Annotated in this window: 60 protein-coding genes and 2 tRNA genes (2 of these 62 running past the window's edge); 32 read left to right on the forward strand and 30 right to left on the reverse strand. The window is 64.2% G+C overall.

From position 1 onward, the window contains the following. The 3 genes from VJ109_RS11305 to VJ109_RS11315 all read right to left on the reverse strand — a co-directional run. A protein-coding gene (locus tag VJ109_RS11305) for a thiamine-phosphate synthase family protein (protein ID WP_324756789.1) crosses the window boundary here: on the reverse strand, positions 1–40 show its 5' end (the start). Its footprint begins 857 nt before the window's first position; only the first 40 of its 897 coding nucleotides appear in the window; the start codon lies at positions 38–40; its stop codon lies off the left edge, out of view. 120 nt (positions 41–160) lie between these two features. After that, the gene (dcd, locus tag VJ109_RS11310; protein ID WP_324756790.1) at positions 161–748 is read right to left on the reverse strand and encodes a dCTP deaminase; all 588 of its coding nucleotides are present in this window, start codon (positions 746–748) and stop codon (positions 161–163) included. Positions 749–812: 64 nt separating this feature from the next. Continuing rightward, positions 813–1,418 (reverse strand): YIP1 family protein, encoded by a 606-nt coding sequence (locus tag VJ109_RS11315; protein WP_324756791.1) that lies wholly within the window; start codon positions 1,416–1,418, stop codon positions 813–815. A 105-nt stretch (positions 1,419–1,523) separates the two neighbouring features. On the opposite strand from VJ109_RS11315, the gene pth2 reads away from it, so the two are divergent. The 3 genes from pth2 to psmB all read left to right on the forward strand — a co-directional run bounded on the left by pth2 (position 1,524) and on the right by psmB (position 3,367). Beyond that, positions 1,524–1,862 (forward strand): peptidyl-tRNA hydrolase Pth2, encoded by a 339-nt coding sequence (pth2, locus tag VJ109_RS11320; protein WP_276222675.1) that lies wholly within the window; start codon positions 1,524–1,526, stop codon positions 1,860–1,862. A gap of 78 nt (positions 1,863–1,940) precedes the next feature. Next, positions 1,941–2,675, forward strand: a complete 735-nt coding sequence (gene psmA / locus VJ109_RS11325; RefSeq protein WP_324756792.1) for an archaeal proteasome endopeptidase complex subunit alpha — start codon at positions 1,941–1,943, stop codon at positions 2,673–2,675. Next, complete coding sequence (gene psmB, locus VJ109_RS11330) at positions 2,675–3,367, forward strand: archaeal proteasome endopeptidase complex subunit beta (RefSeq protein ID WP_324756793.1); 693 nt, start codon at positions 2,675–2,677, stop codon at positions 3,365–3,367. The genes psmA and psmB overlap by 1 nt, the downstream gene beginning before the upstream one ends. A 40-nt stretch (positions 3,368–3,407) precedes the next feature. On the opposite strand, the gene VJ109_RS11335 is transcribed toward psmB, so the two are convergent. After that, positions 3,408–3,698 (reverse strand): DUF7526 family protein, encoded by a 291-nt coding sequence (locus tag VJ109_RS11335; protein ID WP_324756794.1) that lies wholly within the window; start codon positions 3,696–3,698, stop codon positions 3,408–3,410. A 137-nt stretch (positions 3,699–3,835) separates the two neighbouring features. Between VJ109_RS11335 and VJ109_RS11340 the strand changes: the two genes are divergently transcribed. From VJ109_RS11340 to VJ109_RS11350, 3 genes are read left to right on the forward strand one after another with little or no spacing between them, the layout of a single operon-like run. After that, positions 3,836–5,179 (forward strand): MFS transporter, encoded by a 1,344-nt coding sequence (locus VJ109_RS11340; RefSeq protein ID WP_324756795.1) that lies wholly within the window; start codon positions 3,836–3,838, stop codon positions 5,177–5,179. A gap of 53 nt (positions 5,180–5,232) precedes the next feature. After that, positions 5,233–6,603, forward strand: a complete 1,371-nt coding sequence (gene truD, locus VJ109_RS11345) for a tRNA pseudouridine(13) synthase TruD (RefSeq protein WP_324756796.1) — start codon at positions 5,233–5,235, stop codon at positions 6,601–6,603. A 56-nt stretch (positions 6,604–6,659) separates the two neighbouring features. Further along, positions 6,660–7,388: a DUF2103 domain-containing protein gene (locus tag VJ109_RS11350; protein ID WP_324756797.1), complete on the forward strand. Its 729-nt coding sequence runs from the start codon at positions 6,660–6,662 to the stop codon at positions 7,386–7,388. A 29-nt stretch (positions 7,389–7,417) separates the two neighbouring features. On the opposite strand, the gene VJ109_RS11355 is transcribed toward VJ109_RS11350, so the two are convergent. Further along, positions 7,418–7,642, reverse strand: a complete 225-nt coding sequence (locus VJ109_RS11355) for a hypothetical protein (protein WP_324756798.1) — start codon at positions 7,640–7,642, stop codon at positions 7,418–7,420. Between the two features lie 182 nt (positions 7,643–7,824). On the opposite strand from VJ109_RS11355, the gene VJ109_RS11360 reads away from it, so the two are divergent. The 7 genes from VJ109_RS11360 to VJ109_RS11390 all read left to right on the forward strand — a co-directional run bounded on the left by VJ109_RS11360 (position 7,825) and on the right by VJ109_RS11390 (position 10,545). Further along, the gene (locus tag VJ109_RS11360) at positions 7,825–8,133 is read left to right on the forward strand and encodes a 50S ribosomal protein L37ae (protein WP_324756799.1); all 309 of its coding nucleotides are present in this window, start codon (positions 7,825–7,827) and stop codon (positions 8,131–8,133) included. 26 nt (positions 8,134–8,159) lie between these two features. Continuing rightward, complete coding sequence (locus VJ109_RS11365; protein WP_324756800.1) at positions 8,160–8,294, forward strand: DNA-directed RNA polymerase subunit P; 135 nt, start codon at positions 8,160–8,162, stop codon at positions 8,292–8,294. Then, positions 8,291–8,566: a KEOPS complex subunit Pcc1 gene (locus VJ109_RS11370; protein ID WP_324756802.1), complete on the forward strand. Its 276-nt coding sequence runs from the start codon at positions 8,291–8,293 to the stop codon at positions 8,564–8,566. Before VJ109_RS11365 ends, VJ109_RS11370 begins: the two co-directional genes overlap by 4 nt. Before the next feature lie 82 nt (positions 8,567–8,648). Beyond that, complete coding sequence (locus VJ109_RS11375) at positions 8,649–9,056, forward strand: DUF7344 domain-containing protein (protein WP_324756803.1); 408 nt, start codon at positions 8,649–8,651, stop codon at positions 9,054–9,056. A 37-nt stretch (positions 9,057–9,093) separates the two neighbouring features. Further along, positions 9,094–9,858, forward strand: a complete 765-nt coding sequence (locus tag VJ109_RS11380; protein WP_324756804.1) for an aldo/keto reductase — start codon at positions 9,094–9,096, stop codon at positions 9,856–9,858. A 59-nt stretch (positions 9,859–9,917) separates the two neighbouring features. Then, positions 9,918–10,307, forward strand: a complete 390-nt coding sequence (locus VJ109_RS11385) for a prefoldin subunit beta (protein WP_276222654.1) — start codon at positions 9,918–9,920, stop codon at positions 10,305–10,307. A gap of 4 nt (positions 10,308–10,311) precedes the next feature. Beyond that, positions 10,312–10,545, forward strand: coding sequence for a DUF3194 domain-containing protein (locus VJ109_RS11390; RefSeq protein ID WP_324756806.1), 234 nt, complete (start codon positions 10,312–10,314; stop codon positions 10,543–10,545). Here VJ109_RS11390 and VJ109_RS11395 read toward each other — a convergent pair. Beyond that, complete coding sequence (locus tag VJ109_RS11395; RefSeq protein WP_324760343.1) at positions 10,542–10,844, reverse strand: DUF8142 family protein; 303 nt, start codon at positions 10,842–10,844, stop codon at positions 10,542–10,544. The two genes, VJ109_RS11390 and VJ109_RS11395, sit on opposite strands and share 4 nt — an antisense overlap. Positions 10,845–10,956: 112 nt before the next feature. On the opposite strand from VJ109_RS11395, the gene VJ109_RS11400 reads away from it, so the two are divergent. Next, positions 10,957–11,409: a bifunctional nuclease family protein gene (locus VJ109_RS11400; protein WP_324756808.1), complete on the forward strand. Its 453-nt coding sequence runs from the start codon at positions 10,957–10,959 to the stop codon at positions 11,407–11,409. A gap of 45 nt (positions 11,410–11,454) precedes the next feature. Next, on the forward strand, positions 11,455–12,111 hold the full coding sequence (locus VJ109_RS11405; RefSeq protein WP_324756810.1) for an HAD family hydrolase: 657 nt from the start codon (positions 11,455–11,457) through the stop codon (positions 12,109–12,111). Positions 12,112–12,278: 167 nt separating this feature from the next. On the opposite strand, the gene VJ109_RS11410 is transcribed toward VJ109_RS11405, so the two are convergent. Further along, positions 12,279–13,229 (reverse strand): polymer-forming cytoskeletal protein, encoded by a 951-nt coding sequence (locus VJ109_RS11410; RefSeq protein WP_324756812.1) that lies wholly within the window; start codon positions 13,227–13,229, stop codon positions 12,279–12,281. A 335-nt stretch (positions 13,230–13,564) separates the two neighbouring features. Between VJ109_RS11410 and VJ109_RS11415 the strand changes: the two genes are divergently transcribed. Continuing rightward, positions 13,565–14,068, forward strand: coding sequence for a hypothetical protein (locus VJ109_RS11415; protein ID WP_324756814.1), 504 nt, complete (start codon positions 13,565–13,567; stop codon positions 14,066–14,068). Positions 14,069–14,332: 264 nt separating this feature from the next. Here the strand turns inward: VJ109_RS11415 and VJ109_RS11420 are convergent, their stop codons facing one another. Then, positions 14,333–15,877, reverse strand: a complete 1,545-nt coding sequence (locus VJ109_RS11420; protein WP_324756816.1) for a (R)-citramalate synthase — start codon at positions 15,875–15,877, stop codon at positions 14,333–14,335. Positions 15,878–16,020: 143 nt separating this feature from the next. Next, entirely contained in the window at positions 16,021–16,365 is a 345-nt protein-coding gene (locus tag VJ109_RS11425) for a DUF192 domain-containing protein (RefSeq protein ID WP_324756818.1), read from the reverse strand. Positions 16,366–16,475: 110 nt separating this feature from the next. On the opposite strand from VJ109_RS11425, the gene VJ109_RS11430 reads away from it, so the two are divergent. Genes VJ109_RS11430 through VJ109_RS11450 form a run of 5 tightly spaced genes read left to right on the forward strand, consistent with a single transcriptional unit; the run spans position 16,476 to position 22,385 of the window. Next, a complete protein-coding gene (locus tag VJ109_RS11430; protein WP_324756819.1) occupies positions 16,476–17,999 on the forward strand; it encodes a sensor histidine kinase in 1,524 nt (507 codons plus the stop codon). A 22-nt stretch (positions 18,000–18,021) separates the two neighbouring features. After that, positions 18,022–18,708 (forward strand): DUF7097 family protein, encoded by a 687-nt coding sequence (locus tag VJ109_RS11435; protein ID WP_324756821.1) that lies wholly within the window; start codon positions 18,022–18,024, stop codon positions 18,706–18,708. 51 nt (positions 18,709–18,759) lie between these two features. Continuing rightward, the gene (locus VJ109_RS11440; protein ID WP_324756822.1) at positions 18,760–19,893 is read left to right on the forward strand and encodes a sensor histidine kinase; all 1,134 of its coding nucleotides are present in this window, start codon (positions 18,760–18,762) and stop codon (positions 19,891–19,893) included. Further along, the gene (locus tag VJ109_RS11445; protein ID WP_324756823.1) at positions 19,893–20,462 is read left to right on the forward strand and encodes a GMP synthase subunit A; all 570 of its coding nucleotides are present in this window, start codon (positions 19,893–19,895) and stop codon (positions 20,460–20,462) included. The genes VJ109_RS11440 and VJ109_RS11445 overlap by 1 nt, the downstream gene beginning before the upstream one ends. Before the next feature lie 60 nt (positions 20,463–20,522). Further along, the gene (locus tag VJ109_RS11450) at positions 20,523–22,385 is read left to right on the forward strand and encodes a DUF2070 family protein (RefSeq protein WP_324756825.1); all 1,863 of its coding nucleotides are present in this window, start codon (positions 20,523–20,525) and stop codon (positions 22,383–22,385) included. Positions 22,386–22,482: 97 nt separating this feature from the next. Here VJ109_RS11450 and VJ109_RS11455 read toward each other — a convergent pair whose 3' ends face one another. Together VJ109_RS11455 and VJ109_RS11460 are read right to left on the reverse strand one after the other, a co-directional pair. Then, the gene (locus VJ109_RS11455) at positions 22,483–23,721 is read right to left on the reverse strand and encodes an RNA-guided endonuclease InsQ/TnpB family protein (protein ID WP_324756827.1); all 1,239 of its coding nucleotides are present in this window, start codon (positions 23,719–23,721) and stop codon (positions 22,483–22,485) included. Positions 23,722–23,758: 37 nt separating this feature from the next. Beyond that, positions 23,759–23,843: transfer RNA gene (locus VJ109_RS11460), tRNA-Ser, on the reverse strand. 96 nt (positions 23,844–23,939) lie between these two features. Between VJ109_RS11460 and VJ109_RS11465 the strand changes: the two genes are divergently transcribed. Beyond that, a complete protein-coding gene (locus VJ109_RS11465) occupies positions 23,940–24,887 on the forward strand; it encodes an AAA family ATPase (RefSeq protein ID WP_324756829.1) in 948 nt (315 codons plus the stop codon). Here the strand turns inward: VJ109_RS11465 and VJ109_RS11470 are convergent. Genes VJ109_RS11470 through VJ109_RS11480 form a run of 3 tightly spaced genes read right to left on the reverse strand, consistent with a single transcriptional unit; the run spans position 24,884 to position 28,058 of the window. Further along, on the reverse strand, positions 24,884–25,363 hold the full coding sequence (locus tag VJ109_RS11470) for a DUF7519 family protein (RefSeq protein ID WP_324756831.1): 480 nt from the start codon (positions 25,361–25,363) through the stop codon (positions 24,884–24,886). The two genes, VJ109_RS11465 and VJ109_RS11470, sit on opposite strands and share 4 nt — an antisense overlap. Then, entirely contained in the window at positions 25,360–27,210 is a 1,851-nt protein-coding gene (locus tag VJ109_RS11475) for a DUF58 domain-containing protein (protein ID WP_324756833.1), read from the reverse strand. Before VJ109_RS11475 ends, VJ109_RS11470 begins: the two co-directional genes overlap by 4 nt. Further along, complete coding sequence (locus tag VJ109_RS11480; protein ID WP_324756834.1) at positions 27,207–28,058, reverse strand: DUF4129 domain-containing protein; 852 nt, start codon at positions 28,056–28,058, stop codon at positions 27,207–27,209. Before VJ109_RS11480 ends, VJ109_RS11475 begins: the two co-directional genes overlap by 4 nt. Before the next feature lie 88 nt (positions 28,059–28,146). Between VJ109_RS11480 and VJ109_RS11485 the strand changes: the two genes are divergently transcribed. Then, positions 28,147–28,860 carry a DICT sensory domain-containing protein gene (locus VJ109_RS11485; protein ID WP_324756835.1) on the forward strand — a complete coding sequence of 238 codons (714 nt, stop codon included), beginning with the start codon at positions 28,147–28,149 and terminating at the stop codon, positions 28,858–28,860. 158 nt (positions 28,861–29,018) lie between these two features. Here VJ109_RS11485 and VJ109_RS11490 read toward each other — a convergent pair whose 3' ends face one another. The 5 genes from VJ109_RS11490 to VJ109_RS11510 all read right to left on the reverse strand — a co-directional run bounded on the left by VJ109_RS11490 (position 29,019) and on the right by VJ109_RS11510 (position 33,077). Beyond that, positions 29,019–29,804, reverse strand: a complete 786-nt coding sequence (locus tag VJ109_RS11490) for an N-acyl homoserine lactonase family protein (RefSeq protein ID WP_324756837.1) — start codon at positions 29,802–29,804, stop codon at positions 29,019–29,021. A gap of 67 nt (positions 29,805–29,871) precedes the next feature. Next, a complete protein-coding gene (locus tag VJ109_RS11495) occupies positions 29,872–31,026 on the reverse strand; it encodes an acyl-CoA dehydrogenase family protein (protein ID WP_324756839.1) in 1,155 nt (384 codons plus the stop codon). Between the two features lie 212 nt (positions 31,027–31,238). Further along, positions 31,239–31,841: a chemotaxis protein CheC gene (locus VJ109_RS11500; protein WP_324756840.1), complete on the reverse strand. Its 603-nt coding sequence runs from the start codon at positions 31,839–31,841 to the stop codon at positions 31,239–31,241. Positions 31,842–31,924: 83 nt separating this feature from the next. Next, positions 31,925–32,317, reverse strand: coding sequence for a DUF8048 family protein (locus tag VJ109_RS11505; protein ID WP_324756841.1), 393 nt, complete (start codon positions 32,315–32,317; stop codon positions 31,925–31,927). A gap of 91 nt (positions 32,318–32,408) precedes the next feature. Further along, positions 32,409–33,077 (reverse strand): O-methyltransferase, encoded by a 669-nt coding sequence (locus tag VJ109_RS11510; protein ID WP_324756843.1) that lies wholly within the window; start codon positions 33,075–33,077, stop codon positions 32,409–32,411. Positions 33,078–33,253: 176 nt separating this feature from the next. On the opposite strand from VJ109_RS11510, the gene VJ109_RS11515 reads away from it, so the two are divergent. Then, positions 33,254–37,057 (forward strand): DUF7289 family protein, encoded by a 3,804-nt coding sequence (locus tag VJ109_RS11515; RefSeq protein WP_434737256.1) that lies wholly within the window; start codon positions 33,254–33,256, stop codon positions 37,055–37,057. Positions 37,058–37,396: 339 nt separating this feature from the next. Here the strand turns inward: VJ109_RS11515 and VJ109_RS11520 are convergent, their stop codons facing one another. The 9 genes from VJ109_RS11520 to VJ109_RS11560 all read right to left on the reverse strand — a co-directional run bounded on the left by VJ109_RS11520 (position 37,397) and on the right by VJ109_RS11560 (position 47,011). After that, the gene (locus tag VJ109_RS11520) at positions 37,397–38,161 is read right to left on the reverse strand and encodes a DUF7289 family protein (RefSeq protein ID WP_324756846.1); all 765 of its coding nucleotides are present in this window, start codon (positions 38,159–38,161) and stop codon (positions 37,397–37,399) included. Beyond that, a complete protein-coding gene (locus tag VJ109_RS11525) occupies positions 38,161–38,625 on the reverse strand; it encodes a DUF7266 family protein (RefSeq protein WP_324756847.1) in 465 nt (154 codons plus the stop codon). The genes VJ109_RS11520 and VJ109_RS11525 overlap by 1 nt, the downstream gene beginning before the upstream one ends. Next, complete coding sequence (locus VJ109_RS11530; RefSeq protein WP_324756849.1) at positions 38,622–39,491, reverse strand: hypothetical protein; 870 nt, start codon at positions 39,489–39,491, stop codon at positions 38,622–38,624. The genes VJ109_RS11525 and VJ109_RS11530 overlap by 4 nt, the downstream gene beginning before the upstream one ends. A gap of 26 nt (positions 39,492–39,517) precedes the next feature. Next, positions 39,518–40,120, reverse strand: a complete 603-nt coding sequence (locus VJ109_RS11535) for a DUF7288 family protein (protein WP_324756851.1) — start codon at positions 40,118–40,120, stop codon at positions 39,518–39,520. After that, on the reverse strand, positions 40,114–40,620 hold the full coding sequence (locus VJ109_RS11540) for a DUF7287 family protein (RefSeq protein WP_324756852.1): 507 nt from the start codon (positions 40,618–40,620) through the stop codon (positions 40,114–40,116). Before VJ109_RS11540 ends, VJ109_RS11535 begins: the two co-directional genes overlap by 7 nt. 19 nt (positions 40,621–40,639) lie before the next feature. Then, positions 40,640–42,685 carry a type II secretion system F family protein gene (locus tag VJ109_RS11545; RefSeq protein ID WP_324756853.1) on the reverse strand — a complete coding sequence of 682 codons (2,046 nt, stop codon included), beginning with the start codon at positions 42,683–42,685 and terminating at the stop codon, positions 40,640–40,642. Beyond that, complete coding sequence (locus VJ109_RS11550) at positions 42,682–45,174, reverse strand: type II/IV secretion system ATPase subunit (RefSeq protein WP_324756854.1); 2,493 nt, start codon at positions 45,172–45,174, stop codon at positions 42,682–42,684. Before VJ109_RS11550 ends, VJ109_RS11545 begins: the two co-directional genes overlap by 4 nt. 200 nt (positions 45,175–45,374) lie before the next feature. Continuing rightward, positions 45,375–46,520, reverse strand: coding sequence for a pyridoxal phosphate-dependent aminotransferase (locus tag VJ109_RS11555; protein WP_324756856.1), 1,146 nt, complete (start codon positions 46,518–46,520; stop codon positions 45,375–45,377). Next, positions 46,517–47,011, reverse strand: coding sequence for an Lrp/AsnC family transcriptional regulator (locus VJ109_RS11560; protein ID WP_324756858.1), 495 nt, complete (start codon positions 47,009–47,011; stop codon positions 46,517–46,519). The genes VJ109_RS11555 and VJ109_RS11560 overlap by 4 nt, the downstream gene beginning before the upstream one ends. Positions 47,012–47,140: 129 nt before the next feature. On the opposite strand from VJ109_RS11560, the gene VJ109_RS11565 reads away from it, so the two are divergent. Next, positions 47,141–47,473, forward strand: a complete 333-nt coding sequence (locus tag VJ109_RS11565) for a hypothetical protein (RefSeq protein WP_324756859.1) — start codon at positions 47,141–47,143, stop codon at positions 47,471–47,473. A gap of 228 nt (positions 47,474–47,701) precedes the next feature. Further along, positions 47,702–48,292 (forward strand): thioredoxin family protein, encoded by a 591-nt coding sequence (locus VJ109_RS11570; RefSeq protein WP_324756860.1) that lies wholly within the window; start codon positions 47,702–47,704, stop codon positions 48,290–48,292. A 48-nt stretch (positions 48,293–48,340) separates the two neighbouring features. Here the strand turns inward: VJ109_RS11570 and VJ109_RS11575 are convergent, their stop codons facing one another. After that, positions 48,341–49,705 (reverse strand): bifunctional metallophosphatase/5'-nucleotidase, encoded by a 1,365-nt coding sequence (locus tag VJ109_RS11575; protein WP_324756862.1) that lies wholly within the window; start codon positions 49,703–49,705, stop codon positions 48,341–48,343. Between the two features lie 172 nt (positions 49,706–49,877). Here VJ109_RS11575 and VJ109_RS11580 point away from each other — a divergent pair, with 172 nt between their 5' ends. Further along, positions 49,878–50,828 (forward strand): mechanosensitive ion channel family protein, encoded by a 951-nt coding sequence (locus VJ109_RS11580; RefSeq protein WP_324756863.1) that lies wholly within the window; start codon positions 49,878–49,880, stop codon positions 50,826–50,828. Positions 50,829–51,055: 227 nt separating this feature from the next. Here VJ109_RS11580 and VJ109_RS11585 read toward each other — a convergent pair. After that, positions 51,056–51,127, reverse strand: a tRNA-Ala gene (locus VJ109_RS11585). 255 nt (positions 51,128–51,382) lie between these two features. On the opposite strand from VJ109_RS11585, the gene VJ109_RS11590 reads away from it, so the two are divergent. The 5 genes in view from VJ109_RS11590 to VJ109_RS11610 are tightly spaced (at most 1 nt apart) and all read left to right on the forward strand, a layout consistent with a single transcriptional unit that may run on beyond the window. Then, on the forward strand, positions 51,383–51,925 hold the full coding sequence (locus VJ109_RS11590) for a DUF7287 family protein (protein WP_324756864.1): 543 nt from the start codon (positions 51,383–51,385) through the stop codon (positions 51,923–51,925). Position 51,926: 1 nt separating this feature from the next. Further along, complete coding sequence (locus tag VJ109_RS11595) at positions 51,927–52,511, forward strand: DUF7288 family protein (RefSeq protein WP_324756866.1); 585 nt, start codon at positions 51,927–51,929, stop codon at positions 52,509–52,511. Then, positions 52,499–53,449, forward strand: coding sequence for a DUF7261 family protein (locus VJ109_RS11600; RefSeq protein ID WP_324756867.1), 951 nt, complete (start codon positions 52,499–52,501; stop codon positions 53,447–53,449). The genes VJ109_RS11595 and VJ109_RS11600 overlap by 13 nt, the downstream gene beginning before the upstream one ends. Continuing rightward, complete coding sequence (locus tag VJ109_RS11605; RefSeq protein ID WP_324756868.1) at positions 53,446–53,883, forward strand: DUF7266 family protein; 438 nt, start codon at positions 53,446–53,448, stop codon at positions 53,881–53,883. Before VJ109_RS11600 ends, VJ109_RS11605 begins: the two co-directional genes overlap by 4 nt. Then, positions 53,876–54,619: the 5' portion of a DUF7289 family protein gene (locus VJ109_RS11610; RefSeq protein ID WP_324756870.1), read on the forward strand. It continues 33 nt past the right edge of the window; only the first 744 of its 777 coding nucleotides appear in the window; it begins with the start codon at positions 53,876–53,878; its stop codon lies off the right edge, out of view. The genes VJ109_RS11605 and VJ109_RS11610 overlap by 8 nt, the downstream gene beginning before the upstream one ends.

Consider the following 54,619-nt stretch of genomic DNA (forward strand, 5'->3'; position numbering starts at 1 on the left):
GCAGGAACTCCTCGACGACGACTTCCTCGATGAACCGCATCACTGATCGCCTCCGAACTCACTCGCCCGTAGCCGAGAGTCGGACACGAGCGTCCTCATTGGTCGCCTCCGAACTCGACCTCGTTTCTCGCCGATACAGTGCTGACACGCAGGGCAGTCATCACTGATCGCCTCCGAACTCGCGATCACCCTGTATCTTGCTCGCCTGTGGCCCCTTCTGTCCCTGGTACTTCGAGCCGCGCTCGTCGCCGTAGGGCCGGTCGGCCGGCGTCTTCAACTCGGTAAACGTCAGCTGCGAGATGCGCATCCCTGGGGAGAGGGCCACGGGCGCGGTGCCGAGGTTCGACAGTTCGAGGGTGACCTGACCCTGGTACCCGGGGTCGCACAGTCCTGCAGTCGCATGCACCACGATCGCCAAACGGCCAAGCGACGAGCGCCCCTCGACGTGGGCGATGAGGTCGTCGGGGATCTCGACGCGCTCGTAGGTCGTCCCCAGCACGAAGTCGCCGGGGTGGAGGATGAACTCGTCGTCGTCATCGACGACCGTCTCCTCGACGTAGTCGGCGACCTCCTGCTCGCTGTTGGGGTGGATACACGGGATGTTGGCGTGCTGGAACTCCAGGAACTCCCGGCCCAACCGGAGGTCGATGCTGGCGGGCTGGATCTGGATGTCCGGATCGTCGAGGGGTTCGACGACCAGGTCGCCGTCTTCGAGGCGCCGCAGGATGTCCGCGTCGGAGAGGATCATTACCCGAGGTAGCGCGACGCGGCGCCTAAAACGTCCCGCCTCGGAGTGCGAGCCATCGCGGTGGTCAGACGAGCACGACGAGCGCCACCGCGACGACGATGGCCGTCGCCACCGCGCTGAACCGGTCGAGACCGTGGGCGACTCGCAGGCCGGCCGCCCAGAGGAATGCCTGCCAGGCGGCAACGCCGATCTGGACCAGGAGGACCGCGAGCCCCGAGAACCCGGTCTGGAGCGGGCGGAGTCGGGTACCGAGCGCCGCCAGGCTGTCGACCGCGAGATCGGCCTGGAGGCCGTACACCACGAGGGCCGCGCCGACGACGACGACGCCGACCAGCGTTGGCACCAAGCCCCAGGCCGCGACCTCCAGCGTCGCGCCGAACGTACCGCGTCCCCCGCCCAGTTTCGCTCCGAGGAACAGCGCCGCCCCGAGCACGAGCCAGAGGACGAGCACGGCCAGGAACAGTAGCGGGAGCGCCTCGGCCACCGCGTTCTGGAACTCGCCGCCGACCGCGGCGTTGAGCCCACGGCCGAACAGCCACAGCGAGGCGCCGACGACGCTCGTCAGCACCAGCGAGAGCAGGATTGCCAGTCCGGCCCCGAGGACGCCGTTCAACTCCGACTCGCGGTCCGTGAAGAACTGTCGCGGCTGAGTCAGGAGTCGCAGCGCCATGGGGTGTCGTGGGGGACTCCACGCCCATGGTGTATGTACCCTGTGGTACGTGCAACCGGTCGGGTGCTCCGAGGGGGCTTTAAGTACGGGTCGCCATGTTGGGGTATGAAGCAGGCCATCGTCGCTCGTGTCGACATCGGGATGGGCGAGGGGAAACTCGCCGCCCAGGTCGCACACGCCGCCCTGTCGGCCTTCGAGGACGCGGGTCGGAAGGCCCGGACCGCCTGGAAAGGCGAGGGCCAGAAGAAGGTCGTGCTCAAAGCGACGAGCGAGGACGAGCTGTTCGAACTCGCCGATGCTGCCGAGCGCGAGGGCCTGCCGCATGCGGTCGTCAGAGACGCCGGTCACACCGAGCTCGATCCCGGGACCGTCACTGCCTTGGCGGTCGGTCCCGCAGAGGACGAACTCGTCGACCGGGTCACCGGCGACCTGCCGCTGTACTGAGGACAGTGGCGGCCATACCACCGGTATGGTTATATACAAGAAACCCTAACCTCAGGTGAACAACAGAGAACACAGATCATGCAAGGAAACGAACAGCAGGCGTACGACCGCGGGATCACGATCTTCTCGCCGGACGGGCGCCTCTACCAGGTCGAGTACGCCCGCGAGGCGGTCAAACGCGGCACCGCGAGCGTCGGTGTCCGAACTGCCGACGGTGTCGTACTGGCGGCCGACCGGCGCGCCCGGTCGCCGCTCATCGAGCGCGACAGCATCGAGAAGATCCACGAGATCGACGACCACGTCGGGATCGCCAGCGCCGGCCACGTGGCCGACGCCCGGCAGCTCATCGACGTGGCCCGGCGACAGGCCCAGGTCAACCGGCTGCGCTACGACGAGCCGGCCTCCGTCGAATCGCTCACGAAGGAGATCACCGACTACATCCAGCAGTACACCCAGACCGGCGGCGCACGGCCGTTCGGCGTCGCGCTGCTGGTCGGTGGCATCGAGAACGGCGAGCCCCGCCTGTTCGAGACGGACCCGTCGGGGACCCCTTACGAGTGGCAAGCGGTCGCCATCGGTGGCTCCCGCGAGGACATCCAGAACTACCTCGAAGAGGAGTACACCGACGAGATGGACCTGGAAGCCGGCGTCGAACTGGCGCTGCGCTCGCTCGCGTCGGTCAACGACGACGGCCTCGACGCGACCGGTGTCGACATCGCCACTATCGACGTCGAGACCGAGCAGTTCACCAAGCTCGCGGAGGACGACATCGCCGACCGCTTAGCCGAGTTCGAACTCGGAGGTGAGGAGTGATGTACGATCCCGACAACCGCCTGACTGACGCCTACGAGCCACAGGTCGGAACCATCCCCTCGGACGACAGCAACCGCGACGAGGAGGCGGTGACCAAGACCGGGACGACCACCGTCGGTATCAGCACCGACGAGGGCGTCCTCATCGCGACGGATCGGCGCGCCTCGCTGGGCGGTCGGTTCGTCTCGAACAAACAGGTCCAGAAGGTCGAGCAGATCCACCCGACGGCCGCGATGACGCTGGTCGGCAGCGTCGGCGGCGCTCAGTCGTTCATCCGCTCGCTGCGCTCCGAGGCGAATCTCTACGAGGTGCGTCGTAACGAGCCCCTGAGCATCCACGCCCTGTCGACGCTCGCGGGCAACTTCGCCCGCGGTGGCCCCTTCTTCGCCATCAACCCCATCATCGGTGGGGTCGACGAGGACGGCAGCCACGTCTACAGCGTCGACCCGGCCGGCGGCGTCCTGCAGGACGACTACACCGTCACCGGTTCCGGGACCATGGTCGCGACGGGGACCATCGAGGGCGAGTACGACCCCGAGATGAGCCTCGAAGAGGCCCGCGAGCTGGCGATCCGTGCCGTCCAGTCCGCTGCAGAGCGTGACACCGGCTCCGGGAACGGCATCGTCCTCGCGGAGGTCACCGAGGACGGCGTCGAGATCGACCGGTTCGAGGACTACGAGTCGGCGGTCTGAGACCGTCACCGATCGGTTTTCGCGTTCTGACGCGACGAGATCAGTCGAGCCGCGTCGCCTCGTAGACTCCCGGCATCCCCGTCTCCCGAACGCTCGCAGTCACTTCCTCGCCCTCGTCGGCACCCCGCTCCGCGACGAGCGTGATCGGTTCGATGGGTTGTCGCAGCAGAAACGCCCGGATGCGTTCGAACCACGAAGGGACACCACCCTCCCGACAGACGAGGACGTACCGCGAGTCGGCCAGCTCTTCGAGTTCCGGCTGGAGGTCGTAGTCGTCGAGATCAGCCGGCTCGACGACGTGGATGACTTCGCCGGTGATCCGCTCGGTCATATCTGTGGATCGGGCTGGAGCCCTATGTGTGTCTCGTGTCCCGAACTAGTGTGTGAAAACTCCGCATTATACCGCTATATAGTCGCTACTGGTCGCAATTCCCGGAACTAAGTACCCGCCGACCATGCGAGTCACCCATGGCCACCGACAGCGAGGAACCGGTCGATCTGCTCGATAGCTTCCGGCAGTTCTTCGCCCTGGAGCGGGACGTGTTGGTCCTCTCGCTGTCGATGCTCGCTTTCAGCCTGGCGTTCCAGATGACCGGCCGGTACGTGCCGGAGTACCTGCGCGTTCTGGGCGCCAGCGCCGGCGTCATCGGTCTCTATGGCAGCGTAGGCAACCTCATCAGCGCCGTCTACCCGTATCCGGGCGGTGCGATCTCCGACCGGATCGGCTCGCGGCTGGCGCTGACGGCCTTCGCCGTGCTGGCGACGCTTGGCTTTGGCCTGTGGTATCTCGCTTCGGTCGTCGGCGATGTCGCGGTCGGCCCGCTGCAGGTGCCCGCCTGGGGACTGGTGTTCGTCGGTCTCTTCCTGGCGCAGGCCTGGAAGTCCTTCGGGCTCGGGGCCACCTTCGCCATCGTCAAACAGGCGGTCCCGCCCCAGCGGCTGGCGATGGGCTTTGCCAGCACGGAGATGTTCCGCCGGATCGGGTTCCTGCTCGGCCCCCTGCTCGCGGCCGGCCTGCTCGCGCTGACGCCGACCTTCTCCGGGGGGTTCCAGTTGATCCTGCTCGCGGCGATCGCGTTCTCGCTGGTCGCGACCGTCGCCCAGCACGTCCTCTACGACGCCAGCGAGGACTCGCTGGGGAAGTCCTTCGAGGGCGTCGGTCAGGTGCTCGCCGATCTGCGGTCGATGCCCGCACCGCTGCGCCCGTTGTTGGTGGCGGACACGTTCGTTCGGTTCGCCAACGGGATGGTCTACGTCTTCTTCGTCATCGTCGTCACCGACTTTCTCTCCGTGGGGTTCTCCGGGTTCGGGCTCTCGTTGCGTCCCGACGCCTTCTTCGGCGTCCTGCTGGGCGTCGAGATGGTCGTCGCTATCCTCTCGATGGCGCCGGTCTCGAAACTCGCGGAGTACGCCGGCCTCAAGCCCGCCGTGGCGCTTGGGTTTTCCGTCTACGCACTCTTCCCGCTGGCGCTGATCTTCGCGCCGGCCGATCAGTGGCTCGTGATCGCGCTCTTTGCCTACTCCGGGCTGCGCTTCGCCGGCTTGCCGGCACACAAGGCGCTGATCGTCGGTCCCGCCGAGGCCGACGCCGGCGGCCGCGTCACCGGCACCTACTACCTCGTGCGTAACACCGTCGTCATCCCCAGCGCCGCCCTGGGCGGCTGGCTCTACGGCAGCGAGTGGGCGCTCGCTCTCGCCGGCCAGACCATCAGAGCGGGTCCGAAACTGGCCTTCCTCACCGCCTCGGCTGTCGGCCTCCTCGGTGTCGCGTACTTCATCGCGTTCGGCGAGGAGTTCGAAGCCTACGAGTGACCGCCCGCACAACGCCAACGCTAAACCCGCGCCGACGAAGGAGCCACTAACAGATGCGCGAGGCCCACGCGATCGAACAGGCGGTCGGCATGGACTACTACGTCAGCGACGCCGACGGCGTGGGCGGCCACCTCAGGGAGTCACCGGCGGACTTCCGGGTCACGGAACTGGAGGCGTTCGACACCGAACCCGTCGACGCCGACACCGGGGCCTACCCCCATCTCGTCATGCGTGTCGAGCTGCGCGACTGGGACACCAACGACTTCGCGAGTGCGCTGTCCGACCGGCTGGGTATCTCCCGGGAACGGGTCTCCTGGGCGGGGACCAAAGACAAGCGCGCGGTCACCCGCCAACTGTTCTCGGTGAAGGGGATCGACGCCGAGGACGTCCCCGCCATCGACGACGCCGACATCGAGGTGATCGGCCGTGCCGGCCGGCCCATCCTCTTCGGTGATCTGGCTGGCAACGCCTTCGAGATCGTCGTCCGCGAGGCGGACGCACCGGACAACGCCGCGTCGGTACTCGGCGATCTAGCGGCGTTCGGCGCCGGCGAGGACAGGGACGAGGCGTCCGGGGGGAGCCTCCCCGACGACGAACGGACGGTCGGCGTCCCCAACTACTTCGGCCAACAGCGGTTCGGGTCGCGCCGGCCGGTCACCCACGAAGTCGGCCTCCGGATCGCCCGCGGGGAGTGGAAAGGCGCCGTACTGGCCTACGTCGGGAACCCGAGCGAACGGGAACCGGCGGATACCCGCGAGGCACGGGCCTACGTCGACGAGACCCACGACTGGGCCGGTGCGCTGGAGCGACTGCCCCGTGCGCTCGGCTACGAACGCTCGATCTGCCACCGGCTCGTCGAGAACGGGGCCGGGACCCCGGCGGACTTCCGGGACGCGCTGGAGGCAGTCCCATCGAACCTCCAGACGCTGTTCGTCAACGCCGCCCAGTCGTACGTGTTCAACCGCATTCTCTCTGAGCGGCTGGCACAGGGGCTTCCGTTCGACCGCCCCGTCGAGGGCGACGTGGTCTGTTTCGCCGACGGTGACGCGCCCGAGGGCCTCCGGCTCCCGGACACCGACCGAACCCAGCGGGTGACCGAGCGACGCCTGCGGACCGTCCAACGACACTGTGCGCGTGGACGGGCGTTCGTCACAGCGCCGCTTTTGGGGACCGAGACGGACCTGGCCGACGGCGAACCGGGTGAGATCGAGCGGGCGGTGCTTGCCGACATCGGTCTGGAACCGGGCGATTTCGACCTCCCCGGGGAGTTCGACTCGACGGGAACTCGTCGGGCAGTCCTGCTCCGGACCGATCTGGCTGTCGACCGTGACGGCGACGACCTGGCGTTTTCCTTTTCGCTCCCGAAGGGGAGCTACGCGACGGTCCTCTTACGGGAGTTCCGCAAAGGCGATCCTGACAACTAACGCGCGGACACGCGAAACCGCCCTGCTTATCCCCGGCAGGTCCCGTATAGACGACCATGGACTGTCGGCAGTGTGCGACGCCGCTCTCCCGACCGGGCGATTACTGCCTGGTCTGTCACACTGCCAATACGGAGGTCGTCGTCCTGGAACTGGGCCGGGACCGGGCGACTGTCTCCTGTATCGCCGACGACGAGGTCGTCGGTCAGCGAACGGTGACAACCACGCCGGAGGGCGAGGGCAGCGACCAGTCGGCCGTGGTGGAACTGCGCAACTTCGCCGGGCTGATCGCAGACGAGGTGCGCCGGAAGCGACCGGAAGAGGTGTACGTCACGGGAGATCGGGCCGTCATCGGTGCCGTCCGGGGCCAACTCCACTACGAGTTCTACCGGGTCGAAGGCGACGACCCCGTCCAGCGGGTCCTCGATCGCCGCGGCGAACCCGCCCTGGAGGTCGTCGAGGCGTCGCTGGCCGAGAAGCTCGGCGGGAGCCACTCGACGCTGATCGGCGGCCGGACCGGGCAGCAGGCCCTCCAGACCGTCGCGGACCATCCTCACGTCAAGAAGGTCATCCCGGGGCCGATCGACGCCAGCGGTTCCGGAGCTCGCGGTGGCGTCCGAGCGAAGGCCACGCGGGCGGACGCGAACGGGAACGTTCGGGTGTTGATCCGGGACGGATCGAGCGTTCAAGAGAACCGTGTGGTCACGACCGCCGGCGACCGCGAACTGGGTGAACACGTCCGTGCCGATCTCAACGAGGCACTTCAAGCGGCTGAACTCCAGGACTAACGCCCGCCGACCGACGAGGGTGACGCTCGTCAGACGAACTCGGCGAGCAGGAGGAGGACGCTCGGCGTAGCCAGCAACACCAATCCACCCAGGATCAGCAGCGCCGGCACGACCAAGAGCCCGGCATCGGTAAACAGCCACATTCCTAGCCCGGCGATCAGGACGACGAGCCCCACGAGACGGAGGACCCAGGTGACGATGCCCTCGAATCCCGAGTCCGCGACGATGTCGACGACTTCGAGTGCTTCGTCCATACAGTTCGAGGTTTCTCGGCACGCGCGCTTAGAAGCTGTGGCCGTTTTTATATTGTCTGACGTTAATTGAGGGGTATTAAAATCGAATAAATACTATCTCTCTCATGTGCTACTTCAGGCTCCTGTGTCCCTGTGAGTCTATACCGAACGGAACCAGCCGCGAACTCGCTCTCGAAGGGCTTATGTGGACGCTCGGCGGACAGCAGAACACTATGGCCAGCAAAAAGGGACGTACCGGAAGCGCCGGCCGGTTCGGTGCTCGCTACGGTCGTGTCTCACGCCGCCGCGTCGCCGAGATCGAATCGGAGATGAACGAAGACCACACCTGCCCGAACTGCGGTGAGGACCGTGTCGACCGGCAGGGGACCGGTATCTGGCAGTGCAGCTACTGTGACTACACGTTCACCGGCGGGAGCTACAAGCCCGAGACGCCCGGTGGCAAGACCGTCCGCCGCTCGATCCGTGCCGCGCTGGGAGAAGACGAGGAGTAAAGAGTCTCCATCGACACACACAACGTATGAGCTACAAGTGTTCTCGCTGTAAGCGCGACGTGACGCTCGACGAGTACGGCGGCGTCCGCTGTCCGTACTGTGGGCACCGGGTGCTGCTCAAGGAGCGCGCGCCAGACGTCAAAGAAATCAACGTCGAGTGAGCGGTCCACACACCACTGTTCTCTCCGTTCCGTTCGACTCAGCCGAACGTGCTCGCCGGATCGAACGCAGCGTCCGTCCCGAGATCGGTGCGATCGACGGTGACAGGACGACCGCGACGCTCGTGCGCGAGGGAGACACCGTCGAGATCACGGTGACTGCCGACGACCTCGTCGCGCTGCGAGCCGGTTGTAACACCTGGCTGACGCTGGTGGGGACCGCTGAGCGGGCCGATACCGGTGCAGGAACGGTCCAGAGCACCCGAGAAGGATAGTCGGTCGGGAGACAGTGTCGGAAGCCTCGTCTAGGTAGCTAGATAGTCAGTTGATACCCGGGGCGCTCAATCGTATCGGTATATGTCCAACCGGAGTACCGACGGTCCAGCGGGTGAGCAGTGGCAGGGAATGACGCCACAGGACCGTGGGTTCACGACGCCGATCGTCGACGACGTCTTCGATGTCCTCGCGGACTGGCGACGGCGCGCAGTCTGCCGATACCTCTCGACGGCCGACCAACACGCTATCGATGTCCGCTCTCTCGCTGTCGCCGTCAGCAACCGTGGACAGTCGAGTTCAGTCCCCCCGACCGACGCAACCGTCGACGCCGTCGAGACCGAACTGATCGAGATACACCTCCCGAAACTCCACGACTTCGGCGTACTGGATTTCGACGAGCGCAGCGAAACGGTCCGGTACTGGGGAGCGCCCACCGTCGAGAAGTGGGCGGAACACGCCGATGCCGTCACCGACCACCAGGAGTTCTGACCGACAACCCCTTTGGATCGCCGGCCGACCGTCGCGTATGCATCTTCCGCCTGTCGGCCTCGGGACGATGGGGATCTCCGACGCATCGACGGTCGCGACCGCGATCGAGGTCGGGTACCGCCACCTCGATACCGCACAGATCTACGAGAACGAAGGTGTCGTCGGCGACGGGATCGCCGCGGCGTCCGTCGACCGGTCGGAACTGCTCGTCGCGACGAAACTGTGGATCGACCGTTTGGCCGGCGACGACGTCCGGCGGGGAACCGAAGCGAGTCTCGATCGGCTCGGGCTGGACGCGGTCGATCTGCTGTACGTCCACCGCCCTCGCGGCGACTACGAGCCGGGCGGGACGCTCCCGGCACTCGATGCGGTCCGGGAGGACGGACTGGCGACCCACGTCGGCCTCTCGAACTTCGAGCCCGAGCAACTGGCGACCGCTCGCGAGCACCTCGACGCACCGATCGCGGCCCACCAGGTCGAGTTCCATCCGTTCTTCTCCCGTCGGGAGTTGCTCGCGGACGCACAGACTCACGGCTATCCGTTGGTCGCGTACTCGCCGCTGGCGGGCGGGGCTGTCTTCGACGATCCGACGATCACTGATATCGCGACGACCCACGACACCACACCCGCCGCCGTCAGCATCGCCTGGGTGCTCGCTCACGACAACGTCGTCACGATTCCGAAAGCGTCCTCCCGCGAGCACCTGCGGGCCAATCGCGAAGCTGCCGAGTTGGACCTGGACGAGAGCGAAATCGAGCGGATCGACGCGATCGACCGCGAGCAGGAACTCTATCCCGAGTAGGGGCCTGCCGCTCAGGGTGAAAGCGTGGGTTTAACAGTGCGGACCTCGACCGTCGGAGTATGCAAGGAAATCTCCCGCCAGAAGCACAGGAGAAGCTCGAGGAACTGCAGGACCTGCAGGAGACTGCACAGCAGGTCGCCGCACAGAAACAGCAGGCCGAGACAGACCTCCAGGAGTCCCAGACTGCCCTGGACGAACTCGACGACGTCGAGGACGACACCGTGATGTACCGCGAGGTCGGCGAACTGCTGGTCCAGACGGATCTCGACGAAGCGCACGACGACCTCGAAGAGAAGGTCAGCAACCTCGAAGTCCGTGTCGAGACTCTCGAAAAACAGGAAAGTCGCGTCCAAGAGCAGTTCGAGGAACTCCAGAGCGAACTCCAGCAGATGCTCGGTGGCGGCCCCGGCGGCGGCCCGGCAGGCGGTCCCGGCGCAGGCGGCGCATAAGGCGATGCCGACAGACGACGAAGTCGTCGATACGGCCGCCAACGCGGCCGAAAACGTCGTCTTCTCCCGGTTCGATGTCGGCGAGATCGAGGACATCGACGTAACCGTCACGTTCGAGGACGGCGTTCTCGACGTGGACGTCTACGTCAACGCGCCGGATGCCAGCGCCGACGAGCGGCAGGTCGCCGACGACGCCGCGCTCGCCGCACGCGGGGCCGTCGACGACCTGTTCGACTAGTTCTGTGGCCGTTCCTGTCCGGTCCGTTCGCTCGCGAACCCGGTCCGGAAGGCGATCCAGGCCAACACGCTGACAAACAGGATCGGGGGGAGGATCATGAACCCCCACAGCGGATCGAGCCCCCAGCCGAGCAACAACACGAGGTCGAACAGCCCCAGGAAGAGAAACGGGGCGACGTACTTGGCCGCGCGCAGGCGGTCGACACCCACGTCCGCCTCCTCCTCGTCGTCTTCGAGGAGATCGGCGGTCGTCCGGGCACGGTTTTCGGCCCCCATCCCGCGTTCGGCGGCGTCGTCCATGTGGACCGCTTGGGAGTGGACGGCCAAAAGTACCGTGTTCGCCGCCTGTGCGACGATAGCGACAGTCGGTAGCAGGGTATACATTTTCATAGCTCCGTCTACAACCCCGAGTATGGAACACGAGGCCACGGTCGAGGGCGTCGGTGTCGGCGTCGACGACGAGGGGACGGGGACGCCGGTCGTCCTCCTCCGTGCGCGTGGAGAGATCGTCCCGATCTTCGTCAGCTCCGACCAGGCGCAGTCGATGCAGTTAGCGATCGACGGCGAGCCGTTCGAACGGCCGCTCACGCACGATCTCCTCGTCGAGATGGTCGCGGAGTTCGGTGGTGCGATCGATCGGGTTCGTATCGACGATCTGGCCGACGGCACCTTCTACGCGAAGATCGACGCCGAGCAGTACACGGAGGACCGCCGCCGGGATCTGGTGTTCGACGCACGTCCCTCCGATAGCATCGCGATCGCGTTGCGCGTCGATTGCCCGATCGTCGTCTCCGACGAGGTCGTCGACCAGGCGGGCCGCTCTCCCGAGGAGTTCGAACGGGAAGACGACGATCTCGGGTTCTGACCGAGAGCGAAACGCTTCTGCCCGCTGGCCTCCCAGCGGTTGTCGATGAGCTACGAGTCGGTCGTCTTCGACAACGACGGCGTCCTGTTGACCCTGACGAGTATGCGGACCCACCAGGCGGGTACCCGGCACGCGTTCAGACGGGTCGGCGTCGTCGATCCCCGGCCCGACCATCTGGAAGCGATGCGTATCGGCGTCACACCGGACCGACTCGACGCGGTCTGTCGCCACTACGGGCTGGACCCCGAGCGGTTCTGGACGGCTCGGGACCGGGCAATCTCCGAGGCTCAGCGGGCGGCGATCCGGGCGGGAGAGAAACGTCCCTACGGCGACGTCAGAGTCCTCGATCGACTCGACGGGCCACTGGGCGTGGTCTCCTCGAACCAGCAGGCGACCGTCGATTTCGCGTTCGACCACTTCGGACTGGATCGACACTTCGGGACTGTCCGGGGCCGCCCGCCGACCGTCGAGAGCCTCCAGCGGAAGAAACCCAGCCCCTACTACATCGAACAGGCACTGGCGGACCTCGGTGTGACTGACGCGCTGTACGTCGGCGACAGCGAATCGGACATCGAGGCGGCCCGGCGGGCGGGCATCGATTCGGCGTTCGTCCGCCGGCCACACACCGTCGACACCGACCTCTCGGTGACGCCGACCTACGAGGTTGACGGGCTGGACGCCGTCGTCGACATCGCCGAGTAACATTCGGGGAACTCCCGCTTGGCAGTCTTGAACGACCCCCAGCACAGTCAGACCCGGTTATCGTACGGGAACTGCCGGCCCGATTTTGTTCACACGGCCCGATCCAGAAGTTTCGTCGGCAACGATGCCACTACAGTATCTCATCCGATCGAAACCCAAAGCGGGTCTCACCACTTGTTCGGATCTTTCGGCGTGTACGAACCACAGTCCTGCCCGCCGATCGTGGCGTTCGTACAGTCGAAATCGGCGGGATCGATATAGACATCGCCCTGGATCTCCGAGTCCTGAACCTTCACGATGCCGTCCGCGGTCACGGACCCCTCTACGACGCTGTCACCGAGAACTTTGCTATCTTTCGTGTTGCTCTCTACGTCGCCCTGGACGGTGCTCCCGTCGGTCACCTCTGCGACTTTCTCCGCCTCGACGGATCGCTCGACCGTCGCGTTCCCGAGCTTTACGTCCGCAGTTCGGGACGTTGCACTCCCGGTGATTCTGCCGTCCTGTAGATTCAGGACGGCTTCGACGGTCACGTCCCCGTAGACTTCCGCGTTATCACCGTCTAACTCTTTCAGGTCGCTCACCACGTCTCCGATCACGACGCCGCCGTTCCGGATCTTGACCTGTCCGTCGGTTTCGATGTCACAGTTCACCACCTCGTTGTCTATCGTGATCTCGTCAGTGCCGCCGTTGGTCTCGGCATCGACCCAGCCGCAGTTCTCGTCCGGTTCGGGGAGGGTGTCCTCGACGGACACTGTCGTGAGAACGTACGATTCGTCGTTGTCACCGTACCACACGATCTGGATCTCCTCTGCGGTCGGATAGACGAGCAGCGAATCGCCGCTCGATAGCGTCTCCCCAGCGGCCGCCTCGGAGTCCGCGACACCCTGGAATTCGAGTCTATCACCGTCCAGCGTCTCCCCGCTTCGGTGACGGAGTTCGTGCTGAGCGCTCTCCGTTTGCTCTCCTCCTAGGACGACGGTGGGTCGGGGATCAGTCTCGTCGGTCAGACTGAAAAACATGCCAGCTCCGACGGTCGAAAGTACCAGGACAATGGCGACGAGCAACACGGTTCCGACGACCGGAGAGATGGCTCGGTCCCCATTATCGCTAAAATTCACAGTAGCGATAATGGCTCCGCACATAAAATCGGTTCGCATATTCCTCTTAACAGCCCTTTTTGACCCGTAGAAACGCTTCGCTCGGATTCCCGACGACGGTTCGATAACAAAAACTGATACCTGGGACACTGCGGACGACAGCCACGCCCCAGTTATCATACAGTACTGCTGTCGTCCTCACTCCGACGCGGGGCGATCCGGACCTGCCGGTCCGGAGCAGTTACCCCTCGCGAACATATCCCGTTGGGCCGGCCAATCCAAAAGCGATCAGCGCCCGAGCGACCGCGGGGGTCCGGGGCCATAAGATACTCACCCCCCTGCTCCCCAGAGCCGGTGTGAACAGACCACTACTCGCGGTCGGACTCGTGGTACTAGTCGGGTTGGCCGGCTGTTCGACACTGTCGGGGGCTGGCCAACCTGCAACCGACGGCGGAGTCGAGCTTGAGGACAACAGGACGGGAGCCACGGGTGTCACGCAGTCGATCGCTATCGAGGTCACCGACGCGAGAGCGGGGGAGGAACTGACTGAAATCGGTGCCACGTACCCACGGGATCGGTTCGTCGTGGACAGCGCACAACACGAGGCGGTCGCCGTCGGCGTCGACACGGACGGTGACGGCGAGATCGAGGAGGCGTTCGACGAATCCCACGTCAGCGGCGTCAACAACAACGCCTTCTCGTTCGATATCACGCTCGACACCGGGTACACACTCCAGTCCGGGGACACCGTGATGATCGAGTACCCCACCGTCTCGAATCCGACGGAGCCCGGCGAGTACACCGTCGAAACGCGCCTGAACGGCCAGCAGGCCGGGAACGCGACCGTCTCGATCGAGTGACACGGGAACTGTCGCTCGAACCCACATCGGTGCGTGTCATCGTCGATGCATGTCACTCGGATTTTCTCGACCACGATCGTCCCGATTCACTGTCACTCTGACAGGACTTCGAAGCCCCCCGAGTAGGGGGAGTAACCGGTCCCGAGATCGACCTGCCAGAACCGTTCTACGCCAGCCCGACAAACGCGCGGCCGTCCCGACCCAGTCGTTGGCGACGGGTGCCGCTCTGTCGTCGACGACACGGAGAACAGTCGTCTGTTCGACTCAGTCGTCGGCGACGAGCCGTTCGCTGTCGTCGGCGACCAGTCGGTCCATCGCGTCGACCATCGCCCGGACCGACGCACGGGTGATGTCGGAGTCGCTCGCCGAGACTCGGACGTGGTCGTCGCCGCGGGACATCTCGATCTCGACGGTGACGACGGCGTCGGTCCCGCCGGTAATCGCGTCGACGTGGTAGTCCTCCAGGGTCGCGTCGGCGGCGTGAGAGAGTGCGGTTTCGGCGGCGTTCATCGCGGCGTCGACCGGCCCCGAGCCCACGGAGGCCTCCTTTCGCTCCTCGCCGTCGACCGAGAGCCGGACGCTCGCGGTCGGCGTGTCCGATCCGGAGACGGCCGTCAGGCCGAGTAGTTCGACCCGGCGGTCCTGCTCCTGACCGGTCACGTCGTCGGCGATAGTCAGCAGGTCGGCGTCGGTGACCCGCTTGCCGCGGTCGCCGATCTCCTTGACGCGGGCGACGATCTCGTCGAGTTGTTCGTCGGTCACCTCGACGTCGTGCTCGTCCAGCGCAGCCTCGACGCCGGCCCGGCCGGCGTGTTTACCCAGCGCGAGGCGGCGCTCCCGACCCACCTTCTCCGGCGGGTACGGCTCGTACATCGCGTCGTCTTTGAGCGTGCCGTCGGTGTGGATGCCGCTCTCGTGGGTGAAGGCGTTCTGCCCGACGACGGCCTTGTTCGGGGCCAGCGGGATGCCGGTCCGGTTGGCGATGAGGTCGGCGAGGTCGTACACCTCTGTCAGGTCCATCGTCTCGACGCCGTAGCCGTGATCGAGTGCGATCGCGACCTCCTCCAGGGCGACGTTGCCGGCCCGCTCGCCGATGCCGTTGATCGTCCCGTGGACCAGATCGGCACCGGCGGCTACGGAGACAAGCGCGTTCATCACGGCGAGTCCGAGGTCGTCGTGGGTGTGGGTGCTGACCGGTCCCAGGTCGGCGAGCCGGGAGACACATTCGAGTGCCCGGTCCGGCGTGGCGTGCCCGACGGTGTCGGCCCAGCAGATGCGGTCGGCACCGGCATCCAGCGCGGCCCCCAACAACTCTTCGAGGTAGTCTAACTCCGCCCGGGAGCCGTCCTCACCGATGACCTCGACCCAGAGGCCGTGGTCGGTGGCGTATTCGACTAACTCCATCGTCGCGGCGACGTTCTCCTCGCGGGAGGTGCCGACCTTCCGCTCGACGTGTTTGTCGCTCGCCGGGACGACGAGGTTGATACCGTCGACGTCACACTCCAGCGCGAGGTCGATGTCGTTTTTGATGCCACGGCAGAAGCTGGTTACCGTCGCGTCGAGGTCGAGCTCGGCGACTCGCGAGATCGTCTCGCGTTCGCCGGGGCCGGTACAGGCGCTGCCGGCCTCGACGACGTCGATGCGTGCGTCGTCGAGCTTGCGCGCGATTCGGGCCTTGTCGTCGGGCGTCAGCGAGACGCCGGGGGCCTGCTCGCCGTCGCGCAGGGTCGTATCCAGGAACTGTACCTCACCGACATCTGTGAGGGCACGCGTCGCTGGGTGCCCTCCGAACAATGGGTTCTGACTCACAGAAAATCCACTTCCATCACACAGCGGGACGAATTTCTCGGCCAGCCGCCTTGCGGCGACTTCCTCTATCCTCCGTCGGGTATTCCGACATAGTGGTGACTACTCTAACCTTCATGGTCTAAAAGGTGGCGGATGCGCCGTGCTCACTCGACGACGATCGTATCCCCCTCGCTGACGCCCTCAGCCGCCCCTGCTGGCAGTTCGAGGACCGTATCCGCGTTCGCCCAGCCGACCGATCGCCAGGGGTGCATCGTCTTTTTCGCCTGGACCGCCCCGTCGGCCAGCCAGATCACGTCGAGCGGGAACGCCACGAACAGCATGTGGATGAACCGGCGACCGGGTCCGTCGAACGGAAAGACCAGGGCGTAGTCGTCGGGAATCGACCGCCGGAACATCAACCCCCGGGACTGCTCGAAGGCCGATTCGGCCCGGTCGACCTCCGTCGCGAGCGTGCGGGCAGCACCCTCGGGGTCGTGGACGACGCGCATGTTCCCGACCCAGGACCGAGTGGGTGTTAGCTGTTGTGGCTGCCGGGCACGTTCCTATCTGGTGGGAACCCGTTACGGGATTCATACCCTGGAAAGCATGAACTCGGGATATGAATCGAGGTGTCGAGTGGGTTCGGATAGCGATGGCTCGGTTGCTCGCCCGTCCCACGGAGCGGCAGTGGCGGATCGGCGGGACGCTGGTGTTGCTGGTGCCCGCGCTCGTCGTCGGGTCCGCGACCGTGCTCAGGCTCGGCGGTCGATCGACGCCGGCCGAGGGACAGGTTGTCGCGGGGGCGGCCCTGGTTTGTATCGTCGCCCCGTTGGTCGTGGGCGCCCGCTGGCTCCTTGCGAGTGATCTTGGCAGCGGCGCGGTCCGACGACTCGTCGCGTGGTCGCTGGCCGGGTCGCTCCCGATCACGACGCTTGCCCTCGTCGTCGTCGCGTACCAGCGTGCATACGACATCGCCTTAGCCGACCCGTATCTCGTCACTGCCTGGGTGGCCGGGACCGGCGCGGTCGGCGGCCTGTTGACCGGTGTCTACGATGTTCGCCGGGAACGCGAGCGACGACGGAGCGAACGATCACGGAATCGGCTCAAAGCTATCTTCGAGACCTCTCCCGTAGCACTCGTCGCGATCGACGACGACAGGACGGTCCGCTCGTGGTCCAGTGGAGCCGAGCGGTTGTTCGGCTGGACTGCGACAGAGATCTGTGACCAGCAGTACCCGCTCGTTCCGGCCGATCGGACCGACGAGTTCCAGCGCCACAAGGCCTGGGTCGACGCCGGGAACGTCATCGAGGGCGTAGCGACGAAACGACAGCGCAAGGACGGTTCGCTGATCGACGTGAACGTCTGGTCGGCACCGATCACCGACGCCGCCGACGATTCCGTCTCCGGACATATGATCGCGCTCGCGGACGTTACCGACAGGCGCCAGCGCGAGCAACAACTGGCTGTCCTCGAACGGGTCCTCCGTCACGACATCCGCAACACGGTCAACGTCATCGAAGGGAATAGCACGGTCCTCACGGAGGAACTCGACGGGGAACTGGGGACAGCAGCCAGACGTATCGTCGACCGTGCACAGCAACTCGGACGCCTCAGCGAGAAGGCTCGCGAGGTCACCGAAGTCCTGCGGTCCTCGTCGGCCGACCGGACTATCGATGCTGTCTCGGTGTTGGTCCGGGAACGACGACGGATCGCAGCGGAGTATCCTGACTGTCCGTTCGTCGTCGACACCCCCGAAGTCGCGTCGGTCGCCGGTGACGAGCGACTCGGGATCGCTATCCGCGAAGCCCTCGAAAACGCCGTCGAACACGGATACTATGGGACACCGGAGGGAACCGACCCGGAGGTCCGTCTGGGGGTTACTATCGAGACGGAGCACGTCGTTGTCGACATCGAGGACACGGGGCCGGGAATCCCCGAACGGGAGCGACGACCACTGAGCGACGAAACCGAGACAGCACTCCAGCACGGAAGCGGGATCGGTCTGTGGTCGATCTACTGGCTGGTCAGGAGCCTCGGCGGGGAGGTAACGATCGGTGACCGCGACCCACAGGGGACGGTCGTGACGATGCGACTGCCGCGAGCGGGAACCCAGCGACCGCCACAACCCGGACAGATTGAATAGCGTCCGAGCCACAGACGGCGGCATGGAGAAGGCACCGGGCGGGACGAGCGTCGGCGTCGACAACCCCTACGACCACGCCGACCGCTGTGATTTCGTCACCGACGAGGGGAAGTGTCGGTGGGCGCGCGAGCACGGCCACCACGACCCCGAGTTCGCCGACGCCCGGAGCGCCGACGAGTTCCGGTGTCCGGCCGCCGTGGCGCCGGACGGCGACACCCGCGAGACGCGTGGTGTCTCGGAACAGTCGGGCGGGGAGCGACCTGCCCCGCGAGACGAGGCCGAGTGGGAGTGGGCCGACTGCCCCCACTTCCGGTGCCGACAACACGACCGTGAGTGTGTCCGCTGTGGGTTGACGGAGCGGCGGATGGCCCACTCCGACGAGCGGCCGCTGCTGGAGGAACACCACCTCTCCTACAGCGAGGACCGCGACGAGCGGACCTCGGATCAACCAAGCGGTGAGCAACGCGAACCGCGAGGCCGCGATTCCTCGGGGGACACCCTCGATCACGAGATCACCGTCTATCTCTGCCGGTGGTGTCACGCGAAGGTCCACCAGTCGTGGGCACGGATCGACGACGATGCCGGGCCGGACCCGGAGGCCCTGGCCGAGCGTGAGGGGCGGCGCTCGAAAGAGCAGTCGGAACTGGGCTTCGAGTCGGCGGCGGAGCGGTATCACGACGACGAGGACGCGGGGGATTATCAGAACTGATACTCTAGTGGCGCGGATCTAAATACCCCCCCGTAATACGCCAAGACATTCGTGAAGACCCCGACAGTGTCGAAAGGGACACTCGGGACGGGCTATCTGGTCGCCATCGGCGTGACGCTGACGCTCGCACTCGCCTGTCACGCGGCGTCCGTCCTCGACGCGGGACCCTCGGGTCTCCTGGTTGTCGCGACCGGGCTGGTCCCCGCGTTGTCGCTGGCGGCGGCGAACTACTGGCTCCCCCGGAGCGGCCTGGAGGGCGACCAGATCTGGACTGTCGCCGAATGGGGTGGGCTCGGAATCGCACTTCTCACGCTCGTAACCCTCGGAACTCTCGTCGTCGGTGTCCCTTCGACGTCGTTGGTTTCGGCGTTGCTCGCAAGCAGTATCGCGATGGGCGGATTCGTCGGGATTCTCGTGGGCGCGCTGCTCGAACTCCGTCGGGCGCGGCGGCGACTCCGTCAGAGCAACGCGGTCCTCAACCGCGTGCTCAGACACGACATGCGCAACGATTTCAACGTCGTGCTGGGTCACCTGAGTGTCCTCGAAGCCGAGACGACCGGCGACGCAGCCGACAGGGTCGATCGGATGTCGACGACCGTCGACCGGATGATCTCGACCACCGAGAAGGCACGCCAGATCGACGCGGCCGTCGCCGCCGACCGTACCGCCCAGACACCGACGGATATCGTTCCCGTTATCGAGGACCGTCTCGCGGCGTTGGAACAGTCACGGCCCGACGTGACCGTCGAGGTGACACTCCCGGAGAGTGCCGTCGTGTACGTCGACTGGCAGTTCGAGACGGTCGTGGACAACCTCCTGGAGAACGCCGTGGTCCACGCCGAGGGTGATCCGTGGGTCGGCATCACCGCTGAACGGGTCGGGAACCGTCTCCGTGTCCACGTCCAGGACAACTGTCCACCCATCGAGGACCGGGAGTTGACGGCGTTTACCGCGACTGACGAGACACCGCTCAATCACGCAAGCGGCGTTGGGCTGTGGCTGGTCACCTGGGTGATCGAGAGCTACGAGGGATCGGTCTGGGTCGATCGAGTCGCGGACGGCAACGTCGTCACGCTGGAACTGCGGGCCACGACGACCCTCCGTAGACTCGCCCGCAGGGTCCGGAACCGGCTGTGGGACCAGTTCCAAGACATATATGTGCCCGCACGGCGTCGTGGCCAGTAATGACCAGTATCGCAGTCATCGACAACCACGGCCAGTTCACCCACTTGGAGCAGCGTGCGCTCCGGGACATGGGTGTCGACGTGGAACTCGTCGACAACACGACGCCACCGGCGGAGATCGACGCCGACGGGATCGTTCTCTCGGGCGGCCCGGACATGGACGATATCGGCAACTGCCCCGACTACCTCGACCTCGACGTTCCGGTTCTGGGGATCTGTCTCGGGATGCAACTGATCGCGGCGGAACTGGGCGGTCGCGTCGGCAGCGGCGAGTACGGTGGCTACGCGGACGTTACGGTCGAAGTTCTGGACGAGGACGACCCGCTGATCGGCTCGCTGTACCCCGAGACGCGCGTCTGGGCCAGCCACGCCGACGAGGTCAAGGAAGTCCCCGACGGGTTCGAGCGGACCGCCACCTCCGACGTCTGTGGCGTCGAAGCCATGAGCGATACGGACGCCGATATCTACGGCGTCCAGTGGCACCCCGAGGTCGCACACACTGAAGAGGGCGAAGCGGTCTTCGAGAACTTCTTGGCCGTCTGTGATCGCAACGCGGCCCCACGCCAGTAACTGTCACTGTGCAGTCGCGAGTGGATAGCTTTAGTACGGTCGACGGAGTGTGATATATAAATGACGGCGACACAGGGCAACCTGGCGAGTCTCTCCCGGTTCATCTTCCGGGCGCCGAACTGGTACTCCAGTCTCGTCTTCGCGCTGTGTATCGCCGCGATAACCGGCGTCGCCGCCTTCGATTCCCGGTTCGTCCTCGACGACGCCTGGCAGGGCGTGTTCTTCATCGGTATTCCGACTGTCGTGGCGGGGGCGGTGACCCCGTGGGTCGACAAGCAACTCGGCGGCCAGTTGACGCCTAACCATGCGTCACTGTTGGCGCTGCTCTGTGAGGTCATCACGATCGCTATCCTCACCGTCGCCGGCGTCGTCGTCCTGCTGGTCCCACAGCTGGGCCAGAACTTCGTCTTCGACGCGCTGATCGTTGCGCTGGCCTCGATCTTCGCCTTCCGTATCCTGATCATGATGGCGATCTCCCGGCACTCGCTGCTCCGGGCGATCGTTCCGGCCAGTGTCCAGACGGTGACGGCGGCGGTCCTGTTGGCGATCTACAGCGGGACGACCGCCTTCATCCTCGAAGACCCGATGCTCCAGGAACTGCTTGCCCGCGCCGAGCAGGCGCCCCCGGAAATCCAGGGGTTCATCCCGGCCGACTTCGTCGTACTCGCGGTTATCTGTGCCATCTACGGGCTGGCGGTCTGGCTGTTCCTGGTCGCGATCGACCAGCCCTGGCGCCGGTCGCTGGGCGTCTCGGCGCTGGATTTCCTGCGGGGGTTCGTCGGCCATATCGCCGAAGGGACTCGGGAACTGGAGGAGTTCTTCGAGGAGATCGGCGAGGAAGCGATCGTCCCCGTGACGGTGCTGTCGGTCAGACGCCTCGACGGCGAGGAGAAGGCTCGATTCGTCCTCCCGATGATCCACCCCGGACCGATGGGCGAGATCGGCGGCGGGAACCTCCCAAAGCGGGTGGCTGCCGACGCAGAAGGGCTGGCCTTCCCGCCACACGCGACCGCCGGCCACGACTTCAACCTCGTCACCGAACGGGAGGTCGATACGATCCTCTCGACCGCCCAGGACGCCTACGACGGGATCGAGTACGACACCGAGGCGACGGTCGGCCGGCGGATCACCGAGGGGGAGGCGACCCTGATCGGGCAGTCCTTCGGCGACGACGCCCTCATCGTCACCACGTACGCGCCCGGCTGTGCCGACGACGTCGACTACGCCGTCGGCCTCTCGGCGATGTCCGAAGCCCGGACCGGCGGGATCGACGACGTCCTGCTGGTCGACGCACACAACTGTAACGACGGCCTGGAGGGCGAGGACCTGGGTCACGTCGTTCCCGGGAGCCAGCGATCGTTCGACATGATCTACGGAGCCGGCCGGTTGGGCGATATCCTGGGTGACAGCCAGCGGGGTGACCTCCGGTGTGGCGTCGCCTGGGACGAGACCCCCTGGGCGCCCGAAGACGGGATCGGCCCGCTGGGGATTCGCGTCTGTGTCTTCGAGGTCGCCGACCACCGGACGGCCTACGTCCTCGTCGACGGCAACAACATGGAACCGGGACTCCGGGACACTGTCATCGACACCATCGAGGGGGTCGACGCGGTCGAAGTGATGACCAGCGACACCCACATCGTCAACACCGTCGAGGCCGAAAACCAGGTCGGGCAGGCCATCCCCGACGCCGAACTGTCGGCCCTGATCGCCGACCTCGTCGACCGTGCCGTCGCGGACCTGGAACCGGTTGAGGCCGGGATGGCCAGCGAACGGGCCGAGGTCACGGTCTTCGGTAACGACCGTACCGAGACACTCGCCTCGACGGCCAACGCGATGGTCTCGCTGGGCGGGGCGCTGGCGGCCGCGTTCATCCTCGCCGTGATGGCGGTTAGTATCCTCGTGTTCGTCGTCGCCGGGCTCTGAGCCACGGAACAGTCCTGCGTAGCCTCCCGTCCGACTGCTAATTGGACTGCTGGCGGGCCGAGTACGAAAACGCCGAGGAGGAGATATCGACTGTCCGCTACGCGTCTGCGGACTTGTCCACGAACTCGGCCTCGAACCCGCTCGGGTAGGCGATAAACTCGCCCGTCGGCGTCACTGTTCCGGACTTGAGGGCGCATCGACTGGCACCCGTCCCCCGAGACGACTGATGATCCCGACGGACGTGTCTCAGTGCGATATTCTTCGCAGCGTTGTAGTCGGCGTTCGACGACGACCCACACCGCTGGCACACGAACTGTGCCCGTGTGGGTCGGTTCGTGGCAGCAACGTGGGTACAATCGGCACACTCCAACGACGTGTTTTCCGGATCGACAGAGACGACACGGATTCCCGCTTCTGTCGCGCGATAGGTCACGAAGGTTCGTAGCTGTTCGAACGCCCACCGGTGAAAGAACCCCACCGCACCGACTCGGTCGCGTATCCCTCCGAGCTTTTCGAAGGCGATGACCGTACAATCGTACCGTCGCGCTTCTGCGAGAATCCCGTTTGCGACTCTGTGGAGAACGTCTCTCGCGTATCGGCGCTCCCGACCAGCCACGCGGTTGAGGGTTCGTCGTGCGTTTCGGGTCCCACGTTGCTGTAATCGCTTACGGATCCGTTCGAACTCCCGCCGCCGGTGACGGAGCTCGCTCCCCGAAAAGAACGCTGCCGTACTCGTTACTGCGAGGTTTTCCACTCCGAAGTCAACACCGAGGACCGCTCCGTCCCCGGCTGCTGGCTCGGGTTCCGGTACTGGTCGGGAAAATCCGATGTGGAGAAATAGGTCTCCATCGCGAACCGTGAGAGAACTCTCTGCAAGCGTCCACTCGTCACTGTGCAGGAACTGCTGTTGATACCCGTCCTCTTCTTCCGGGAGCGCCAGCGGACACCGAACGCGTGATTCGACAGTCGTTAGTGAGACGGTTCCATCTTCGAACACCGTCATCGTACGTGAATCGTACCGGATCGTCGGTGCGGTAAACGACGGGGCTGAAGCCACTTCCGGAGGCTGTTGTTCGACACAACTCCGCATCGCTTCCGCCGCGTGGTGTGTCGCGAGAACCGCATGTTGGCTCTTCAGTGCTGTTCGCTCCCGGGTGGTATCGTACGCCCGTGATTGCACCGATCGTGAACGCAGATCTGACCGGCCCCACGACGATTCAACCGCGAGGTTACACCCACGCTTCCACTCGGAAATCGTCTCTTCGAGGAGTTCTCTCTCGGCGTCATCTGCTACCAACCGGGTTATCGCGGTCCGGTACACGCTGTCGCTCTCCACACCTGTTGGTGGGGAGAGAATAGTATTTAAATTTGAGCGCCGAGGGGGCGATTTGAACGCCCGAGTCCGTGAGGACAGTTGCTCTCGAAGCAACCGCCTTGGCCAGGCTAGGCTACCTCGGCTCACCCGAGTATTCCGGAGGTTTCATTTTAGGGGTTTCGATTCGGTCGCCATCGTGTTCTCGACACACATTTACCGTCCGCGTGACAGGGTCGACCATGGACGTCACTGACGCCAGTGAGCTGTCGAGCCGACTCCTGGACGAGGTCGGGAGCGCAGTCATCGCCGACCGCGGATTCTTCGAGACGGTCCTCCTCGGTGTTGTCTCGAAGGGCCACGTCCTCCTGGAAGACGTGCCAGGGACCGGCAAGACGCTGACCGCCCGTAGCATGGCCACGGCCCTCGGCCTGTCCTTCTCCCGCGTACAGTTCACCCCCGACCTCCTGCCGGCCGACATCACCGGTACGCACGTGTTCAACGAGCAGACACGGGAGTTCGAGTTCACTCGCGGCCCGATCTTCGCCAACGTCGTCCTGGCCGACGAGATCAACCGTGCGCCGCCCAAGACCCAGTCGGCGATGCTCGAAGCGATGGAGGAGGGCCAGGTCACCGTCGACGGCGACACCTACGACCTCCCACAGCCCTTCTTCGTCATGGCGACACAGAACCCGGTCGACATGGAGGGGACCTTCGAACTCCCCGAGGCCCAGGTCGACCGGTTCCTGGCCAAGACCGCCATCGGCTATCCCGATAGCGAGGGGGAGGTCGAACTCCTCCGTCGACGGGCCGGCCGCGACACGCAGAGTCCGACGGTCGAATCCGTCTTGGACCCCCAGCAGGTCGAGGAACTGCGTACCGTCCCCGAGACGGTCCAGGTCGACGACGACCTGCTCACCTACATGGCCGACATCGCTCGCGCGACCCGCGAGGACTACCGCGTCGAGGTCGGCGTCTCCCCGCGTGGGACCCAACGGCTCTTCGAGGCCGCCCGTGCGATGGCGGCGATGGCCGGCCGCGAGTTCGTCGCGCCGGACGACATCAAGCGAGTCGCCCAGCCCGTCCTCGCTCACCGGCTCGTGTTGACGCCTGACGCCCGCGTCGAGAACGTCGACAAGGCCACCATCGTCGAGAACGTGCTCGGCGAAGTCCCGGTTCCGACGGTCTAACCGCTCAACCCCGCGACTGCCAGTACCGCCCCGACCAGCAACAGCCCGGTCGTCACGGGACCGACAGACGGGACTGTCAGGACGAGCCCGGAGAGCGACAGCGCGCCGACGGTCAGTGCAGCGAGAAGCGTCCCGCCGGCGATCCGGACGAGCTCCGCGTTGTGCGTGATCGCGTCCTCGGTCATCGATTCCGCGAGATCGACGGCGTACTGCCCGAAGTCCCAGGCTAGCACCGCTGCCGCCACGGCCACTACCAGGACGATCGCCCCGGTTGCGGTGACGCCCGCGACGACGACGCCCCCACATTGCAGGATCGCCCCGAGGGTGACGAGGCGCCGCCGGGCGTCGAGGACACCGGCGGCCAGCACGAGCGCTCCGAGCAACGCCGGCACACCGCCGGCTGTCGTCGCGAGGACGGCCGTGGCGACGAGTGCGGCCAGCAGCGAGGCGACCCCGACCAGCCGTGGCTGTCTCATCGCGCCCACTCCTGTGCCCGCTCGAAGGCCGCCGCCAGGGGCTCGTCGTGGTGCCAGTCGACGACCGGAATCCCCTCCCGTCGCAGGTCGCTGATCCGGAACAGCCGGTCGGCTGCCGCGATGGTCCCGTCGGCCGTCGGGGCGACCCCGGGGTCCGGGCTGACGACGGTGACGGCGTGGCCGTACGCCGCGAGATACCGCAGCATCTGGCGGATATCGTCGTCGACCAGCGGCGAACAACAGACGAGTTGTGCGTCGGCGGGCAGTTCCCGCCGGAGCCAGCGCAGCGTCGGCCCGGGGTAGAACTCGCCGTCCGGCGCGGACGGCCGGAAGACGGGGTCCGACGCCAGTGTCGTCTCCAGGCGGTTCGTGTGCGTCGGGCCGCCGCTGGGGCCGATGAACAGCCGGTCCGGCGCGAGCGCGGCCAGCCCGACCCGATCCTCCGCGTCGAGCCGTGACTCGACGACAGTTCGGGCCGCGATCACCGACCGGTCGATCGTCGTATCGAGGGCCGGAGCTGCGGGTGCGTCGTAGGCGCTCGGCCGGGCGTCGACGAGGACGACGACGGTCGCGGACTGTTCCTCGCGAAACTCCAGGGTCGATAGCTCCCGGGTGCTGGCGTACCGGTTCCAGTCGATGCGTGAGAGCGGATCTCCCGACCGGTACTCGCGGGTCGCGTAGAACGCGATCCCGTCCCCGCCCTGGTCAGCGTCGATTCGCCCGCGGTGGCGGCTCGTCTGTGACCGGACCGGCGCGTCGGCCGCCACCGCGGGCAGCGAGACAGACAGGGTGGTGACACCGGTGACGGCAGCGTCGGTGGTCGTGGCCGTCGCACCGACCGCGTCGGTCGCGACGACGGTCGGCGCCGTGAACTCGTGGTCGCCCCTGGTCGCCCGCAGGGTGTACTCGACGGTCGCGGTCGTTTCCGGCCGGAGTGCCGTCGCCAGTTGTGGGGTGCCGTCGGTGACCGCGAGCGTCTCCGGGACCCCGTCGGCGATCCGACAGTCCGTCAGGGTCCGGTCGCCGTCGTTGCGGACCGTCAGCGTCACGGTCACCTCGTCGCCGTGTGTCGGCTCGGTCTCGGAGAGGGCACGGTCGACCGTGACGACCGGCTCCGGCGTCGTCGTCCCGGCCCGGACCGCCAGGGCCACCACGGCGACGGCGCCGGCCAGTACGAGTGCGGGCCGCTCCCCGATGATACCGATCCCGAGGAGCGCGAGTGGGACGGTGTAGAACCCCGCCCAGCGCCCGGTCTCGACCGTTCCGGTTGTCGGTGTCGGAGCCCGCCGTCCGGGCACGTCGTCGACTGCATCGATACCGAGGATCGCCCGGAGCTGTGCAGCCACTCGATCGATCCGGTACCGGTAGCGGCTCCGGCCAGTGACACGTCCCGCGATCCGGTCGCGAGACTGTCTCGCTCGCCCGACAGTCGCTGTAAACAACGCTGCGGCGCTCGGGTCGTCCGTCCAGGTGCCGTCGCTGATAGCAGCTTCGGCTCGCTCCTCGTCCCGCTCGTGGTTCCGGACGAGCGCCCGTCGAAGCAACGCCCGCAGGTCGTCGGCGATCCGGTAGTCCCGGGTCAACCTCGACGCCACACCGGCCCCGTCGGCGGCCGTCTCGGGTGGTGACACGTCGCGCCCGGCCCGGTCGGGGAGTTCTGGACACCGTTGTGGTGTCCCGTACCGCTGATATCCCGCGTAGATAGCGATGCCGGCCGCGAGCAGGCCGACGAAGACGACGAAGCCCGGTTCGACGGTCACTCCGCCGGTGCCGCTCGCTGCGGTCCCGAAGCCGGCGAGCAGCAGACAGACGCCAACCGCGAGCGAGAGCCGACGAAGGAGTGTCACGACGACCCTCCGTAGGTCCGCTCGATGTTCCGCAGTGCCGTCTCCGCGCGTTCTTCGCGGCGCTCGGTCGCCGGCGAGTCGCTGTACCGGACCGTCTCGAACAGCTCCGTCAGCGTCGCCACGTCGTCGGCAGCCAAGCCGGCGTCGACGGCCGCCTCGGCGAACTCATGGGGGGTACAGCTCGCCTCGTCCTCGACGTCGAGAATCCCGGTCATCTCGTCCCAGGCCCGGTAGACGGCGTTGTCGAGTTGTTCGTCGGCAGCCAGCCGGTCGGCTGCCCGCCCCGCTGCGTCGGCTACGTCCGTCGCGGTCTCGGTCTCCGCCCTTTCGTCTTCCGGCTCGGTATCGTCCTCGGTCCGGACCCAGCTCTCGGTCCCGGTCACACGCCGGAGCAACACGCCGGCGAGGACGACGAGCGCGACTGCGCCCACCAGACCGAGCAGCCAGGGTGACCCGGATGCCTGTGTTGGGCCGGAGGTCGCCTCGGTGATTACCTCCTCGGATTGGGCCGGGAGGCCACCCCCTGCGGTCTGGGGGTTGAACCCAACGACGAGAGCCGCGACGAGCAACACGACCGAGGTCAGCGCCGCTAGCACCAGATCGTCGGCGCCGTACTGCCGAATCCCGTACACGAGAACGACCAGCAGGATCGCGACGGTGATCGCCAACAGGATCGGCCCGGCTTCCGGCGTCTCGCTGCCGGCGGCGCCCGCGCCGAGATCGTGGTTTCCGTCGGTGCCGCCACTCTCGGTGCCATCCCTTGCCGGCGCGTCGAGCGCGGACGCGCCGACGACCAACGCCAGGAGGACCAGTCCAGTGACGAGTGCGGTTGACAGACGGCGTGACACGACAGGCGGTTGCAGTGCGTCTCGTGTTAAGATTGCGCACTCGCATGGGGCAACACATAACACGATCGGTCACTTCCGTCTACGGGAGATGTCGCTCTCGGAACTCATCGCGGGCGTCGAGGACCACGAGCGGACGCTGACGGTCTTCAACGCCGAGGCGTCGGTCGTCGCCGACCTCCGCGAGCAGTTCGCCGACCGGAACGTCCACGTTCGGGCCGAGCGGACCGAGAGCGGGCGGCCAGGGGAGTTCGTCACGCTCAGCGACGACGGCGAGATCGTGACCGCGACGGGGTTGGCGTCGTTCCGTGACTCGATCGCTGGTCCCGATATATCGCTCTCTGAAGCGCCGTATCGCCCGATTCTCGACAACCTCGACGAGACGATGTTCACCTCCTGGTCGATCTCGCAACTGGTCGCGGCCTCCCGTGAGATCGAGGACCGGGCCGCTCGCGTCGGCGGTGGGACGCTGCACGCCGGCTTCCAGACGGTCTCGACGCTCAAAGGCGAACTCGATCTCTACGAACACCTCGGCGAACGGGGTGTTGAGGTCCACGCCTACGCTGTCCCGGACGAGGAAGCGCCGTCACACAGCGAGTTCACGCTTCACGCCGACCGCGGTTCGGAGATCGCAGAGTCGTGGTTCGTCGTCTTCGACGGGAACGGTGACGACGAACAGAAGTGTGCGCTGCTGGCCGAGGAACGCGACCCGCGGGCCTTCTACGGGTTCTGGACGTACGACCCGACGACGGTCGACTACATTATCGAGCATTTGGAGTCGACGTACTGGCTCGTCGAGCAGTAGCGAGAGCCCGAACAGAGAGGGACCTCCGGTCCCTCAAGCAGTCGGGCGGATGCAGCCCGACGACGGAGTGAGGGGTCTCGGACAGCGAACGGTGACGTGAGGAGCCGTGAGCAGTAGCGAGGGGCGTGAACACCGTGCAGAACCCCCATCGCGACCGCTCAGGCCAGCGACTCGAACACCGACAGATCGTGACCCAGGAGTACGTCGGCACCGGTCTCGCGTTGGATGTTCCGACACCGCTCTAGACTCTCCTTCCAGGCGGCGTTGCTCCAGAGGAGGCTCGTCGCCATCGACTGGCCGGCGTAGTTGGCCTCGACGTAGGCCTCGTCGCCGACGATCAACAGCGGCGTCCCCGGGCGGTCGATCAGCGCGCCCATGAGCCCGGGGGTGTGACCAGGGAGGTGGAGCAGTTCGACGCCGTCGGCGAGGTGGTAGCTGTCGCCGTGGACGATCTGCCAGTTCAGGTCGTGGTCGAAGTCCCGCTGGAGGTAGGCGATCGACCCCTCGTCGGTGGTGGCACTGAAGTACGCGAAGGGGAGTTCCTCGCGGTGGACGTAGACCGGCACGTCGGTTCCGGCGAACTCCGCGAGGCCGCCGGCGTGGTCCAGATGGAGGTGGCTCATCACGACGGCGTCGATGTCTGCCAGCTCGTAGCCGGCCCCGCCGAGGTCGTCGGCGAGGTGGTGTTCGTCGGCGTCGACGTGGGCGAACGCCTCGTACAGCGGCTCGGGCCAGTAGCCGTCGCCGGCCTCGGGGTGGGAGCCGGTGTCCCAGAGGATCGTCAACTCCGGAGTCTCGATCACGAGGTTCCAGACGACGTAGGTCTCGTACTCGTGGCTCGGGTCGCGGTTCGAGGCGGTCGCGACGCTGGCGCCGTCGACGACGAAGTTCCGGTCTGCCTGTACGCGCCCGCGGTCGAGAAACGTGACTTCGATGTCGTCCATATCTGGTGTACGCGATCCGACAAGATAAGGGGTGGCCCAAACAGGTAGGGTGTCGGTCTCGCCGGTCCTACTGCGGTGCCTGGCGGTAGATGAGGTTGCGCTGGATGTCGTTGGCGCCCTCGTAGATGACCGGGATGCGCACGTCACGATACACGCGGGAGATGCGGTTCTCGGTCAACACCGACCGGCCGCCGTGGAGTTGCATCCCGCGTTCGGCACAGTCCATCGCCGCCTCGGTCGCGATGGTCTTCGCCAGCGCGGCCCAGTACCCGGCGTTCTCGTCGTTGGCGACGCGTTCGGCGGCGTCCCAGGTGAGCGAGCGGGCGCTCTGGAAGTCCAGGTGCATGTCCGCGAGTTTGTGCTGGACTGCCTGGAACTCGTCGACGGTCCGGCCGAAGGCCTCGCGATCGTGGACGAACTCCCAGGCCTCCTCGATGGCGGCCGCCGCGAGCCCGATACCGTGACCGCCGACGATGACACGACCGTGATTGAAGAAGTCCGCGAGCATGTAGAAACCGGCGCCCTCGACGCCGACGAGGTTCTCCTCGGGGATGCGACAGTCGTCCAGCACGATGTGAGCCTGTTTCGAGGCGCGAAAGCCCATCTTCTCGGGGATGTGCTCGGCGTGGTACCCCGGAGCGTCGGTCGGGACGATGAACATCGAGTAGTTGCCGTACCGGTTGTTCTCGTCGTCGCCGGTCTTGGCGTACAGTGTCACCCAGTCGGCCTCGACGCCGTTGCCGATCCAGTACTTCTCGCCGTTGATGACCCACTCGTCGCCGTCCTTCTCGGCGGCGGTGGTCATCCCGGCCAGGTCGCTGCCGGTCTCGGGTTCGGAGACGGCCAGTCCCGTGATCTGATCGTTCTGAGCGACCGGTTCCAGGAACTCCTCTTTCTGCCAGTCGGCGCCGTGTTCCTCGACGATCTCGGCACCGAAACTCGCGAGCTGGAGTGTCAGTGCGATCCCGGCGTCGGCCTTGTAGAACTCCTCTGCGATCGCCAGCACCTGCTGGAGGTCGAACCCTTTGCCACCCCACTCCTCGCCGAGGTCCTGGGCGACCAGACCGGCGTCCATCCCGGCTTCGAGGACCTCCCAGGGGTACTCGCCGGACTCGTAGTAGTCCGCAGCGTTCGGCTCGATGTGCTCCTCCGCGAACGCTCGGGCCTCCTGTTTGACCTCGCGAGCGTGCTCCGGAACCGGGTACTCTGATAGTAGCTCCATAGTCCCACACATGTGCGGTGTCATCATATACCTCGTGGAACTGTCGGAAACACCTCGTTGGTTGTTTTAAATATAGACCGCTCCGCGGAGGGACTCACTCGGGAAGGACATCTCGAAGAAGGGAGAGTCGGGCCAGCAGCACTCCGGACTCACTCACCGTCGCTGGCAGCGCCGAGCGTGTTCGCGATCAACGGTCGGCGAACGTACAGCGCTTACACCTCGATCTCTTGCATCAGGTCGACCAACTCTTCGAGTCGTGGGAACGTGTAGACTTTGACGTTGATGTCCGACTCCAGTGCGTGAACTCGTGAGTCGAACATCAGGGCCATCTCGTTGTCGCGGTCGCCGACGAGTTGGTCGATCATCCCGCTGCCGGGGCCGAACGTGAAGTTCGGCGTCGAGATGTCGATGGTCGTATCCAGCACGTTCGCCCAGCCGTCGATGAACCCCGAGGTCATGATGTTGCCGATCTCCTGGATCGCCGACCGCTCCATGTCGGTGAATCCGCTGGCGTTCGGGTCGGTCTCGCCCATGTCGCCGATCATCCCGTGTGCGAGTTCCTTGGCGCTCTGGGCGTTGAACAGAAAGAGGATGTGGCCGTGGGGCTGTTCGATCATCTCGATGCTGATGCCGATCTGTTTCTGGTCGCCGACGTGTGTCTTGATGTCCGGGACGTCGATGAAGTTGATCTTCGTGATCTCCATCTCCGTCTCCATCCCGGTCATCTGGCTCAAGTGGTTCGCAACGGTGTTGCCACCCTCTTTTGCCATCTTGTTGAACAACCCGAGCTTCCGGATATCTATCATCAAACTCATGACTGGGACAGCTACTGGCACCCACTTGCTGGCCCTGCCACATAAGCTATGCACCCCGATTTTCGCAGGCGAGAATGGGAGGTCTAGAACTGCTCTGCGGTATCGATGCCGACGACGACGCCGACCTCGTCGCGGTCGAAGTTGTCGTCACCCCGGACCGCGCTCGCGAACAGGAGCTTCGCCTGTTCGGTGTGTGCGTACTCGATGGCCGCGCGCTCGTCCCCGTCGAAGTGAAACGAGTCGAGCAGCGTCTCGAAGCGCGACTCCGGGACGCGGTAGGCCCGGGTTCCATCGACGGTGACGTAGTCGCGATCCCGCTCGAACTCCGAATGTCGACCGATGAGTTCGGCGTGTAACACTACGAGCGCGTCACAGAGTTCGCCGACGGGGAGCCCGACGGTGTCGGCGGCGCGTTCGATCATCGCCCGGTCGATCCCGCTCTCTCTGGCTGCCGTTCCACTGTCGGTCGTTGCCATGACTAGTGTAAACATACACCATGATATATCATCACTCTTTGGGTCGTCATGGGCCGTTTCTAGATACCATCGCCCGGGACGCCGGTCCCAGTCAGTCCACGCGGACGCTGACGGCGACGCCCTCGCCCAGCGGGAGCAGCCCCGTCTCGAAGTCGGGATCATCCCGGACCCGTTCGAGGTAGTCGGCGATCCCACGGCTCGGTTCGTTGGTATCGATGTCCTCACCAGCTAACAGCGCACGCACGGCTTCGAAATCGAGCGGCCCCGCTTCGATAGCGTTGTCCGCGACGACGACGCCACCGACGGGGACCGTCTCGCGGACAGCCTCGAAGGCCTCCGTGTACCGGTGTTTCTCGTTGTCGATCAGGACGACGTCGAAAGGGCCGGCGTACTCCTCGATGGTCTCGATGGCGTCACCGTGTTCGAAGACGGCACGGTCGGTGAACCCGCCCCGATCGAGGAAGCCGCGAGCTTCGTCGAGTTCGTCGGCGTCGATCTCGGTCAGGACGATCTCTCCATCGGCGGGGATCGCTGGCGCTATCCAGTACGCCGAGTAGCCAAAGCCTGAGCCAAACTCGAAGACCCGTGTGGCATCGACCAGCCGCGCGAGCAGTCGGAGCCAGCCGCCGACCGCCGGTCCGACCGTCGGGAACCCCTCCCGGTCGGCCTTCGCGTCCATCTCGGCGATCACCTCGTCGGGCTCGGGTGCTAGCGTCCGCGCGAACTGTTCCGTGACCTCGGGCAGTGGATTCTCGTCCATGACCGTGTCTGTCGGGGCTGGCGGTTAAATACCGGCACCTCCATACGTACGTTCTTCCCTCCCTCGCCTGGCTCCGATCAAACTGTCTCGATCGGCTCGGGTTAGTCTCGAAAATGTCTGTGGAGTTAGATAAACTAATCGAAAGCTTTTACTTGTCACCCAGTAAGGCTTAGTTAATGACTTTAGAGGGGAGTAACGCGATCGATAAGCGTGGGGTGTCGACTGTCGTGGCGGCGGTGCTTCTCATCGGTATTACTATGGTAGGTATCGCTGTCGTTCTCCTGGCTGGTTCTGCCGTTATGGAGGACCTAAATACCGACTCGAACGAGGAGATCTCCGAGGAGACGATGCTGAAAGTCGACAGTGTCTTCCAACAGTCCGACGAGGAAGGACAGACGTTCGAGATCAGCGACGAGGTCGATAAAGACGTCTCTATCAATCGGAACGCGACCTATAGTCTGACGCTAAACGGGGACTCTAACTGCATGGCAGGCCCCCGGCAGATGGGAACGATCAGACACGACGGGAAAGACACTGTCACTGCTTACGAGGCGGGTGGTGTCTGGAAGATGACCGAAGCTGGTGCGGTGATGAGTGCGCCGCCGGACCTGAACTACGACAACGGCTCGCTCTCAGTTTCGTTTACGAACGTCACCGGGGACCTCACCTCCAGCGGAACGCTGAAAGCGACTTCGAATGTTACGCAGGAAGTCAACGAGCAACGTAACATCAGCCGCGAGTTGTACGGCAGCGGCGCTTGCTCGCCGACGACGGTCGACAACGCATCGCTGAGAATCAGCAACAGCACGTTCGCACGCGCATGGGCGGACTGGGCTAGGAGCAACTACGACGACAAGCGCGTGAACGTGAGCGTCGAAGGCGGAATGCCCGCCGAACCCCACGACAACGTTACGATCACGTTCCAGCTTGGTGACGTGTCCGACCCCGAATTCCGGGCGAAAAACGTCACTGTGACACCGGGACCGGGCTCAGACTACGAAGTCAGTGCGAAAATCAGGAACGCGGGGGGGCTAAGCGCAACGAAAGAGGTCAGCTTCGTCTATAACAACGGAACGGTCGATACTACAAAGGATCTGACCCTCGCAGGAAAGGCCAGCAAGACGGTCACCTTCACGCTCGACGACAGTGATATCGTCTCCGGGAGCCCCCCGAGGCCGCGTAACGTCACGGTCGCGGCCGACGATAACTCGACGACGAAAGTCCAGTTCAACAGTCCATCGGCCACCCCGAACGTCGGGTTCTCCGCGGAGAATATCTCGACCGGGACGACTGTCGGCAACACGACTGACGGCCACGTCTGGGTCAACAACACTGGCGGCATGACCAAGACGGCGGCGATCGGACTCAACGTCACCGGCCAACCCAACACCACCTGGAGTGCGACGGTCCATCCCGGCGAGAACGTCAGCCAGGATATCAGCGACGCCCTGCCGATCAATCGCGAGGGGAAGCATCAACTGAATTTCACCGTCGGCAGTGACTCGATGCAGGTCCCGTTCGTCGTCGGACCCCCCGGTCGCTTTGAGATCAACAGCCTGAACTACAACACGCCCACGCGGGGCGATACGGAGACGTTCTCGGCGACTGTCGAGAACGTCGGCAACCAGACGATGACCGGCTACGTCAACGCGACGGTCAAGAACGAGGACACCGGGACAGTCGTCGCCAGCACCAACAGCACCGAGACGCTGGCAAACACCGATACGGCGACCCGATCGGTCACGCATACGTTCTCGAACACCGGCACCTACAGCGTGACCCTGACGACGCCGAACCAGACCCAGCGCAGCACGTTCTACGTCAAAGCCGGGAACGCGGCGCCGAATTTCGTCATCAACCGCTTGGAGATCGATCCCAGCAGCGTCAGAGTGACCAACGATGTCACGATCGGCGTCACCGTAACGAACAGCGGCGGAACCACCGACGAGCAGACCCTTGACCTCGAAAATGAGGAGACGAACACCGACCTCGAAGAGTGGGACGTGACGCTGAACCCCGGCCAGGAGAAGACAAAGACGTTCACGACGACTGTCGAGAACAACTCGGTTGATTTCGACATGGGCCAGAACACGATCGAAGCCGAGACCGAGAACGGATCGTTGAGCCAGATTCTGGAGGTCAGAGCGGAAGGGTCCGGTGTCGAAGAAGGTGAAGACAGCGACGGAAGCGAGTTCCTCGAATTTACGAAAGACGCGCGAATCGAGATCGTCGCCGGCGGTTCGGAACTTGAGGGCAACGGTACGGGCTACTACGGCAGATACGAGATCGCTGCGCCGACAACAGTCCGGACATACGTCGAGAACGAGACGACTACAGATATTTCCCCGCTCTGGACCGACGAATACGGTGGCAATATCAACCACCCGCATGCAGAACAGCGGATGTATCGGGAGACCATCGATAATCCGTACGTCAAAGAGATGAACGTCACTGCCGGGTCGAAGCTCTCCGTCTGGGGAACGTCATACTATTGTCGGGACTATCGAGACGACGGATACAATCACTATCGGACCTTCCAAGGGACCGAATACGAACTGGACGCGTACACCTGTTCCGACTGGGGAGGAGAACGGATCGATATCACGAACACGAAGAGTTCGAGCAACGTCATTATCCTGGGTAACGGCGACAAACCGCCAGCACTCGGACAAGCGAGTGCGTTCCAACTCGGCCTGGACGACATGCTCGATACGGTCAATGCAAGCATCGACGAAAACGGGAACCTCCAGCTCGCCGAAGATCAGTACATCTTCATGTACGAGCTATCGGAACGGAACGCGCTGCCCGAAAACGCTGATCAACCGAACGACCCGGACTACAACGACGCCGTCGTGTCGCTGAAGATCGTAAGTACCGAGCGTGAGAACGTCCAGCCTGCGACGTTCAACATCACCGACGTGGACGCACCGGCACGGGTCAGCAGCGGTTCGGGAGACACCAGCGTCGACGTAACGATCAACAACACCGGTGAGAAGGCCGGACAGGCGAGTATCCATCCGGCGTTTGACGGTTCACCACAGAGTCCGGAAACCACGGGCGTACTCGATCCCGGTGAAGAGACGGATATTACGATCACCCTGCCGACGGCGAGCTACGGCCCCGGGACGTACAACTGGGACGTGGAGGCACGGGGAAGCGACGGAGTGACCGACGATTCGCAGGCCCAGCAGCTACGGATCGGGAGCGCCGGCGGCCCGTACTATCAGGTGACAAAGATGGAAGGGCAAGCAGTCGCCGAAATCAACAACGGCACCAACGATATCGACGACAGTAACCCGGTTATCAGCACACAGATCGACAACATCGGTTCCAGAGACGGGACCAACATGGATCTGACGTTGGTCTACGAGAACACCGACACCGGAACCAGCTACTCCGTGACGAAGACGAGGACGATCTCGGCAGGCACCAGCACAGGACTCACCTTCGAGATCACTGCAACTCCGGGCCGTGAAGGGAACTACAGCTACTACGTGACGACGCCCAACACGACGAGCGGGAACCAGTCCATCGAGCTCGGCCAGTCGGATGTCGAACCGGCAAACATCAACATCGGGACGAAAGATTACACGCCCGGAACGCAGATCGTCCGCCGCGGGCGCATCTCGCGGATGAACGTCGGTGTCGAAAACGTCGGTCAGGTCTCCGACGAGCGAGAGGTCCGTCTCCGGATCTCGAAGGACGATGGGACGACGGTCGTCGACAGTTCGAAGACCGAGACGGTGTACACCGGTGCGACCCAGCCGACACAATACGGCTTCGACGTCAGTTCACTCTCGACAGGGAACACCTACGACTACGAGATACGCGTCTACAACGACACACAGAGCGCAGAGAGTGGCGAGAACACCACTGTGCGTGGTGACTTGTTCCTCCAGAAAGTCCCCGATGGCGTCAGTACGCGTGAGGACTCGCCGGTCAACGTCGATTCCGAAGTCATCAACGTGACCGCACCGTAGTCATCCGTCGTTCGTTGTTTCGCGTAGTTTTGGACTGCTATTCGTCGAATAGCATACTGAGTCGGACACCGATAGCAAGCACAGCCCCGCTCTTTCCCATACAGCGTTCGACAGATGTGCTCCGCTACCGGTGTCGGGGATGATCCACCGCGAGCAAGAACTTCGTTCTGGGCGTCGTCGCTCGAAGCAGCGAATTGACGGCTGGAGTAGAAGCATCACCGATCGACTGATGGATCGTATTGGACCGACCGTCGCTTACTCGATACGAAGCGACTGCAGTTATAAGTCGACTGGGTCATCGAAATCCGTGCCCGGCTCTAACCATGTCCCGTGTGGCGATCAGGAGATCGCTTGGATATCGATCGACGTGTTCTCGACGACGGCCTGTTCGATTCCCGAACATTTGTACGTCTCATCGGTTCCAGTGACAGCGGTCCAGCCGAGATCGCGCTCGAACGTCCGTTTCCATGCGTCCGTGTACTCAGTCCCGCTGACGTTGACGCTGACAGTCCCGTTGTCTGTCGCAGCGGATGCGGACGTCTGATTCGGGAAGTACAGCGATCGGTCCTGGAGTTGACTCCGGAGTGTCACCCGACCGGAGGAGGACTGGTTGAGATCGCCGGTCACCTGTACGAACGACAGATGAGCGCCGTTGGCATCACAACGGAACGGTGGCGCGCGAACGATCCGGACGCCACCGTTGTCTTCGACACGGAACACCGCACCGCTTGTGTACACTAACTCCGTGTCGCTACTGGTCGTCCTGACGAATGCCCCTGTCGAGAGTGTCTCGTTTCCTGGGACGGCCGATACGTTGACGACGAAGGATGACGGCTGCCGGGCGAGTGAATGGCCCTGGAGTTTGATCGTCGTCTCACGCCGTGGCGCACGCTCGTTTCTGTGGTCGGACAGCGTCTCCGCGTAGCCGACCATCGTCGCTTCCGCAGTGTTCGTTTCGGCGCCGTCTCTGACGCCTTCGAGCGCCGTGAACCCGCCGACTGTGAGAAAGCCGATCGAGCTGATGATGATGCTAAAGACGAGTGTGAACGCGACTAGATCCGACACTGCGCGACCGGTCCCATCGGGAGCGTATCTCGATATCATCAGTCTCTGATCTCCATGCACTGTGCGCTACTCGACGTGTTGAACCGGACCGTGACCGCGCCGCCGTCGGCGGTCCCCGAACAGATACGGCTCTGGTTCTCGAACCGAACGACCGTCGAGTAATCTTCCACGGTCGAGTTGACGTAGATTCTGGTCTGGCTGCTCGTCGGAACGAGCGAGATTCGGTACTGCTCGCCGGCGACTCGCTCGGGATAGCGTGACCGGAACTCGATGTCGGAGTTCAGCGTCGACGTGTTGAACTGGTCGAGTCGGACCAGATCGGTTGCGACACCCGAACCGATGTCGATCAGGCCCTCGCGGGCGACGTTTTCGGTCTGTCCCTCGATCAGCGAGCCACCGGCGATCAGCAGACCGGTGATCAGGATCGTCGAGATGCCGATGGTCAACGCCTGTGTGACCGCCGGCGAGACACCGCGCGTGTCAGCGAACAACGACCCAATCATGTGCTGTTCTCCAGCATGATGGTGCGGTTGTAGCCGGTCTGTGGGCCGGTGTAGGTGAGATCGACGGCAGGGACTATAGGGAATGTGGAGTAATCGCTTGGGTCGTAGTAACTACTCGGGAATTCACCGGTAGAGGCTAGCCAATATTTACCGCCATTGACTTTTTGCGCATTCCTAAATTCGATAGTGTAGGGTTCGTTCAGTGTATCAACAAACGACGTGAACGTCTCATTGTCGCCACCGCCCTCGCAGGTTCCCGCAGTCAGGTTCAATTCCGGATCGCTCGTCCCAGAGGGGCAAACATCACTCGTGACACTAGTATCGACCTGAATGTCGTTGCCAGGAGGTGATCGAGAGGCTTCGAGTGTCCAAGTACTTCCGGTTGCACCAGTTACTCGGATACTGAACGGCACTCCTGCACTAGGAATATTAGACAGTGTGACGTTGAACAGTAGCACCCGATCTGCACCATCGGCTAGAGTCCAGTCGTTATCGTTTCCACCCGGTGATTTGAAATTTGTTGGACTCGAACCAGTTTGGCTCGTGAAGTTCCCTTCCGACGCCGTCCTGTTCAACGTCGCGTTAATATAGACACCCGACTGTGAGCCGCTGACCCGCGTTCGATACCGCGTGTAGTTCCGCAGCGATGCGTTGAGCGAGGAGTTGTAGTTCGAGAACGTCGTGTTGCTGCGGACTGCCGTAGCGATAGTCGTGAGGTCTTGCTGGACGGCCGTCTCGCGGTCCTCGACTTCTTCGATCCGGTCGGCGCTCTCGGGGGTCGCCGTGTAGGATGTCACGACGAGGCTGTTGGTGAGGATGATCGACAGCAGGAACACGATGGCGATCGCGATCCCGCCGACGAGCAACAGTTGGCCCCGAGTGTCGGCAGCGCTCACCATACGATCAGTCGCACCTCCACCAGATTGTACAGTTGTGTCCTGTCGTCGGCATCGGGGATGTAGAAACTCGATATCGATTCCACGCTCGGTCCCTCGTTCCCGCAGGCGTTCGATTCCGACGCATTGTTCGTGCGGACCCGCATGTCGTCGGTTATCGCGACGGTCCGTGTCACGGTAGCGGCGCCTGTCGACGGGCGGTTCGCACTCGCGGGCGTGTTCTCGGAGACGAGTTCCGTGACGCGTTCCTCACCGGTCTCGTTGAGGTAGTTGAAGTAGATGTTGTACTGGTTCCCCCGGGAGTCGAAGGTCAGGTTGAGCATCTCCTCGAACTCCGCCGGGTTGCTCGAATTGTTGCCGTTGATGCGCGATCGGCCCGAATTGTAGCAGAGCACGGCGTTTTCCAGTGCGCCCGTGTTCTTGCTGACAGTCAATAGGTCGTCGGCCCGGGCTTCGAGTCGACGGGTTTCCTCTCTGGTTCCGTCTTCCCACGCACGCGTGTCGATGGAGGTGATCCCGAACACCGTCGCGGAGATCACGAGGATCGCCGCCAAGACGCCTTCGAGCGTGTACGCCTGGCCGCGGGGGCCGCTCACCATGCGCGTACCACCAACCAACAGATCGGGTCACAGACGTTATTGGTGTCGTTGTTGAGGCTGATAACCCGCGTCGCAATCGAGGCGGTCTGGTTGTCGTACTCTGCCCCCCATGCGAGATCAGTTGCCCCGGTGTGCGGACGGAGCTCTCCGGACCGTAACGTCGAGTTGTTTACGATGCTCACGCTGAGTGTCGGATCCGTCCGTCTGTCCGACGAGACGTTGACCCCCGCGTGTGAAGAGAGGTCCCCGAGGTCCGACGGGAGTCTGTCGATCCCGCCCGGCTCGTCGTAGCGGAGCGTATTCCGATTGTCACTGACGCTGTAGTTCTCGACGATGTACGACGCGACCCTGTCGGCCTGTGGCTGTTCGATCGCTGTCACGGGGTCTTCGTACACTGAGAGCCCACCGCCCTGAATGAACACGAAGGTCCCGATGATCGTGAGGAGCAAGATGCTCGTTCCGACAGCGAAGTCCTGTGGCGTTTGTCCCCTATCGTTCATACAACCACCCGAACAGATATCATCCCACCGCGATCCACACCGCGAGTGCGATCGTCTGCAGGACGACCGCGAACTTGACACCTGCTGCTATTTTCACCTCACGTATATATCCGGCGATGAACGACGACAGGATCGCCTGGAGCGTCACCGCGTGGAAGAACAGCATTGACAGTGCCTCCGTATCGACGTTCCCGCCGAACTGCCCGCCACCGGCGCCTGAGCTGCTCGATCCGGATGCCTGCGTCGCCAGCCCCGACATCACATCGAGGAACTGCGTCTTCAGCAGGGCCATCACCCCAAGCAGCGTGAGATAGGTCATAAGGATAATGACAACTTGCATCCGCGTTCGGGACTTTCGGTCCCGATCGATGTCGTCCTGGTTCTCGGAGGCCTGTGCGGCCGTTGACAGGACGTCCTGAATCTGACTGGAGGCTTCCTGTGCCTCTGCGATCAGTTTCACTGTCCGGGCCAGCCGTGGGACGTGGTACTTGTTGTTGAACTCCCTGAGTGACTGTTTCAGACTGGTTCCGTAGTTGACTTTCGCGTGGATCGTCTCGAACTCCTCGGAGAGCTTGCCCGAGGAGGTTTCGGAGACGACCTTGATCGATTCCAGGAGCGTCATCCCCGTATCGTTTGCCGAGGCGAGTTTCCGCAGGTTCTCCGAGAGATTGTTGACGATGGCGTTTCGCGAACGTTGGTTCCATTCGTAGAAGATCGTCAACGGAAGGAAGTTGATGTACATCGGCATGTACACCCAGAAGAACGTCGATCGGACCGGGTTCTGGATGAACCCGCCGGGACCCTCCAGTTGAAGCGGGGCGAACCCGAGGAGGACGGCGGCGACCACCGCGACGATCGAGACCGGGATCGTCAGCCCGAGCACCAACAGCGGGTGGTCACGGAAGAAGTAGTGTGGCTCCGCGAGGATACCGACCAGTTCGTAGGTTCCTTCCCGGCTCTTGATCCGATCGAAGACGCTGAACTCACCGGTGTACCGCTCGACGAGGCCGAGGTTGAACACGCCGACACCCTCGTCGACGACGATGTCCTCCTCGCCGGAGTTGGGCCGCAGGTAGCCGTCACCGATCGAGTCCTGGGTGACCGTCGACGTGAGGACGAGGAAGCCGACGCCGACCAACGGGATCAGGACGTACACTGTCCCGTAGATGAGCATCTGCTGGGCGTTACCCATCATCGACATGATGACGAGGATGATGATGAGCAAGAGCGGGAACAGCGAAAGGGTCATGTACATCTCGCCGAACAGCTCTAAGGTCTCCAGCATCTTCTCCTGTTCCTGGCGGGCGGTCCGCATGTGTTTCTCCTTCTGGTCTTCGAGGAACGAGGTCATGTCCCCACCGGAGTTGATGATCGAGAGCATGTCGGTGAGGAACTGTGAGAGTTCGTCGGACGGGGTCTCTAGGGCCTGGTTCCGGACGGCCGTCCGGTAGTCGGTGTCGAAGTATTCGGTCTCCAGGACGAGCGATTGGAACTCGAGGGCGACTTCACCGTACGTGTCGTCGGCCTGTGCCATCGCCTGGAGGATCTCCAGTTGGTTCAGTCCGCCCACGGAGAGCGCGTACATAAAAGAGACGGCATCGGACAGCAGAACGTTGATCTCACGCTCGCGGGCGTTGGCCCTGAAATACGGGATCGAGACGAGCGATCCAAAGCCGATGGCGAACCCGATCGCTCCGAACACCAACCCCGTAATCAGGATCAACAGCGGGATCTTCAGCATGTTGATGACTCCCGCCACCGAGTCGGAGACGGCGATCCCGAGCAGTTCCAGTTCCTCGCCGGTCAGCGAGAAGAACTCGACTAGGACGACGCCCAGAAAGGTCCCGAGCAGCCACAACGCGATACCGGAGATGATACCGACGGCGAGTGCCCGGGCGAGGAACATCTCGACGTTGTCCGCCATCCGGGCCTGGGAGAGTTTCTTCTCGACGCTGCCGACGAAGTCACTATCCTCGTCGAACAGCATCTGGTAGGCCGGGTAGAAGGTGTCCCCCAGCGTCCCGCTGTCACTTAGCTGTTGTTGCCCCCGGGTATCGAGACTCATCCGTCGTCAGCCTCCGCGCCAGCTTTGGGAACGAACTGGCCGAAGTCGACCTCGTCTTCCTCTTCCTCTTCTTCCTCCTGGAGGGTGTCGCCGTCCATCAGCGCCGAAACGATATCGGGCGTCTCGCGGCTCATGAACTGATCGAACAGCGGCTGTGCGTTGTCGAGGATGTTCTTGCTCTCTTCGAGCATCTCCTCGGGCGCCTCCGGTCGCGGAACCATCTCCTCTTTCTCCGGATCGATATCGATCTGCACCGACTCCATCTCCCGGAGGTCCTCAAGCGAGAGTTCGAGTTGCCCGTTCGCGATGAGCGTGAGGATCGTATCCGGATCGTTGATGAACGCTTGGATGGTCGCAGCGACCTCCGTGTAGGTGTTCAGTCCCTGCTCGATGAGATACGCCAGGACGACCTTGCGCTTGAACAGTTCCTCGTCGAGTTTCTCCTGGGTCCACCCGCGATCGAACTTGACCTCTTCGAGGGTGTTGGAGTTGCCCATCTGGATGTACTCGTCGGTCTCGGCGCGCCACTCGTAGACGTCCCGGACGTTGATCTCGTCGTTCTCCGCGGAGTACTCGTTGATCTCGGTCAGGGACTTGTTCCGTCGGACCTTGTTGCCGTCGACACGGGTCTGGGTCTGGATCGAGACCAGATCCAGCGCCGTAAACAGCGTCTTCGAGACGTTGATCGGTTCGGTCGTGAACCGCTTGATGACCTCGCCGACTGAGTCTGCGTGGAAGGTGGTGTAGGTGGTGTGACCAGTCGACATGACCTGGAAGAGGGTTCGACCCTCTTCACCACGGATCTCACCCATGACGATGTAGTCGGGCCGTTGGCGGAGCGCGGCCTCCAGCAGGTCGAACTCGTCGACGTCGCCGGTGTCGTCCTGGCCGAACGACGGTCGGGTGACGCTTGCGACCCAGTTGCGCTGGGGGAGTTCGACCTCGCGGGTGTCCTCGATAGAGACGATCTTGGAGTTCGAGGGGATGAACAGCGAGACGGCGTTCAGGCTCGTCGTCTTCCCCGAGGCAGTACCCCCGGCGAAGATGAGCGACTTGTGGTTCTCGATACAGAGCCAGAGGAACGCCATCTCGTCCAGACTGAACGTGTTCCAGTTGATCAGATCGATCGGCGTGAACGGGACGTCCTTGAACTGACGGATGGTGTAGTTGGTCCCGTGGTCCGAGACCTCCCGTCCCAGGGTCAACTGAGCACGTGAGCCGTCCGGGAGGGTCGCGTCGACCTGGGGCTGGCGTTTCGAGATACCCTTCCCCGACCGCTGGGCGAGTTTGACGACGAAGTCGTCCAGTTCCTGCTCGCCGTGTTCGACGTTGGAGATGATCTGCTCGTAGTCGGTGTGGTAGGCGAACACACGCGAGTTGTAGCCGTCACAGGAGATGTCCTCGACGTTGATGTCGTGTTTGATCGGGTCGATGCGTGCGTAGCCCACGAAGTTCCGCTTGAGTTCGTACAGCAGTTTCTCGACCTGGTACTCGTTGAGTGTCGCCGGGTCGTCTTCGAGGATCTTCGGCTCCGGACGCGTCGACAGCCCGGTGAGTTGACCGCTGGTCTGCTCGGTGTCGGGACCCATCCCGAGCATCGCCTTGAACTGGTCGAACATCCCACCGCCTTCACCGGTCCCACTGGAGACAGTGCCGTCGTAGAGGTCGTACCGGGAGAGCAGATCCTCCGCTTCGCGCTGGATGACCTGTGCCCGGTCCTCGGTCGATCCCTGGACGATGACGTCGTCCTCGGAGTATTTGATCGCTGTCTTGAGCTTCCGCGAGAGGAACTCCTTGAGGTCGTTTTCGATCGGGTTGAGATGTGGTTCGACGACGTAGTACTTCTTCTCGTTTTCCTTCCGGGAGTGGAAGATGATAACACACGCGTAGGGTTTGTTCACCCAGTAGCGCTCGATCTCGCGGAAGTGTGACTTCTTGTTCTCCGGGACGGACTTTTCCAGATCGTATCGGTTGACGACGGTCGTATACCCCTCCCGAGTCGAGAAGAACTCGTCCTCGTCCAGTTCTTCGTTGACGTCGACGGTGTGTTCGTCGACGTAGTCGGCCAGGGCCGTCCCGATACGCCCGGCCTCATCGACACGGTCCTCGGTGTCGTCGGGGGCGAATCCGAGATACTGTTCGCCGTCGAACGGCTCCGCGTTGGCCGTGTTCGCCGGCGGTTCGCCGCCCTTGTAGTGGTATTCGCGCTTGAAATGTTCCCAACTGTACCGGTCTTTCGCGACCGGCGTCACGTCGGGATCGAGGGAGGCGTCTAGCGGTTCCCTGATCGTCTTCGCGACGGCGCCCCCGTCCTCGATCAACTGTTCGAGATACCGCGGCTCGAATCCGAGATACTCGCTTCGGTCGAAGCGTCCGCCGCCGTGGTATTCCTGTCTGAAATCGTCCCACGTGTACTCACCCACGGCAGCATCCCGACTGTCGACATCCCCCATGTTGTCGACTGCCCCATCTGTGTCCTCAATTGCCATTGTAATTCATCCCTTCGTGGAGGTGAAAAAACTTTCCGGCACCGGTCTGTGCCACGACTGGCTGGTCGTCCCGGAGGCCGACACTCCCTGACATGATGTAGCAACGCTACAGTACCATCTGTACTGAAGCTTTCGGGTCGAATTTTATTACTGATAATTAGAAGGGTAGCGGCAACCTGTGGCTGGGCCACGCGCCGCGCTCAGTCGAGGAACGCTTCGATCCGGTCCATCGCCGTCTTCAGGTCCGCCATGCCGGTCGCGTACGACACCCGCAGGTGGCCCTCGGCACCAGCGCCGAAGGCAGTACCCGGGACGACCGCGACACCCTGGGCTTCGAGCAGCGCCTCGGCGAACGCCTCGGCGTCGTCCCACGGACACTCGGGGAACGCGTAGAACGCGCCCGCCGCAGGGAAACAGTCCAGCTCCATCTCCGCGAACCGTGAGAGGATGAACTTCCGGCGGCGGTTGTACTGCGTGGCCATCTCGGTGACCTCCGCCCGGCAGTTGTCCAGGGCCTCGATCGCTGCGTGTTGTGCCGTCGTCGGCGCCGACAGCATCGTGTACTGGTGGATGCGGTTCATCGCCGTGATCGCCTCGGGCGGCGCCATCGCGTACCCCAGTCGGAAGCCGGTCATCGCGAACGCTTTCGAGAAGCCGTTGAACACGACCGTCCGCTCGCGCATCCCCGGCAGCGTCGCGATGGAGGTGTGGTCGTGTTCGTAGGTGAGATCGGCGTAGATCTCGTCGGCGAAGACCAGTAGGTCGTGTTCGCGACAGAACGCCGCGACCTCCCGCAGTTCGTCGCCGGTCATCGTCGCCCCGGTGGGGTTGTTCGGGTAGCAGTAGATGAGCGCCTCCGCGTCGGCCGCACCCGAGGCTTCGAGCACCTCGCGAGTGAGTTTGAATTCGTCTTCGACGCGTGTCGGGACATCGATGACCTCGCCGCCGGCGAAGGTCACTCCCGGGACGTAGGAGACGTAACAGGGTTGTGCGACCGCGACGGCGTCTCCCGGGTCCAGCAACGCTCGGAACGCCAGATCGATCCCTTCGCTGGCACCGGCGGTCACCAGGATCTCCTCGTCGGAGTCGTAGGTGAGCGCGTGTTCGGCCGCCTCGTAGTCGGCGATCCGCTCGCGGAGTTCACGCTTGCCGCGGTTTGCCGTGTAGGACGTTTTCCCCTGTTCGAGCGAGGCGATCGCCGCCTCACGGGCCGCCCAGGGCGCCGAGAAGTCGGGTTCACCGACCCCCAGCGAGATGATGTCGTCCATCTCCTCGGCCAACTCGAAGAACCGCCGGATTCCCGACGGCGGCACCGACTCGACGCGGGCGGACGGCTCGAAGGTCATGGCGAGACCGAGAGTCGATCGTCGTCGTCCCGGTCGTCGAAGCGCACCCCTCGCTCCTTGTAGGAGTCCATCACGTAGTGGGTGACCGTCTGGGTGATTTCCGGGATGGGGGCGATCTTGTTGCTGATGAAGTGTGATACTTCACGCATCGAGTCGCCTTCGACCTCCAGATCGAAGTCGTAGTCGCCGCTGATCAGCCGCAGCGAGGTCACCTCGGGGAACTTGGCGATCCGATCGGCGATGTCGGCGTAACTGGTCTCCCGGTCGAGGGTGACGTTGAGTTCGACGGTCGCGCGGACCCGTTCCTCCTCGGTCTCGACCGCCTCCCAGTCGACGACGGCCTGGTAGCCACGGATGACGCCGGCCTCCTCTAGTTCCTCGATGGCCGACTCGATCTCGTCGGCCGACTGGCCGGTCATGTGTGCGATGTCTTCGGTGGTGTACCGGGCGTTCTCCCGGAGGAGTTCGAGAATCTCTCGGCGGCTACTCATACAGAGACGGCGGGCGGTGGCGGACAAAAACCTTGCTCCGTCGTGTGAATGCCTGTCAGGCACGGCGTCTCGCCCACAGCCGCGAGGATGACGGAGGCTTTACTACGGTGGCGTCCATCGAAACCGACGATGTACGACAAGGGCACCCAGCGCCCTGATACCGATTCCGGGTGGGCACACGTTGCGCGCCACGACGAGTCAGCAGCGGTCATCGACGCCGCGCTCCGACTGGACCCAGAGGAAGCGTACACCAAGACCGAACTGAGTGACGCCGCCGGCGTCCCGTTGAAGACGCTGTACCTCGACGGGACCCTGGAGGATATCGTCGACATCGGCCTCCTGACAAAAGACGACCCGGAGGGCGAAGAGGCGACGTTCGCGGTCGACATCGACAGCGAGGTGTACCAGGCGGCGAGCGCATTCGACGACGCCGTCGTCAAGCACCTCCAGACCGGGGACTGAGAGCGGGGTGAACGGCGACGGGTTTCACTGCTGGCCGGCCAGTGACGACCCCGCGGTCCCGAACTCACAGTCGCGGCTGATCGTCGGGTTCGTGTCGACCGGACTCGGCAGGCTGGTGCCGGCCTGACCGCCGGTGGCTCTGGTCGGCCCCACCCCGGCGTGGTACCGGAACCCAGCGACTCCGGAGCCACGCGGTTTTTGATACCGACGCCCGTAGCCGGACCCACCATGGTCGAACTCGATTCCGACTCGGACGTACTCCAGCACGGCGACGCCGCACCGGACTTCGAACTGCTCGACACGGACGGCGAGTCCCGGTCGCTTGCCGACTTCGCCGATCGCGAGGCGCTGCTGGTCGTGTTCACCTGTAACCACTGCCCGTACGCGAAAGCGAAGTTCGACGAACTCAACCGCCTGGCCGCGGCGTACGACGACCTCGCGGTCGTGGGGATCAACTCCAACGACCCAGAACAGTACCCCGAGGACTCCTTCGAGCGGATGCAGGACCTGGTCGAGGACGGGACGATCGACTACGACGCGTACCTCTTCGACGAGGACCAGACTGTCGCGGCGGCCTACGGTGCCCGGTGTACGCCCGACCCGTTCCTGTTCGACACCGACGACGGCACCTTTCGACTGGCCTACCACGGCCGGCTGGACGACGCGACGAACCCCGACGACGAACCGACCGAGCGCGAGATGGCCGGCCACGTCGAGACGCTGCTCGCCGGCGGGGAGATCACCGCCTCCGAACGGCCCTCCCGTGGCTGTTCGATCAAGTGGCGCGAGGGCAACGAACCCGAGTACTGGGACGCGTAGACTGTCGCGACGGCCCGGAATGTGGAGTGAAGCTAGCGACGGCGCTTCTCAGCGGTCGAGGGTCGGCCGTTCGATCCGGTCGCCGATGTCGGGATCGATCCCGCCCTCGCGGGCGTACTCGACGATCGCGTCGTGTGCGACCCCACAGCGCTCGACGACGTCGTCGGGTCCGAAGACGCCGACGACGTGGTCGGTCTCGACGAGGTACTCCGCGACGGCGAGCGTGTAGGTCGCCTCGGGGTCGACCGGTTCGCCGTCGACGGTCGCTGACCGGAGTTCGTCGGCCTCGTCGTCGAAGACGATACGAGCGCCGCTGAGGTGGCTGCAGAACCGCCGCGGGAACGCGTCGTTGTGTGCACCGACCGGGACCGCCGCCAGCGCCGAACGCAGCCGTTCCCCGGAGAGTTCGACCAGCGTCAGATCGTCCCGGTACGGGGCGAGTCCGATCAGGTCCGCGACGGTCACCGCCCCGGCGAGCGGGTCGCCCGACCTGAGCGCGCCGGTCGGGCTGATAGCGACGTCGGCCCCGGCACGCCAGCGGAGCGCGTCGGTGACGAAGTTCCCCGCCCGGCTTTCGGCGACCGTGACGGCCTCCTCGGTCAGTTCGATCGGTTCGGCGACGGTCGCGACCACCTCGTCCAGACCGGTCGTCGCGAGTCGGTCCGCGAGCGTCGCCGCGAGCCCGTCGTGGCGGTGGTCGTCACCGATCTCGTGGACGGTCACGTCGGTACCCGTTCCCAACTGGACCACGGCGACGTACCGTGCAGCACGACCCGGCCGCACGACGACGGTGTCGGCGACCGTCTCGACGTGGACGTCGTGGACGTGCCCGCCCAGCACAGCGTCCACGTCGGTCTCGCGGGCGATGCGGCTGTCCCCTTCGCCACAGTGGGAGGCGACGACGACGAAGTCCACATCGCGCTCGCGGAGCGTAGCGGCCGACTCCCGGACGGCGGGGACCGGATCATGGAAGTCGACGGAGTCGGCGGCGGGATTGATCTCGTCGGTCTCGGGATGAGCGACCCCGACGACGCCGATGCGGTAGTGTTCGGTCTCGACAACCGTGTGTGGGATTGTCTCGGCGGCGGCGAAGCGCTCGCCGTCGAGAGTCGCGTTCGCACAGAGCCAGGTCTGTGGTGCCGATCCGGCCAGTTCGCGGGCCGTCTCGACGCCGAAATCGAAGTCGTGGTTCCCGAAGGTGTCGACGTCGGGCTCGACCGCCTCGAAGAACTCCAGTGCGATCCGGCCGTCGGTCGCAAGCGGGAGCGCCCCCGGCGCGGTGTTGTCCCCGGTACCGACGACGACGGTGTCGGCACCGCGGCGTTCGTCGATCGCGCCGGCCAGGCGGGCGCATCGCTCGGGATCGTCGAGTGCCGTCTCGATATCGGAGTAGTGGAGGAGGGTCAGAGACACTGCCGATAGATGCGCCAGCACGGGTATGAATCCGTCGGAACTGCGCACCTTCGAACCGCTCGGGAGCACGAGACGGGACGACAGCACGGACGTATCGGCGACGCTGCTTGTCGGACAGCCAGTTCCGCAGTCGTGCCCCATCGTTTTGTACGGGCCTCACGAGGACTCTGATGTGAGTCGCCCACTCGGGTATCTGTCGCTCGCCCTCGCGCTGTGTTGTAGTGCCGGTATCGCCGCCGTCCAGCGGTTCGGAGTCGGAGGCGCCGTCGAGGGGATCGCCGTCTCGTTCGTCCTCGTGAGGAGCCTCTCGATACTGGCCGTCGTGTTCGCCGCCTACGGCTGCTATCGGCTGGTGTTGACGGCTTTCGATCGCCATACACCGGACAAGCGCCGGCGCCACGACGCGAAGAACGTCTTTCGACTCGCGTTCGGGATCGCCGGCGTCGTCGCGGCACTCGGCGTCGTCACCGAGCAGTGGTTGGGCCTGCTGTTCTCGCTCGGCGTCGTCGGGTTCGCGGTGACGTTCGCGCTTCAGCAACCCCTGTTCTCGCTGATCGGCTGGCTGTACATCATGACCAAGCGACCCTACCAGGTCGGGGACCGTGTCGCCATCGAGTCCTCGAAAGGCGACGTCGTCGAGGTGTCGTTCCTGGTGACGACACTCTGGGAGATCAACGGCGAACTCGTCTCCTCGAACCAGCCTTCCGGCCGGATCATCACGCTGCCAAACAGCGTGGTCCTTTCTTCGCACGTCAAAAACTACACCCGCGAGGAGTTCCCCTACATCTGGAACGAACTCACGATCCAGGTAGCCTACGAGACGGAACTGGACTACGCGACCGCGACGATGCAGCGGGAAGCCGACGAGTTCTTGGGCGACGAAATGGCCGCACGAATCCAGCGCTACCGCGAGCGACTGGCCGAGACGCCCGTGGAACTGGAAGTACGTGACCGGCCGACTGTCAACGTGGTGCAAGAGGAGTCCTGGGTCGAACTGCGCTTGCGGTATCTCGTCCACCCGAAACGGGGACAGCGAGTCCGAAACGAACTGTACGAGCGGATTCTGGGGGCGTTCAACGACGAACCCGAGCGGATCAAGTTCCCGATCGGCCGGAATCGCTGACGACGGCCGATGTACCGGGTTTCTCGTGAGCAAACGCGAAGTGTTTGCGATATTCGGCGAGTCTATTGACTGCAAAACGGAGTGACCGAAGGAGATGGACTCGCCGGAATTGGAACCAGAGGAAGACGGTCGTCTCGCGCCGCTCGACGCTGCGACTTCCAGGGCTCAACTCCCGTCGCAAACAGACAAGATACCGTCGCTCGCGAGTTTGCGAGCGACAGGAATTATGGACTCGCCGGGATTTGAACCCGGGGCCTCTCCCATGCCAAGGGAGTGATCTACCCCTGATCTACGAGCCCTCGCATCCGAGGATATCTTTGCACGGCAATTAAACCCATCGAAGTGATCGGGGTATCAGGGAGAGTAACACGCAACCTCGCACCCGAACCGTTCAATTATCAATTGTAAAACTACGGCCAGAATAGCTAAACCAGGGGGGACTCTTGTTCGCTACAACCGTTTGCAGTGTCCCGGCAGTTGATTGGTCATCTCCGGTCGTGGACATACTTCGGGGTCTGAAACATGAAGCAGGGTCAAATACACTGGGTTCTCCGATGAGTCGTGGACAGACGACGCTCGATTTCGCAGTCGGGATCAGTCTCTTTCTCGCTATCGTTCTCTTCGTCTACCTGTTCGTTCCAGGAATCCTGACGACGTTTACCGACGGGACGCCGTCGGAGACAGTCACGGCCAACCGCGTTGCCGACGACCTGGCACTCGGCCTGTTGGGCTCGCCGTCGGAGCCCAACGTCTGGGACCGGGAGTGTGCAGTCGCGTTCTTCGACGCCACGACACCGGGTGGCTGTAATTTCGCCGGTTCGACGACGAACGAACGGGTGGGGATCGCTCCCCGGGAGAACGTCAACGTCACGGTCATCGGTAACGTCTCGGCCGACCCCGATCCGGGATCGGACCGGCTGTGTTGGGACGACAGCGCCGCTGCGCTCGCCGAGACCGACAGCGGCTGTACCGGGACGAACGACGTGACGCTCGCCGCCGGCGACCAGGCGCCGAGTACGAACGCCGACTCGGTGACGGCGACGCGGGTCGTCTCACTCCACGGTGAAGCAGTCACCGTCGAAGTGGTGATGTGGTAACATGCGCGGACAAGCACACACGCTGGAGGCGGTCGTCGCGGGCCTGCTGCTGTTGAGCAGTATCATCTTCGCGCTCCAGACGACTGCAGTGACGCCGCTGTCGGCGAGTACGTCCAGCCAGCATATCGAGAACCAGCAGCGGTCGGTCACCAACGGCATCCTGTCGGCTGCTGCCGAGGAGGGGGCGCTGAAATCGACGGTCCTCTTCTGGAACAACTCCTCGGAGCGGTTCCACGGGACGAGTGACATCGGCTACTACACCAACGGCCCGCCGAACACGACCTTCGGGCGGATGCTCTCGCGTTCGTTCGACGACCGGAGCATCTCGTACAACGTCCGGATCGTCTTCCAGAAACCGGACGGCGAGTCGCTCCGACGACCGCTGGTCGATCAGGGGGTTCCGAGCGACAACGCCGTCATGACGAGTCGGACCGTCACGATCACCGACGACGACCCGCTGTACTCGGCCAGCGAGGAACCGATTCCGGGATCGGGCGTGACCAACGCGACGAGTTTCTACATGCAGGACACCGGTGGGAACGTCTACAACGTCGTCCGCGTGGAGGTGATCACGTGGCGGATCTGAGCGCGGACCGCGGCCAGATCATCCTGATCGCGGCGTTCGCGCTGGCGGTGACGTTTATCGCGCTGGCGTTAGTGGTCAACGCGGCAATCTTCACCGAGAACCTCGCGAGCCGTGGGGAGACAGCCGGGAGCGACGACGCGTTACTGCTCCGCCACAGCGTCGAGCAGTCGGTCGGCCGGGCCGTGACCAACGCGAACACGTACAACAGCTCCACAGAGTCGGCTCTCAACAGCAGTGTCGACGCGAGTGTCGACAACGTCTCCCAGGCAGTTACGAGACAGCAGTCGGTTAGCGGACGAATCGTCACCGTCTCGGGGCCGGCATACACACACGGGACACAGATCGTCGACAACGCCAGTGGTGGGTCGGACTTCAGGGGCGCGGCTTCGACGGACAACTGGACTGTCGCTACCGGTGTCAACGCCCGGGCGTACACGATGCGGATATACGACGCCAATACCGCCGGCGGTGCCAACTTCGGCGGGACGAAGACCGACGAGTTCCGGCTGAACGTCACGGACGGGTCGGATACCTGGCGGGTCAACGTCACCGAACAGGCCTCCGGTGACGTCGCAGTCGGCGTCAACGAGGTCGGCGGTGACGAGGGCGTCTGTACCGCATCCCCGACTGGCGGCCCCGTCGACATCGACCTCACGGGCGGTCGCGTCGGCGGCGAACCGTGTGCGCCGCTTGCGTTCGCCGAGGGCGTCGGTAGCGGGTACGACATCGAGTACAACAACAGCCACCTCGTCAGCGGGAACTACTCGCTGGTCGTCGACCAGGACGAGTACACGAACGGGAACCTGACGAGTGGCATCGGGACGGACGAGCCCGGCACTCAGCACGGGATCTACGCGGTCACTGTCACCTACCGCTACGACGGCTCGTCGATAACCTACGAGACCGAGGTCCGGGTCGCACCGGGTGAGCCGGCATGACCGACCGCGCAGTCTCCTCGACGCTCAACTACGTGTTGAGTATCGCGATCGCGTCGCTGCTGGTGACGGGACTGTTGTTCTCGGGGACCAGCTTCGTCGAGGGCCAGCAGGAGCAGGTCGTCCGCTCGGAGCTGCGTGTCATCGGCGAGCAGATCAACGCCGACCTCCAGCGGGCGGATCGTCTCGTCGTTGCCGGGGACGGATCGACGACGGTGCGGATCGAACAGACGTTCCCGGAGCGCCTTACCGGTCGGACCTACAACATCGAACTCGACTCCGCAAGCGAACAGCTGATCCTCTCGATGAACAATCCCGATATCGAGGTCTCGCTTCCGGTGGATCTCCGGACGTCGCTGTCGTCCTCGACCGTCGACGGGGGAACCGTCACGGTCAGGAACACCACCAGTGGTGACCTGGAGGTGACCAATGGCTGATCGGGGCGCGAGTGAGGTGCTGAGCTTCACGCTGGTGTTCGTGATCATCCTGACCTCGATCGTGTTCGTCTCCGTCTCGGGTGTCCAGACGCTTCAGGACGCTCGTGACGCCGAGCAACTCAACAACGCCGAGCGCGCCTTCGATGTCCTCTCGGCGAACATGGCCGACATCTACCAGCGGGGCGCACCGAGCCGGGCGACCGAGATCAGTCTGCAGGGAGTAGAGTTGTACACGGGCGACAACGTGACGATCAACGTTACCGCGACCGACGGGCCAAGCGGTGATGTTACCGTCACGCGTGCGGTTCGTCCGCTCGTCTACGAGGCCGGTGACGGCCGCCGACTCGTCTACGAGGGCGGCGCGGTGTTCCGGACGCAACGTGACGGCGGACTCGTCGTCCGGGACCCGCCCCTCGTCGTCCAGTCCGACCGCGTGCTGGTCCCGATCGTGGCGACGGTGTCTCCGGGGAAGACGAGCGTTGGGGGATCGACGGCGCTGGTGCGGGCCGATATGGTCGAGACGGCGGTCCCTATCGCCGAGACGGACGACAGCAGCAGTGACGACGACTACGACGAGGTCTACATCAACGTCACGTCGCCCCGGCGGAACCACTGGGAGACCGCACTGGAGGCCGAAGGGTTCGGCAACTGCATCCGGGGGACCGACGCCAACGATGACCCGTTCGTCAGATGTACTCTCGATAGCGGTATTTCGCCGGAACGGCTCCTCGTCCCG

Source organism: Haloarcula montana (assembly GCF_035666295.1).
Classification (GTDB): domain Archaea; phylum Halobacteriota; class Halobacteria; order Halobacteriales; family Haloarculaceae; genus Haloarcula; species Haloarcula montana.

What these genes read in the sequence shown, in the direction of transcription:
- dcd (WP_324756790.1), bottom strand. Translation starts at nt 748, where the DNA reads ATGATCCTCTCCGACGCGGACATCCTGCGGCGCCTCGAAGACGGCGAC.
- VJ109_RS11315 (WP_324756791.1), bottom strand. Translation starts at nt 1,418, where the DNA reads ATGGCGCTGCGACTCCTGACTCAGCCGCGACAGTTCTTCACGGACCGC.
- pth2 (WP_276222675.1), top strand. Translation starts at nt 1,524, where the DNA reads ATGAAGCAGGCCATCGTCGCTCGTGTCGACATCGGGATGGGCGAGGGG.
- psmA (WP_324756792.1), top strand. Translation starts at nt 1,941, where the DNA reads ATGCAAGGAAACGAACAGCAGGCGTACGACCGCGGGATCACGATCTTC.
- psmB (WP_324756793.1), top strand. Translation starts at nt 2,675, where the DNA reads ATGTACGATCCCGACAACCGCCTGACTGACGCCTACGAGCCACAGGTC.
- VJ109_RS11335 (WP_324756794.1), bottom strand. Translation starts at nt 3,698, where the DNA reads ATGACCGAGCGGATCACCGGCGAAGTCATCCACGTCGTCGAGCCGGCT.
- VJ109_RS11340 (WP_324756795.1), top strand. Translation starts at nt 3,836, where the DNA reads ATGGCCACCGACAGCGAGGAACCGGTCGATCTGCTCGATAGCTTCCGG.
- truD (WP_324756796.1), top strand. Translation starts at nt 5,233, where the DNA reads ATGCGCGAGGCCCACGCGATCGAACAGGCGGTCGGCATGGACTACTAC.
- VJ109_RS11350 (WP_324756797.1), top strand. Translation starts at nt 6,660, where the DNA reads ATGGACTGTCGGCAGTGTGCGACGCCGCTCTCCCGACCGGGCGATTAC.
- VJ109_RS11355 (WP_324756798.1), bottom strand. Translation starts at nt 7,642, where the DNA reads ATGGACGAAGCACTCGAAGTCGTCGACATCGTCGCGGACTCGGGATTC.
- VJ109_RS11360 (WP_324756799.1), top strand. Translation starts at nt 7,825, where the DNA reads ATGTGGACGCTCGGCGGACAGCAGAACACTATGGCCAGCAAAAAGGGA.
- VJ109_RS11365 (WP_324756800.1), top strand. Translation starts at nt 8,160, where the DNA reads ATGAGCTACAAGTGTTCTCGCTGTAAGCGCGACGTGACGCTCGACGAG.
- VJ109_RS11375 (WP_324756803.1), top strand. Translation starts at nt 8,649, where the DNA reads ATGTCCAACCGGAGTACCGACGGTCCAGCGGGTGAGCAGTGGCAGGGA.
- VJ109_RS11380 (WP_324756804.1), top strand. Translation starts at nt 9,094, where the DNA reads ATGCATCTTCCGCCTGTCGGCCTCGGGACGATGGGGATCTCCGACGCA.
- VJ109_RS11385 (WP_276222654.1), top strand. Translation starts at nt 9,918, where the DNA reads ATGCAAGGAAATCTCCCGCCAGAAGCACAGGAGAAGCTCGAGGAACTG.
- VJ109_RS11390 (WP_324756806.1), top strand. Translation starts at nt 10,312, where the DNA reads ATGCCGACAGACGACGAAGTCGTCGATACGGCCGCCAACGCGGCCGAA.
- VJ109_RS11395 (WP_324760343.1), bottom strand. Translation starts at nt 10,844, where the DNA reads ATGGACGACGCCGCCGAACGCGGGATGGGGGCCGAAAACCGTGCCCGG.
- VJ109_RS11400 (WP_324756808.1), top strand. Translation starts at nt 10,957, where the DNA reads ATGGAACACGAGGCCACGGTCGAGGGCGTCGGTGTCGGCGTCGACGAC.
- VJ109_RS11405 (WP_324756810.1), top strand. Translation starts at nt 11,455, where the DNA reads ATGAGCTACGAGTCGGTCGTCTTCGACAACGACGGCGTCCTGTTGACC.
- VJ109_RS11425 (WP_324756818.1), bottom strand. Translation starts at nt 16,365, where the DNA reads ATGCGCGTCGTCCACGACCCCGAGGGTGCTGCCCGCACGCTCGCGACG.
- VJ109_RS11430 (WP_324756819.1), top strand. Translation starts at nt 16,476, where the DNA reads ATGAATCGAGGTGTCGAGTGGGTTCGGATAGCGATGGCTCGGTTGCTC.
- VJ109_RS11435 (WP_324756821.1), top strand. Translation starts at nt 18,022, where the DNA reads ATGGAGAAGGCACCGGGCGGGACGAGCGTCGGCGTCGACAACCCCTAC.
- VJ109_RS11445 (WP_324756823.1), top strand. Translation starts at nt 19,893, where the DNA reads ATGACCAGTATCGCAGTCATCGACAACCACGGCCAGTTCACCCACTTG.
- VJ109_RS11450 (WP_324756825.1), top strand. Translation starts at nt 20,523, where the DNA reads ATGACGGCGACACAGGGCAACCTGGCGAGTCTCTCCCGGTTCATCTTC.
- VJ109_RS11465 (WP_324756829.1), top strand. Translation starts at nt 23,940, where the DNA reads ATGGACGTCACTGACGCCAGTGAGCTGTCGAGCCGACTCCTGGACGAG.
- VJ109_RS11470 (WP_324756831.1), bottom strand. Translation starts at nt 25,363, where the DNA reads ATGAGACAGCCACGGCTGGTCGGGGTCGCCTCGCTGCTGGCCGCACTC.
- VJ109_RS11485 (WP_324756835.1), top strand. Translation starts at nt 28,147, where the DNA reads ATGTCGCTCTCGGAACTCATCGCGGGCGTCGAGGACCACGAGCGGACG.
- VJ109_RS11490 (WP_324756837.1), bottom strand. Translation starts at nt 29,804, where the DNA reads ATGGACGACATCGAAGTCACGTTTCTCGACCGCGGGCGCGTACAGGCA.
- VJ109_RS11495 (WP_324756839.1), bottom strand. Translation starts at nt 31,026, where the DNA reads ATGGAGCTACTATCAGAGTACCCGGTTCCGGAGCACGCTCGCGAGGTC.
- VJ109_RS11500 (WP_324756840.1), bottom strand. Translation starts at nt 31,841, where the DNA reads ATGAGTTTGATGATAGATATCCGGAAGCTCGGGTTGTTCAACAAGATG.
- VJ109_RS11505 (WP_324756841.1), bottom strand. Translation starts at nt 32,317, where the DNA reads ATGGCAACGACCGACAGTGGAACGGCAGCCAGAGAGAGCGGGATCGAC.
- VJ109_RS11510 (WP_324756843.1), bottom strand. Translation starts at nt 33,077, where the DNA reads ATGGACGAGAATCCACTGCCCGAGGTCACGGAACAGTTCGCGCGGACG.
- VJ109_RS11515 (WP_434737256.1), top strand. Translation starts at nt 33,254, where the DNA reads ATGACTTTAGAGGGGAGTAACGCGATCGATAAGCGTGGGGTGTCGACT.
- VJ109_RS11520 (WP_324756846.1), bottom strand. Translation starts at nt 38,161, where the DNA reads ATGATATCGAGATACGCTCCCGATGGGACCGGTCGCGCAGTGTCGGAT.
- VJ109_RS11525 (WP_324756847.1), bottom strand. Translation starts at nt 38,625, where the DNA reads ATGATTGGGTCGTTGTTCGCTGACACGCGCGGTGTCTCGCCGGCGGTC.
- VJ109_RS11535 (WP_324756851.1), bottom strand. Translation starts at nt 40,120, where the DNA reads ATGGTGAGCGGCCCCCGCGGCCAGGCGTACACGCTCGAAGGCGTCTTG.
- VJ109_RS11540 (WP_324756852.1), bottom strand. Translation starts at nt 40,620, where the DNA reads ATGAACGATAGGGGACAAACGCCACAGGACTTCGCTGTCGGAACGAGC.
- VJ109_RS11545 (WP_324756853.1), bottom strand. Translation starts at nt 42,685, where the DNA reads ATGAGTCTCGATACCCGGGGGCAACAACAGCTAAGTGACAGCGGGACG.
- VJ109_RS11550 (WP_324756854.1), bottom strand. Translation starts at nt 45,174, where the DNA reads ATGGCAATTGAGGACACAGATGGGGCAGTCGACAACATGGGGGATGTC.
- VJ109_RS11555 (WP_324756856.1), bottom strand. Translation starts at nt 46,520, where the DNA reads ATGACCTTCGAGCCGTCCGCCCGCGTCGAGTCGGTGCCGCCGTCGGGA.
- VJ109_RS11560 (WP_324756858.1), bottom strand. Translation starts at nt 47,011, where the DNA reads ATGAGTAGCCGCCGAGAGATTCTCGAACTCCTCCGGGAGAACGCCCGG.
- VJ109_RS11565 (WP_324756859.1), top strand. Translation starts at nt 47,141, where the DNA reads ATGTACGACAAGGGCACCCAGCGCCCTGATACCGATTCCGGGTGGGCA.
- VJ109_RS11570 (WP_324756860.1), top strand. Translation starts at nt 47,702, where the DNA reads ATGGTCGAACTCGATTCCGACTCGGACGTACTCCAGCACGGCGACGCC.
- VJ109_RS11590 (WP_324756864.1), top strand. Translation starts at nt 51,383, where the DNA reads ATGAGTCGTGGACAGACGACGCTCGATTTCGCAGTCGGGATCAGTCTC.
- VJ109_RS11595 (WP_324756866.1), top strand. Translation starts at nt 51,927, where the DNA reads ATGCGCGGACAAGCACACACGCTGGAGGCGGTCGTCGCGGGCCTGCTG.
- VJ109_RS11605 (WP_324756868.1), top strand. Translation starts at nt 53,446, where the DNA reads ATGACCGACCGCGCAGTCTCCTCGACGCTCAACTACGTGTTGAGTATC.